Annotated in this window: 41 protein-coding genes and 2 tRNA genes; 15 read left to right on the top strand and 28 right to left on the bottom strand. The window is 61.8% G+C overall.

Annotation, left to right across the window (positions count from 1 at the left end; all coding sequences use genetic code 11):
• Positions 1-101: 101 nt before the first annotated feature.
• Positions 102-440 carry a P-II family nitrogen regulator gene (locus AAC126_RS07890; RefSeq protein ID WP_028466168.1) on the bottom strand — a complete coding sequence of 113 codons (339 nt, stop codon included), beginning with the start codon at positions 438-440 and terminating at the stop codon, positions 102-104.
• Between the two features lie 354 nt (positions 441-794).
• On the opposite strand from AAC126_RS07890, the gene AAC126_RS07885 reads away from it, so the two are divergent.
• Positions 795-2021 (top strand): UbiH/UbiF/VisC/COQ6 family ubiquinone biosynthesis hydroxylase, encoded by a 1227-nt coding sequence (locus AAC126_RS07885; RefSeq protein ID WP_339851873.1) that lies wholly within the window; start codon positions 795-797, stop codon positions 2019-2021.
• 38 nt (positions 2022-2059) lie between these two features.
• Here AAC126_RS07885 and AAC126_RS07880 read toward each other — a convergent pair whose 3' ends face one another.
• The 6 genes from AAC126_RS07880 to AAC126_RS07855 all read right to left on the bottom strand — a co-directional run bounded on the left by AAC126_RS07880 (position 2060) and on the right by AAC126_RS07855 (position 5773).
• The gene (locus AAC126_RS07880; RefSeq protein ID WP_339851870.1) at positions 2060-2815 is read right to left on the bottom strand and encodes an endonuclease/exonuclease/phosphatase family protein; all 756 of its coding nucleotides are present in this window, start codon (positions 2813-2815) and stop codon (positions 2060-2062) included.
• 95 nt (positions 2816-2910) lie between these two features.
• On the bottom strand, positions 2911-3285 hold the full coding sequence (locus AAC126_RS07875; protein WP_339851867.1) for a DUF971 domain-containing protein: 375 nt from the start codon (positions 3283-3285) through the stop codon (positions 2911-2913).
• Entirely contained in the window at positions 3282-3554 is a 273-nt protein-coding gene (locus AAC126_RS07870; RefSeq protein ID WP_339851866.1) for a Trm112 family protein, read from the bottom strand. The genes AAC126_RS07875 and AAC126_RS07870 overlap by 4 nt, the downstream gene beginning before the upstream one ends.
• Entirely contained in the window at positions 3541-4191 is a 651-nt protein-coding gene (locus AAC126_RS07865) for an LON peptidase substrate-binding domain-containing protein (protein ID WP_339851863.1), read from the bottom strand. The genes AAC126_RS07870 and AAC126_RS07865 overlap by 14 nt, the downstream gene beginning before the upstream one ends.
• A 38-nt stretch (positions 4192-4229) precedes the next feature.
• A complete protein-coding gene (gene trxA, locus AAC126_RS07860) occupies positions 4230-5135 on the bottom strand; it encodes a thioredoxin (RefSeq protein ID WP_339851861.1) in 906 nt (301 codons plus the stop codon).
• A 92-nt stretch (positions 5136-5227) separates the two neighbouring features.
• Positions 5228-5773: a prolyl-tRNA synthetase associated domain-containing protein gene (locus AAC126_RS07855; RefSeq protein ID WP_339851859.1), complete on the bottom strand. Its 546-nt coding sequence runs from the start codon at positions 5771-5773 to the stop codon at positions 5228-5230.
• A gap of 211 nt (positions 5774-5984) precedes the next feature.
• Here AAC126_RS07855 and AAC126_RS07850 point away from each other — a divergent pair.
• Positions 5985-6059, top strand: a tRNA-Gly gene (locus AAC126_RS07850).
• Between the two features lie 43 nt (positions 6060-6102).
• On the opposite strand, the gene AAC126_RS07845 is transcribed toward AAC126_RS07850, so the two are convergent.
• Positions 6103-7014: a DMT family transporter gene (locus tag AAC126_RS07845; RefSeq protein WP_339851857.1), complete on the bottom strand. Its 912-nt coding sequence runs from the start codon at positions 7012-7014 to the stop codon at positions 6103-6105.
• A gap of 184 nt (positions 7015-7198) precedes the next feature.
• Between AAC126_RS07845 and AAC126_RS07840 the strand changes: the two genes are divergently transcribed.
• Positions 7199-7435, top strand: a complete 237-nt coding sequence (locus AAC126_RS07840; protein ID WP_339851855.1) for a DUF465 domain-containing protein — start codon at positions 7199-7201, stop codon at positions 7433-7435.
• Between the two features lie 5 nt (positions 7436-7440).
• Here the strand turns inward: AAC126_RS07840 and AAC126_RS07835 are convergent, their stop codons facing one another.
• The gene (locus tag AAC126_RS07835; protein ID WP_339851852.1) at positions 7441-10773 is read right to left on the bottom strand and encodes a response regulator; all 3333 of its coding nucleotides are present in this window, start codon (positions 10771-10773) and stop codon (positions 7441-7443) included.
• 308 nt (positions 10774-11081) lie between these two features.
• On the opposite strand from AAC126_RS07835, the gene AAC126_RS07830 reads away from it, so the two are divergent.
• The gene (locus AAC126_RS07830; RefSeq protein WP_339851849.1) at positions 11082-15941 is read left to right on the top strand and encodes an NAD-glutamate dehydrogenase; all 4860 of its coding nucleotides are present in this window, start codon (positions 11082-11084) and stop codon (positions 15939-15941) included.
• A 19-nt stretch (positions 15942-15960) separates the two neighbouring features.
• Positions 15961-17262, top strand: a complete 1302-nt coding sequence (locus tag AAC126_RS07825; protein ID WP_339851847.1) for an MFS transporter — start codon at positions 15961-15963, stop codon at positions 17260-17262.
• Here AAC126_RS07825 and AAC126_RS07820 read toward each other — a convergent pair.
• On the bottom strand, positions 17228-18316 hold the full coding sequence (locus AAC126_RS07820; RefSeq protein WP_339851845.1) for a site-specific DNA-methyltransferase: 1089 nt from the start codon (positions 18314-18316) through the stop codon (positions 17228-17230). The genes AAC126_RS07825 and AAC126_RS07820 overlap by 35 nt on opposite strands.
• A 145-nt stretch (positions 18317-18461) precedes the next feature.
• On the bottom strand, positions 18462-19085 hold the full coding sequence (locus tag AAC126_RS07815; RefSeq protein ID WP_339851882.1) for a ribonuclease HII: 624 nt from the start codon (positions 19083-19085) through the stop codon (positions 18462-18464).
• 304 nt (positions 19086-19389) lie between these two features.
• On the opposite strand from AAC126_RS07815, the gene AAC126_RS07810 reads away from it, so the two are divergent.
• Complete coding sequence (locus AAC126_RS07810; RefSeq protein WP_339851843.1) at positions 19390-19989, top strand: LysE family translocator; 600 nt, start codon at positions 19390-19392, stop codon at positions 19987-19989.
• Positions 19990-19992: 3 nt separating this feature from the next.
• Here the strand turns inward: AAC126_RS07810 and AAC126_RS07805 are convergent, their stop codons facing one another.
• Genes AAC126_RS07805 through AAC126_RS07795 form a run of 3 tightly spaced genes read right to left on the bottom strand, consistent with a single transcriptional unit; the run spans position 19993 to position 22480 of the window.
• Positions 19993-21138, bottom strand: a complete 1146-nt coding sequence (locus AAC126_RS07805; RefSeq protein WP_339851840.1) for a PA0069 family radical SAM protein — start codon at positions 21136-21138, stop codon at positions 19993-19995.
• Between the two features lie 47 nt (positions 21139-21185).
• Complete coding sequence (locus AAC126_RS07800) at positions 21186-21389, bottom strand: DUF4169 family protein (RefSeq protein WP_339851838.1); 204 nt, start codon at positions 21387-21389, stop codon at positions 21186-21188.
• A 29-nt stretch (positions 21390-21418) separates the two neighbouring features.
• Positions 21419-22480, bottom strand: a complete 1062-nt coding sequence (locus AAC126_RS07795; protein WP_339851836.1) for a phosphotransferase — start codon at positions 22478-22480, stop codon at positions 21419-21421.
• Between the two features lie 110 nt (positions 22481-22590).
• Here AAC126_RS07795 and AAC126_RS07790 point away from each other — a divergent pair, with 110 nt between their 5' ends.
• Positions 22591-23385: a TIGR04283 family arsenosugar biosynthesis glycosyltransferase gene (locus AAC126_RS07790; protein WP_339851834.1), complete on the top strand. Its 795-nt coding sequence runs from the start codon at positions 22591-22593 to the stop codon at positions 23383-23385.
• A 2-nt stretch (positions 23386-23387) separates the two neighbouring features.
• Positions 23388-24017 (top strand): TIGR04282 family arsenosugar biosynthesis glycosyltransferase, encoded by a 630-nt coding sequence (locus AAC126_RS07785; protein WP_339851831.1) that lies wholly within the window; start codon positions 23388-23390, stop codon positions 24015-24017.
• Here the strand turns inward: AAC126_RS07785 and moaB are convergent.
• The 3 genes from moaB to AAC126_RS07770 form a co-directional block, all read right to left on the bottom strand.
• Positions 23971-24522: a molybdenum cofactor biosynthesis protein B gene (gene moaB, locus AAC126_RS07780; protein ID WP_339851829.1), complete on the bottom strand. Its 552-nt coding sequence runs from the start codon at positions 24520-24522 to the stop codon at positions 23971-23973. The two genes, AAC126_RS07785 and moaB, sit on opposite strands and share 47 nt — an antisense overlap.
• Positions 24509-26383: a lytic transglycosylase domain-containing protein gene (locus AAC126_RS07775; RefSeq protein WP_339851827.1), complete on the bottom strand. Its 1875-nt coding sequence runs from the start codon at positions 26381-26383 to the stop codon at positions 24509-24511. Before AAC126_RS07775 ends, moaB begins: the two co-directional genes overlap by 14 nt.
• Positions 26384-26611: 228 nt before the next feature.
• A complete protein-coding gene (locus AAC126_RS07770; protein WP_339851825.1) occupies positions 26612-27472 on the bottom strand; it encodes a uracil-DNA glycosylase in 861 nt (286 codons plus the stop codon).
• Between the two features lie 110 nt (positions 27473-27582).
• Between AAC126_RS07770 and AAC126_RS07765 the strand changes: the two genes are divergently transcribed.
• From AAC126_RS07765 to AAC126_RS07755, 3 genes are read left to right on the top strand one after another with little or no spacing between them, the layout of a single operon-like run.
• The gene (locus AAC126_RS07765; RefSeq protein WP_339851822.1) at positions 27583-29217 is read left to right on the top strand and encodes an electron transfer flavoprotein-ubiquinone oxidoreductase; all 1635 of its coding nucleotides are present in this window, start codon (positions 27583-27585) and stop codon (positions 29215-29217) included.
• Positions 29218-29272: 55 nt separating this feature from the next.
• Positions 29273-31009, top strand: a complete 1737-nt coding sequence (locus tag AAC126_RS07760; protein WP_339851819.1) for a tetratricopeptide repeat protein — start codon at positions 29273-29275, stop codon at positions 31007-31009.
• The gene (locus AAC126_RS07755; protein WP_339851817.1) at positions 31002-31904 is read left to right on the top strand and encodes a 4-(cytidine 5'-diphospho)-2-C-methyl-D-erythritol kinase; all 903 of its coding nucleotides are present in this window, start codon (positions 31002-31004) and stop codon (positions 31902-31904) included. Before AAC126_RS07760 ends, AAC126_RS07755 begins: the two co-directional genes overlap by 8 nt.
• Here AAC126_RS07755 and AAC126_RS07750 read toward each other — a convergent pair.
• From AAC126_RS07750 to AAC126_RS07740, 3 genes are all read right to left on the bottom strand, one after another.
• Entirely contained in the window at positions 31901-34243 is a 2343-nt protein-coding gene (locus tag AAC126_RS07750; protein ID WP_339851815.1) for a peptidoglycan-binding protein, read from the bottom strand. The genes AAC126_RS07755 and AAC126_RS07750 overlap by 4 nt on opposite strands.
• 131 nt (positions 34244-34374) lie before the next feature.
• Entirely contained in the window at positions 34375-35265 is an 891-nt protein-coding gene (locus AAC126_RS07745) for a hypothetical protein (protein WP_339851813.1), read from the bottom strand.
• A gap of 164 nt (positions 35266-35429) precedes the next feature.
• Positions 35430-35834 (bottom strand): hypothetical protein, encoded by a 405-nt coding sequence (locus AAC126_RS07740; protein WP_339851810.1) that lies wholly within the window; start codon positions 35832-35834, stop codon positions 35430-35432.
• Positions 35835-35958: 124 nt separating this feature from the next.
• On the opposite strand from AAC126_RS07740, the gene AAC126_RS07735 reads away from it, so the two are divergent.
• Positions 35959-36033: transfer RNA gene (locus AAC126_RS07735), tRNA-Gln, on the top strand.
• Between the two features lie 29 nt (positions 36034-36062).
• Here AAC126_RS07735 and AAC126_RS07730 read toward each other — a convergent pair.
• The 5 genes from AAC126_RS07730 to AAC126_RS07710 all read right to left on the bottom strand — a co-directional run bounded on the left by AAC126_RS07730 (position 36063) and on the right by AAC126_RS07710 (position 39822).
• Positions 36063-36842 carry a class I SAM-dependent methyltransferase gene (locus AAC126_RS07730; protein ID WP_339851808.1) on the bottom strand — a complete coding sequence of 260 codons (780 nt, stop codon included), beginning with the start codon at positions 36840-36842 and terminating at the stop codon, positions 36063-36065.
• A gap of 85 nt (positions 36843-36927) precedes the next feature.
• Entirely contained in the window at positions 36928-37761 is an 834-nt protein-coding gene (locus AAC126_RS07725; protein WP_339851806.1) for an MBL fold metallo-hydrolase, read from the bottom strand.
• A 114-nt stretch (positions 37762-37875) separates the two neighbouring features.
• Positions 37876-38565 (bottom strand): response regulator transcription factor, encoded by a 690-nt coding sequence (locus tag AAC126_RS07720; protein ID WP_339851879.1) that lies wholly within the window; start codon positions 38563-38565, stop codon positions 37876-37878.
• 68 nt (positions 38566-38633) lie between these two features.
• Positions 38634-38939, bottom strand: coding sequence for a DUF427 domain-containing protein (locus tag AAC126_RS07715; protein ID WP_339851805.1), 306 nt, complete (start codon positions 38937-38939; stop codon positions 38634-38636).
• 13 nt (positions 38940-38952) lie between these two features.
• A complete protein-coding gene (locus tag AAC126_RS07710; RefSeq protein WP_339851803.1) occupies positions 38953-39822 on the bottom strand; it encodes an alpha/beta hydrolase in 870 nt (289 codons plus the stop codon).
• Positions 39823-39921: 99 nt separating this feature from the next.
• Between AAC126_RS07710 and ribA the strand changes: the two genes are divergently transcribed.
• From ribA to AAC126_RS07695, 3 genes are all read left to right on the top strand, one after another.
• Positions 39922-41079 (top strand): GTP cyclohydrolase II, encoded by a 1158-nt coding sequence (ribA, locus tag AAC126_RS07705; protein ID WP_339851801.1) that lies wholly within the window; start codon positions 39922-39924, stop codon positions 41077-41079.
• 75 nt (positions 41080-41154) lie between these two features.
• Positions 41155-42084: a hypothetical protein gene (locus tag AAC126_RS07700; RefSeq protein ID WP_339851798.1), complete on the top strand. Its 930-nt coding sequence runs from the start codon at positions 41155-41157 to the stop codon at positions 42082-42084.
• 46 nt (positions 42085-42130) lie between these two features.
• Positions 42131-42670 carry a L,D-transpeptidase family protein gene (locus AAC126_RS07695; protein ID WP_339851796.1) on the top strand — a complete coding sequence of 180 codons (540 nt, stop codon included), beginning with the start codon at positions 42131-42133 and terminating at the stop codon, positions 42668-42670.
• On the opposite strand, the gene AAC126_RS07690 is transcribed toward AAC126_RS07695, so the two are convergent.
• The 3 genes from AAC126_RS07690 to AAC126_RS07680 all read right to left on the bottom strand — a co-directional run.
• Positions 42667-43362, bottom strand: a complete 696-nt coding sequence (locus AAC126_RS07690; RefSeq protein ID WP_339851794.1) for a YggS family pyridoxal phosphate-dependent enzyme — start codon at positions 43360-43362, stop codon at positions 42667-42669. The genes AAC126_RS07695 and AAC126_RS07690 overlap by 4 nt on opposite strands.
• Positions 43355-45286, bottom strand: coding sequence for a sulfotransferase (locus AAC126_RS07685; RefSeq protein ID WP_339851792.1), 1932 nt, complete (start codon positions 45284-45286; stop codon positions 43355-43357). The genes AAC126_RS07690 and AAC126_RS07685 overlap by 8 nt, the downstream gene beginning before the upstream one ends.
• Positions 45287-45306: 20 nt before the next feature.
• A partial coding sequence (locus tag AAC126_RS07680) for a sulfotransferase domain-containing protein (RefSeq protein WP_339851789.1) occupies positions 45307-45733 on the bottom strand: 427 nt, incomplete at its 5' end.

Below are 45733 nucleotides of genomic sequence, written 5' to 3'. Positions count from 1 at the left end.
TCGACGGCCGCTGAAGCGGTCTTCGTCAGCGCGATCGTTACCGACGCGGTGACGGCCGTCAGAACGGAAAAGCCGAAAAATTTTCTCATCTGATGAGCTCCTTAAAGCGCGTCGTTGCCGGTCTCGCCGGTGCGGATCCGGACGGCTTGGGAGACATCCAGCACAAATACCTTACCGTCACCGATGCGACCGGTATTCGCTGCTTTCTGGATGGCTTCCACCACCTGTTCCGCCAAGTCGTCCGGCACCGCCACTTCGACTTTGACCTTTGGAAGGAAATTTACGGCGTACTCCGCGCCGCGATAGATTTCGGTTTGTCCCTTCTGCCGTCCGAAGCCTTTGACCTCGCTAACCGTCAGTCCCTGGATCCCCAGAGCGGTCAGTGATTCGCGGACTTCGTCAAGCTTGAAGGGCTTTACGATTGCCATGATCAGTTTCATGCCGCCCAACCTTTTCCTGTTGTGCTTTTCCGGCGCCCTGAAATCAGGACACACCGGATGTCTGCTCAACGCAGATTGGCAAATTCATTACAAAATATGGGCCAAGACTGAAGCATTCAGAATTTATGCGCTAAATCATAGTGTTACACTTTGATTTCAAAAATCATTGCGTCGAACGAGCTTAAAGTCTGTGCTTATTTTTTGAGCACTAACGAAACCGTGATGTTATTTTGAGCACCTGAAAATGGGCATTTTCACCCGTTGCGCGAACCCTTGTTCCCTGCGCGTGGCACTGTATCTTGGCTATGAGAAACGCGCGCCGAGACCGGGCGCCGAGGCAAGGGACCAAAGAGCGTGAACGACATTTTCTGCGATGCGCTGATTATCGGTGGCGGCCTGTCCGGCATCTCCACAGCCTTGGCGCTGGATGCCGCCGGGCTGTCGGTCAGCGTGATCGACAGGGCGCCGGTGGAAATGCATGTTGCTACCGGTCATGACGGCCGGACCACCGCGATTTCCCAGAGCAGCAAACGGATGCTGGTCCGGCTCGGGGTCTGGGACGCCCTGCCGGAAGCACCCTGCGCAATCGAGGATATCCGCGTCCGGGAAGGCGGCTCGCCGCTCTTCCTGCAATTCGATCACGCGGATGCCGGCCCGGACCCGATGGGCTTCATCCTCGATAACAGCGTCCTGAAGGCCGGCCTCTACCGCACTGCCGCCACCCGCCCCGGCATCACAATCGTCTCGCCAGCATCCGTTGAACGGCTGGAGCGCAATGGTGAAGCCGCGACAGCCGTTCTTGCGGACGGGCGCCGCATTACCGCGAAACTCGCCGTCGCGGCCGACGGGCGCGCATCGCCGACCCGGCGCGCGGCCGGACTGCGCACGACAGAGCTTTCCTACGGCCAGACGGCAATTACCTGCACCGTGGCGCACGAGCTGCCACACGACCATATGGCGTTCGAACATTTCCGCCCCGCCGGTCCTTTCGCGATGCTGCCGCTCAACGATGCGGCGGACGGCACGCACCAGTCCTGTCTGGTCTGGAGCGAGCGCACCGATGCGGCGAACGCCCTCATGCAGCTCCCTGATGGTGCCTTCGATCTGGAGATGCAGACGGCTTTCGGCGACACCCTCGGACGGCTTCACGTCACGGGCAAGCGCTGGGCCTATCCGCTCGGCCTGATTCATGCCGAGCGCTATATTGACCAACGTCTGGTACTGGTTGGCGATGCCGCGCACGGCATTCATCCGATCTCGGGCCAGGGCTTCAATCTCGGGCTGCGCGATATCGCGGCGCTCGCCGACACGATCGAGGATGCGCGCCGGATCGGACTGGATTTCGGCTCCGCACCGGTGCTGCAAAAATATCAGCGCTGGCGGCGCTTCGATGTGATGACGATGATTGCGGCGACAGACGGATTGAACCGTCTGTTCTCGAATGATTCAGCCGCCATCCGGCTCGTGCGCGATGCAGGTCTCGGCCTGGTGCAGCGCATGGGGCCGCTGAAGCGTGTCTTTATGCGCAGTGCCATGGGAACGATCGGCACCCTGCCGAGGCTGATGCAGGACCCAAACTAGGCTCACAAACTGCGGGCATCGTGCGCCGACTGCATCTCTCAGCCTGTCTCAAGCAGCAAAGGACAGTGGTCGGACACTTCAGGATCCTCGACGACCGTGAAAGACGACACGGCCACCTGAGCATTCGTCAGCATATAGTCAGCGAATCGGCCCGGCTTCTTGTAAAATGAATTCCGTGTGCTCTTGAAACCGCGCCCCGTCACCAGGTCCCGCAATCCGATCTCGCCCAGAACCGCGAAGGTTTCGCTTTCCGGCTCGACATTGAAATCGCCGCAAACCACCAGCTGATCACCCTTTTCTGCGACCGCCTCGACAAGCATTCTCAGTTTGCGGGCCTGTGCCAGCCGGGCAGGATTATCCTGTTTGCCATCAAGGTCCCGCAAGCCATGCATATGAGCGACCGTAACCGGAGCAAGAGATGACGGATCGAATAACCGGACAGCAATCCCGGTGCGGGAACGGGGGTGATCGCCGAAGCCATCCGGCGAAAACACACCATGCACGAAACTCTGGGCCTGGCCGATCACCGGGATCGTCTGCCTGACAAATGTCGCGAGCCCCCATTGCGATGGAAATGCCTGATCGCCGTCCCAAAGGGACCCTAGGGCTGCCGGCGCGAAAAAGGCGGAATGCTGCGGCAGGGCGTCGCGAATATCGGAATAGAAGTTCGCCCGCTGCGGAAGCTCTGCCCCGTCATCCCGATAGAGCAGCCACGGTTTCTCCGCCGACGGGGTATGCACGACCTCTTGCAGGCAGAGAACGTCCGGGTCCACCTCACGAATATAAGGGACCAAACGGTCATGAAGCCGACCGCCCCACCCATTCAGACAAAGAATCCGCATCTTCCAGCCGCCCCGTTTTCCCGTCCCTGCCCGGAACACCTGCCGGATCAAGGCTCCCGGCTGAGACCCGCGGCTTCAAGTTCGGCGAGGTAGCGTTCCCAGATCTGCTCCTTCTCGGAGCCGAGCTTATGCAGATAACGCCATGTGAAAATGCCGGTGTCGTGCAGATCGTCGAACTTGATCTTCACCGCGTAATTGCCGATCGCTTCCATGCCCATGATGTTCACATGGGCGCGCCCGGCCACCAGCTTCTTCTGGGACGGCACATGGCCCTGCACTTCCGCCGACGGGCTCTCGACCCTCAGAAGTTCGGCCGGAATGGAAAAGCTTTCCCCGGTGTCGAAATCGATCTCCAGGGTCTTCTCCGCCGACTGGACACGGATTTCCGTCGGCCAGATCTCGGTCGCAAAGGACTCGCTCATGGTGCGTCGGCCCTGTTGACCGTCAGCGCGGCCCTGCCCTCGGCCACGGGGTCGGCATCATCATCCAGCTGACGGGCTTCATCGGGCAACATGATCGGCACGCCGTCACGGATCGGGAAAGCCAGCCTGGCCTGCTCGCTCACCAGCTCGGAACGCGCCCGGTCATAGGTCAGCGGCGCCTTTGTCAACGGGCACACCAGGATTTCCAGCAGCTTCGGATCGACTTCCCGCTCCACGCTGCCGGCGGCAGGTTTTTCAGTGCCGTGCATAGTGATCATCCTTGAGATCATGAAGCGACATCTCTAGCAGGGTGAGCATCGTCTCGCCACGCTCCTGAAGCGTCGGCGCCTCAAGCAGGGCCTGCTTCTCCAGAGAGCCAAACGGACACACCATCGCCAGCGTCGTCAGGAGCTGCCGGTCTTCCGCCTTTTCAATGGAGTCCCAATCGGCGCGGATACCCTGTAGCGCGAAATAGTCCTTCAGGCCCCGCATCAGACGATCCCGATCCAGGGACAGATCGTCCCGGGAATTAAAATCATCCGCGAAACTGCACCAGTCCGCCACCACCCGGCGATAGCCGGAGCGGCATTCCAGCTCCTGCTCCACATGGAACCGGGCCACGCCCGTCAGGGTGATCGTGAAGCGGCCATCCTCGGTTTCCGAGAAGGACGTGATGCGGCCCACGCACCCGGTGCGGTGGAGGCTGGAATCACCCTCCTCCTGCGGCTGGATCATGCCGATCAGCCGGTCGGTACAGAGCGCATCCTGCGTCATTGCCAGATAACGCGGCTCAAAAATATTGAGGGGCAGCTTTCCGCCGGGCAACAACAGGACCCCGGGCAGCGGGAAAACCGGAATACAGGCAGGCATGTCCTCAAGCCCGGGAGCAAAGGGATTGCGCGTCATGGATTCCGATAGCTCCTTTCCGACAGATCTTTGTGAATTCAGGAAAACAGAACCGCTGACAGGCGCCGGCGACCCTTGATGGTGGCCGGGTCCGTATGACCGAAGGCCTCGAAGAACTTCACCAGCTGCATGCGGGCCTTCTGCTCTTCCCAGTCGCGATCCCGGCGAATGCTTTCGATCAAGGCCTCGACCGCGCCTTCCCGGTTGTTCGCCGCAAAGCGCGCCATGGCCAGATCGTAACGGGCCTGATGATTGTCCGGGTCGGCTTCGATGGCGGCAACCAGCGCCGCTTCCTCGCCGGCATCCTGGCTCTCGGTCGCCAGTTCAAGCGATGCGATCGCGGCATGCACTTCCGGCGCCTTTTTGATCTCGTCCGGCAAGTCCGTGATCATCTGCTGCGCCTGCTCCACCTGACCGACAGCGACCAGAGCGCGGATCAGACCCGCAATGCCGCGCACATTTTCCGGATCGTGCTCAACCACCTGGCTGTAAATCCCGCCGGCACCCTGCGCATCGCCCGCCTCCAGCATCTGGTCCGCGGCATCCAGCGCTTCATTCAGCGGAGAGTCACCCGCGGCGCCGCCCGTCAGCCGCTTGACGAATTCGCGGATCTGGCTTTCCGGCAAGGCACCCTGAAATCCGTCTACCGGCTGGCCCTTGTAGAAGGCGAACACAGCCGGAATCGACTGCACCCGCATCTGCTGCGCAATGGCCTGGTTCTCGTCGATATTGACCTTGACCATGCGCACGGCGCCGGCGGCGTCACGCACCACCTTTTCCAGCATCGGGCCAAGCTGCTTGCAGGGGCCGCACCACGGCGCCCAGAAGTCGACGATGACCGGAACGTCCTTGGACGCTTCGACAACATCGGCCATGAAGGATTGCGTATCGGAGTCCTTGATCAGGTCGGCGGGATCCGGGGCGGCGTTGATGAGGGTTTCCATGCCAGTCGTCCGTTCTTTCTTATCCGGTAAAGATTGGCCGCTGCCGTCGCTTGGCAAGTCCCCCGACCACGTTCTCAGGCCAGGGGAGCCGGTCAGGCCACGGTTGCGAAGTCGAGAATGTCCGGCTCGTAGCCGAGATTCCTGAGGAATGCCAAGAGTGAATCAGGCGAGACCGCGATTGTCATGTCGTTAGAGAGAGGGTGGTAATTAAGCGGGTCGAATGTAAGCATTTCCTTGTCGAGCACCACCGTAAGCTCTCGATCCACGTCATTGAATAGCGCATAGGGTGAAACGGCTCCCGGGATGACACCGAGATATTTCATCAACCGGTCAGGGCTGCCGAAAGACAAACGGGCGCCGCCAAGAGCAGCCCCGAGCTGCTTCAGGTCGATCTGCCGGTCCTCCAGCGCCACGACAAGCCACATCCTGCCTTTCCGGTCACGCAGGAACAGGTTCTTGCAATGACCACCGGAAAGCTCGCCCCGGAGCGCCTTGCTGTCTTCCACGGTGAAAAGAGGCGGGTGGCGATGCAAGGCGTAGCCGAGCCCCAGCCCATCGAGATGAGCGAGGAGTTCATCCGGCGTCCTTGGCCCTGTGCCGGACGGCCCCGCGCCGGTGACTGATTCACTCTCGGACATAACGTTTTGCACCCTTATTGCTCGATCCGCACCGCGTCGCGCGCAAAATTCAGGTTCTGGGATAGCCGGAAAACACGGTTTTTCCAAGGCTTTCCTAGCATTTTCGGCGCCTGGACGGGCGCCCTGAAAAAAAATCATTTCGAGGCTTGCAAAGCGAAGAACAGTTTGTATTATCGCGGCCTCTCGACGGCATCACTGAATGCCGGTGGACGCGGGCGTAGCTCAGGGGTAGAGCATAACCTTGCCAAGGTTAGGGTCGTGAGTTCGAATCTCATCGCCCGCTCCAATTTCTCCCAATCAGCGGAGAATCGAGAAGCAAACGGCGGCGCTTAGCCGCCGTTTTTGCGTTCACGGGCAGAGCGTCTGGCCAGCACCGCTTCGCGATGGCTGATATAGGCCGTCGAACAGAAGATCACCGCACCGCCAAGCCAGATCCACACCGTCGGCTCTTCACCGAACAGCAGAAATCCCATCACCCCGATCAGCGGCAGCTTGATGAATTCGAGCGGCTGCAGTTGCGTGATTTCGGCCAGGCCGCAGGCCCGGGTCCAGCAGACATGGCCGGCTGTCCCTGCACCCGCCAGACAGAACAGCCAGAGCCAGGTCATAGGATCGGGCCAGGTCCAAACAAACAGGGCCGGGATCAACGAGAAGGGGCTCTGCAGCAACACCATCCAGAGCACGATCGCTTCCGGCCGTTCCGTCGCCGTCAGCTTTTTCACGACCAGCGCCGTGATGGAAATCCCCAATGCATTTCCGAGAGCGAGCAAGGCGCCAAGCGATAACGACTCCAGACCGGGCCGCAACACCAGCAACATGCCAAGAAATCCGGCGGCAAGCGCGGCCACGCGGCGGACCCGGATCACTTCACCCAGCACCAGAACAGCACCGATGGTCGCAAATAATGGCGCGGTGAAGCCAAGTGCCGTCGCCTCGGCCAGCGGGATCATGGTGATCGCGGCAAAACCCGCCGCCATTGCGGTCAGATTGATCGCCGCGCGTAACCCATAGAGGCCGTATTTATCGGTCTTCAAGGCGGAAACGCCGTGCCCCATGATCCAGGGGACCATCAGCAAAACGGCAAGAAAGTTACGAAAAAACACGACCTCGAGGACATGCAGATTCTGCGACGAAAGCCGGATGAAAACGCCCATCGAGGTAAAGAAAACCATCGCCGCACTCATCAGCAGCGTTGCCTGGACCGGGACCGGCAATCTTGTGAAAGCGGCGAGAATGAACATATCAAAGGGGCCTGAGGGCAAATGCGAGGCCCAGACTATCCCCCTGATCCTCCTCACCGGCAAGCAGGGTTTCACCGACCGGAGACCGGCTTCGTGATCTGGATCAAAGATCAGGAGAAACGTCTCGTGTTTCCATGAATTCAGGCGATTTGCAGCCATCAAGCAACATGCCGGGAGGCAAAGGATGTCCCACGTTCCCCACGAACTCGCAGAGGAATTTCCGGATGCGGCGGAGAAAATTCACGAACTGAAACTCAGCGATGCCCGCTTTGCCAGGCTCGCGGATGCGTATCATGAAGTGAACCGCGAAATTCACCGGATCGAAGCAGAGATCGAAACCACATCCGATGCCTATACCGAGGAACAGAAAAAGAAGCGGCTGGCCCTCAAGGACGAGCTTGCCGCTTTCCTGACCCCCTGAACCTGCTAGCCTTCGGCGAGATCCGCCTCAAGCAGACCCGCCACACGCAGATGGTTCCGGACATCGCCAAGGGTGACCCTGATTTCCTGCTCGTATTTCTGTTGGGCATTGGCAATTGAGGGCCCGGAATCATCCGCGTCGCGCAGGCATTGTTCCAGATCGTCTGACGCCGCACTGAGAGCCATAAGGCCAAGGTTTCCGGCAACTCCCTTGACCTGATGCGCTTGGCGTGCGGCCGCAACGGTGTCTCCGGCCTCAAGATAAGCCCGCAATTCGCTGACCGCCCCGGCATTCTGCCTGCAGAATTCGTTGAACAGCTTTGCCGCGACATCGGGCGCACCGAGTAATTGCACCATCTTGTCAAAGGGTTCATATCCACCCGCGTTCTCCCCGGTCTTTTCCCAAGTATCCTCCGCCTGGACATCGTCACCTGCAGCGGCCTCCACCCGGACGGGCGCCAATAGAGTGGTGCCAACCCGCGCAAGCCTGGCGGCAGACAACGCCTCGTAAAGTTTCTCTTCCGAGATCGGCTTCGCGACATGGCCGTTCATGCCCGCGGCCAGACACCGTTCGACCTCGGATGTCATGGCATGTGCCGTCGCGGCGATGATCGGAAGGTCGGCGAACCTGTCATCGCTCCGTATCCGCTTGGTCGCCCCAATGCCATCCAGCACGGGCATCTGGATGTCCATGAGCACGACATCGAACCGGCCGGGGTCCGACCCGGTAACGGCCTCCACTGCCGCTTCTCCATTCCCGACAAGCTCCACCTCGGCGCCCACATTGCGCAACACGGCTTCGATCACCTGCTGATTGATCTGGTTATCCTCGGCGACAAGGATGCGCATTCCCCGAAGCTGCATCGCTGCCACATCGGCAAGATCATGCTCCTCGTCCGAAAGCTCCTGATTTTGCCAGAATGCATTCAGAAGCCGCAACACGCGCTGCTGTGAAAGAGGCTTCGTCAGAACCGCGCTGGCTCCGGCCTGCCGCGCGCCATCACCGAGAACCTCTGTGTTCGCTCCGGTGACCAGCACAATTTTCGGCGGGGTCCCATCATCATCGATAGATGCCAGGATGTCCCTGGTGGCCTGGACACCGTCGCCATCCGGCATGATCCAGTCCATGAAGATGACATCGAACGGCGTGCCGGCACGGCGCGCCCCGGTGACGGCAGAGATCGCCTCGGCAGCCGACCCCACTTCCACAACCTCCAGCGCCAAGGAACGCAGCATGCCCGACATGACCAGCCGGGCAGTCGGATTGTCATCGACGACAAGAACACGCCATGACTCGAAACGCTCCGCGCCCACCCGCTGCGAAAGCGCCGGCACCGCGAACGGCAAGACAACATTAAACGTGCTGCCCTTGCCCGGTATACTCTCAACCCAGATCCGGCCGCCCATCCGGGTGGCCAGATCCAGACAGATCGAAAGCCCGAGCCCCGTTCCGCCAAATTGACGGGTGGTCGATATATCGGCCTGGGCGAACGGCTTGAAGATCTTGTCCTGCTGCTCAGCCGTCATGCCGATGCCGGAATCCTCGACCTTGAAATGCAGCTCGGCGCGGTCCTCGCTTACCTCGTGCGGATGAACGGAGAGCTTGACCAGTCCCGCCTTCGTGAATTTGACCGCGTTGCTGCACAGATTTGTCAGAATTTGGCCGATCCGCAACGGATCACCGAACAGATCAATGGGCATGTCCGGATCAATCTCGATCTCGAAGGAAAGGCCCTTCTCGTCCGCCCTGTCTTGCGCGAGCCCGCCTACCTGCTCGATGATTTCTCTCAGGTCGAAATCGGTTGCCTCGATCTCAAGCTGGCCGGCCTCGATCTTCGAGAAATCGAGCACGTCATTGATAATCCCCATCAGGATCTGTGACGAGGAAACGATCTTTTTGACGAAATCGGTCTGGTTTTCATCAAGCGGGGTTCGTTGCAGCAACCGGCCCAAACCGACGATCCCATTGAGCGGCGTGCGGATTTCATGGCTCATATTGGCCAGAAACCCGGATTTAGCCTGATTTGCCGCTTCGGCCTCTTCCTGGCGCTGTTTCAGTTCGGTGATATCGACCCGGAAGGACAGAAACCCGCCATCCGGCGTCCGCGCATCCTGAATCCGGACCCATCGCCCATCCGGCAAGGCCTGCTCGACGGCCGGGCCAGGCTCGCTGAATTGCCGCATTCGCATGGCAATCCATTCTTCCTCGCGGCCTAACGCCTCGGGCACGTCACCGGAATATGCACCTGCACGGATGATGTCCTCATACCGGTTTCCGGGAATCATCATTCCCCCGGCATTCGGATAAAAATCGGTGAAGCGTTCGTTACAAATCACCATCCGCATATCGCGGTCATAAAGTACGAAAGCGCCATTCATGGCGTTGAGCGCGATACGCAGCTGCCCTTCCGCGTCGGTTGCCTTTTCCTTGGCCTCGATCAGGCCCTTTTCCTGCGCCGCAAGAATTTCTAGGTCCCGGCGCCGCCGGTCCTGAAAAAGTCCGACCCCGCAAAGCAGTATCGCAATCGCCATGCCGATGAGACCGACCGGAATCCAGACATTCCAGTAGACCGATTCCGGAACGGTCCAGCCGCCCTTGGGACGCCCCGCCAGATACCAGCTGCCAACCGGCAAATTCACGCGCTGCAGGACGGGCATGTCTTCAAAGACCCCCGCATCTCCGAAAAACACATCGCCGCTCAAGCCCGTTCCATCGCGACCACGAATTGCGAAATCGAAGTCGACCAGGGCCGGATCAACCCCCGCAGCGGCATAAAGTTCTTCAGCATCGATAACAGCCGAGACCAGTCCCCAGAAAAACTCGTCACCATTCTGGTCCCGGGCAAAGACTGGGTATCGGCCGATAATGCCGATGCCGCCCTGAAGGAGTGTCAGAGGCCCGGCGAGCACCAGATCCCCCTTATCGCGAGCCGTGAAGGCTGCTGCGCGCTGCTGCGCGTTCTTCCGATAATCGAGCCCGATCGCCGCTTCATTGCCTTCAAATGGATAGATGTATCGCAGCACAAGATCCGGCGCGGCGCCTATATTCCGCAGCTGCAGACGGTTAGTGAACAGGCGCTCCGCGATGCTGTTGAACCGTTCCTGGCTGATATCGGGGTCGGTGGAAATGACGGCTGCGAGACCGCCGACAAGTCTGACATTCGCGGCAATCTCACCTTCAAGACGAGTCCGGAGCAGATTAAGTTCGTCGGAAACATGGCGCTGGGTTTCAGCGAGGTATTTGTTCCGGTCTTCCTCCACGAGGAGAATGCCGATCCCGATCGCCACAGCAATCGCCATGGCCGCCGGAACCATTGATATAATACGACCAGTTCTCATACGCTTTTCCTGCCCCGGCGCCCGCAAACAACCCCCTCTGCCCGGCACCACCTTCCATTCAATCATGGACAAAGGCCGTTACAATTCCCTTAAGATACTAAGGTTGAGCCACAATCAATTTACAACCTGACCGGGCGGCACTCTATCTGCAACAGCCAAGAGCTATTCCTCCCCTGGCCATGATGCGCCTTACCTGCCCGGTTCCGTTATTTCCCGAAATTTCAATAATTTGACGCTTCAGCGCCTCATTCAATTGGGTTAGCCTGTTGCTGGGCTAGCTCAAGCGTACGGTGGCGGGAGGAAATCGCATGCGCGATAAATTGCACACCTTGAAGCAAGAACTTGTCGACGGCGTTATCGCTCTCGCGAAAGAGCGGATCGCCAAGGACAAGCGGGAAGAAGCCGAAAACTTCATCAGACAGTTCTACGCGAACATCGCGCCCCAGGACATCTTGTCCGAGGAGGCGGAAGATCTGTTCGGCGGAGCCTTGTCTATCTGGTCATTCGGGAAATCCCGCGACCCCGGCACCACCAAGATCCGCGCCTACAATCCACGCTTCGAGACCACTGGCTGGCAGTCTCCGCACACGGTGATCGAGATCGTCAATGACGACATGCCGTTCCTGGTGGATTCCGTCACCACGGCACTGACGGCGCTGGATATCACGGTCCATCTCGTCATCCACCCGATCCTGAAGGTCGAACGATCCTCTGCCGGCAAGGTCCGGGCTCTTCTGGAGCCAGACAATGACGGCGCCGACACGATCCGTGAATCCTTCATGCAATTGCGCATCTCCGAGCAGAGCTCTACCGAGGTTCTTTCCAATATCGAGGCCGAGCTGCATTCGGTGCTCGACGATGTGAGAACTTCCGTCGAGGACTGGCGGACGATGCGGGAGAAGGTGCTCGACGTCGTGACCGAGATCGGCGCACGCGACACCCCGCATAACCGGGAGGAAGTCAGCGAAGTCATCGATTTCCTGCGCTGGATCGAAGACAATCACTTCACCTTCCTCGGCTATCGCGAGCTGGACTATGTCGGCAGCGGCAAGAACGCGCATATGGAAGTTGTCGACGGCTCGGGCCTCGGTATCCTGCGCAGCCCGGACACCAGCGTCTTCGAAGGTTTGCGCAACCTCGGGCAATTGCCGGAGGAGGTCAGGAGCTTCCTGACCAGCCCCGACCTGCTGCTGATCATGAAGGCCAACCGCAAGGCCCGGGTCCACCGCCCGGTTCATATGGATACGATCATCGTCAAGAAGATCGACAAGACCGGCACGGTGACGGGCGAGCACCGCTTCATCGGCCTGTTCACCTCTGTCGCCTACAATCAGAGTCCCGGCGAGATCCCCATGCTGCGGCAAAAGGTTCAGCGGATCGTTTCCCTGGGCGGATTCGCGCCGGAAAGCCACGACGGCAAGGCATTGCTCAACATCCTTGAGACCTATCCGCGCGACGAGCTTTTCCAGGCCAGCGAGGATGATCTTCTGGCCACGTCGATCGGCATTCTGCATCTCCAGGAACGCCAGAAAATCGCTCTCTTCATGCGGCCCGATCCGTTTGAGCGATTCGTCTCCGTGATGCTGTTCGTTCCCCGCGATCACTACACCACCCAGATTCGCGAAAAGCTCGCGGACATTCTCGCCCGCGCCTTCAAGGGACACATCGCGGCCTTCTATACGCAGATGTCGGAATCCGTGCTCGCCCGGCTGCATTTCATCATCGCAACGGAACGGGGAGCGGTACCCGACGTCGATATCGAGGAGCTGGAACGGCGCTTGACCGAGGCCGCCCGATCCTGGTCCGACAAGCTGCACCAGGCTCTGGTGGAATCGAAGGGCGAGGAGCGCGGCAATGCCCTGCACCGGCAATACAGGGACGCCTTTCCCTCTTCATACAGAGAGGCCTATTCCGCCCACGGAGCGATCTTTGACATAGAGCGCATCGAGGAAACGCTGGCGGACGGCACTCTTCCGATGAACCTTTTCCGCCCGATAGGCTCGGAAGAAACCCAACTTTATCTCAAGTTCTTCCACACCGGCACACCGGTGCCGCTCTCCGACATCATGCCGATGATCGAGAATATGGGCGTGCGGGTCCTGAGCGAGCAGCCGTACGAGGTCGCCTCGAAGGACCTCGCCAATACCGTCTGGATCCATGATTTCAAGATGCAGCTCCGCAGCGGGCAAAGCATCGATATCGAGACCATGCGCCAGCCGTTCCACGACGCCTTCGAGGCCGTCTGGACCGGCAAGATGGAAAATGACGGCTTCAACATTCTGGTCCTGCAGGCCGGTCTGACCTGGCGCGAAGTCGCCATGTTGCGGGCTTACGCGAAATATCTGCGCCAGGCTGCCTTCACCTTCTCCCAGGACTATATGGAAGAGACCCTGGCGGAGAACGCATCCATTGCGAAGCTGCTGGCCCGTCTGTTCGATGTGCGGTTCAACCCGAGGCTGGGCGAGACCAAACGCAGCACGGCGGCGGCAGAGATCACAGCCGAGATCGAAGCGGCGCTCGACAATGTCGCCAATCTCGATCAGGACCGGATCATCCGGCGCTATCTCAACCTGATCCAGTCGACCATGCGGACCAACTATTACCAGCCCGATGCGGACGGTAACCCGAAGTCCTACATTTCGTTCAAGCTGGACAGCCAGGCCATCGAAGACCTGCCGCTGCCGCGTCCCCTGGTCGAGATCTGGGTCTTCTCGCCCCGCACGGAGGCCGTCCATCTGCGCGGCGGCCGGGTCGCTCGCGGTGGTATCCGCTGGTCGGACCGGCGGGAGGATTTCCGGACCGAGATCCTCGGCCTGATGAAGGCACAGCAGGTGAAGAATGCCGTCATCGTCCCGGTCGGCTCAAAGGGCGGCTTTGTCATAAAGCGCCCCCCGGCCGACGGCACCCGCGAGGCCATGCAGGCCGAAGCGATCGAGTGCTACAAGACGATGATGCGCGGCATGCTGGATATCACCGACAATATCTCCGGCACCGATATCATTCCGCCGGAGCATGTCGTCCGGCATGACGATAACGACCCCTATCTCGTGGTCGCCGCCGACAAGGGCACGGCCACCTTCTCCGACATCGCCAATGGTGTCTCGCAGGAATACGGCTTCTGGCTCGACGATGCCTTCGCGTCGGGCGGTTCCGCCGGATATGACCACAAGAAAATGGCCATCACGGCGCGCGGCGCCTGGGAATCCGTGAAGCGCCATTTCCGCGAGATCGGCACCGATATCCAGACCACGGATTTCAGTGTGATCGGCGTCGGCGACATGAGCGGCGATGTGTTCGGCAACGGCATGCTGCTGTCGAAGCACATCAAGCTGATCGGCGCCTTCAATCACATGCACATCTTTTTCGATCCGGACCCGGACCCGGCAAAAAGCTGGACCGAACGCCAGCGACTGTTCGACATCCCCCGCAGCAGCTGGACGGATTATGATTCCAAGCTGATTTCCAAGGGCGGCGGGATCTATCCGCGATCGCTGAAATCAATCGAGACCACGCCGGAAATGAAGTCCGTGCTTGGCATCAAGGCCGACAAGGTGACACCGGGCGATCTGATCCGGGCGATGCTGATGGCCAGGGTCGACCTGCTCTGGTTCGGCGGCATCGGCACCTATATCAAGGAAAGCGGTGAGACCAGCGCCGACGCGGGCGACCGGGCGAATGACGCACTACGCATCGACGCCCGTGAAATCGGCGCGAAGGTCATCGGCGAAGGTGCCAATCTCGGCGTTACCCAGCGCGCCCGCATCGAATATGCGCTCGCCGGCGGGCGGATCAACACCGACGCCATCGACAATTCGGCCGGCGTCGATTGCTCGGACCATGAAGTTAATATCAAGGTGCTGCTCGGCGGGGTCGTCACGGAGGGCGACATGACCCGCAAACAGCGGGACAAGCTGCTTGAGGAAATGACCGACGAGGTCGCGACTCTGGTCCTGAAAGACAATTACGACCAGAGCCAGGCCCTGACCATGGCGCTCACCGAGGGCACCGCCCTGCTCGACGCCGAAGCCCGGCTGATGCGGGAGCTGGAACGCAGCCATCTGAAGCTGAACCGGGCGGTCGAATTCCTGCCGGACGACGAGACGCTTGCCGAGCGCATGGCCGACGGACTTGGTCTGACCCGCCCCGAGCTGGCGGTGCTGCTCGCCTATGCGAAGATGGAACTGTATGACGAAATCCTGCCGTCGGACCTGCCCGATGATCCCATGCTGGGGGAAGACCTGATCCGGTACTTCCCGGCCCGCCTGCACGGCAAGATGAATGACGCCATCCGCAGCCACAGGCTGAAACGCGAGATCATCGCGACCTATATCGCCAACAGCATGATCAACCGGGTGGGCGCCACTTTCGTCAACGCGGTGCGCGAGCAGACCGGTGATACCTCGCCGGATATTGCCCGCGCCTATATCGTCGCCCGCGATGTCTTCGGCATCCGTAACCTCTGGTCAGCGGTCGAGGATCTGGACAACAAGGTTCCCGCCGCGGTGCAGACGGAAATGCTGCAGGACATCAAGCATCTGGTGGAACGGGCCACGGTCTGGTTCCTGCGCAATGAGCGCAGGCCGCTCGACCTGCAGGCCCTGACCGGCACCTATCTCGACGGCGTGACCGAGTTGACCTCCGCGCTCGACAAGGTGCTGACCGACTCCCACCGCAAGGCCGTGCAGAAGAAAGCGGCGACGCACGAGGCCGCAGGCGTGCCGAAGGAATTGGCGCGCGGCGTCGCCAGTGCCGACATCCTGATTTCGGGTTGCGATATCGTCCGGCTGTCAGGCCAGACAGGGGAAAGCGTTCTTCGGGTGGCGGAAGTCTATTTCGCGGTCGGGCATGAATTCTCGCTCGACTGGCTGCGGGAGCGGGCGGATCATGTTGTCGCTGAGTCCCACTGGCAGAAGATGGCCGTCGCCGCCATCGTCGACGATTTCTACAGCCACCAGTTCCAGCTCTCCCAGAACGTGCTGGCCGAACGCAGCAATGGAAAGAGCAAGAAAGCCGCCGCCGGAGCCCTGATCGAGAAATGGGAACGCACGCGCAGCGACGCATCATCCCGGATGGACCGGCTGTTGTCGGACCTGCGGGCCGCAGACGGTATCGATCTTTCCATGCTGGCCGTGGCGAACGGCCAGTTCCGCTCGTTGCTCGCACACTAGAAAAGGCGGGTCAATTTTCGTGAAACCCAGTCAATCCGCCGCCCCTGCATCTTATCCGGGGCGGCGCGCCGCGATTTCCTGGTGCCTGTTCGATTGGGCGAATTCCCCGCTGCCGACGGTCATCATCACCTTCGTCTTTTCCGCCTATTTTGCGCGCGGCGTGGTCGGGAATGAGATCGAGGGCACCGTGCTCTGGAGTCATGCCCTCACCATCGCGGGCCTCACCGTCGCCGTGCTGGCGCCGATACTGGGCGCCATCGCGGACCAGACCGGACCCAAGAAACCCTGGCTGGCCGGATTTTCCGCAATCGGCATCCTGGCCGCCGGGGCGCTCTGGTTTGTGCATCCCGATCCATCGGACACACTCCTCGCCCTGATCGCGGTCGGGCTGGTGCTGATCGGCACCGAGTTCGCCAATATTTTCTACAATGCCATGCTGGCCCGCGTCGCAGTACCGGAGCGGCTTGGCCGGGTCGGCGGCTGGGGCTGGGCGCTCGGTTATCTCGGTGCCATCGTCTGTCTGCTGATCTCTCTTCTGGTGTTCGTGCAGGCCGAGACACCGCCCTTCGGGCTGGACAAGGCAGAGGCGGAGCATGTCCGGGCAACCGCCCTGCTGGCGGCCGCCTGGTTCGTGATCTTCTCCATCCCGCTGCTGAAATACGTGCCGGACGATGCGCGGCAGGCCGTCTCCGTTCCCGTCGCGGCCCGTGCCGGGCTGAAAAGTCTCTGGCAGACCTTGCGGTCGCTGCGGGACTATCGCGATATCTGGGTCTTCCTGATCGCCCGCATGCTTTATGCGGACGGACTCGCCACCCTGTTCCAGTTCGGCGGTCTTTATGCCGCCGGTACGTTTGGGATGAGCTTCGCCGAGATTATCCAGTTCGGCATCGCCCTCAACGTGACGGCCGGGATTGGCGCCTTCGGCTTTGCCTGGCTGGACGACCGGATCGGCGCCAAGCCGACCATCGCGATCTCGCTGGTCGGCCTGATCTGTTTCGGGTTTGCCGTACTGCTGGTCGAGGATGTCTTCTGGTTCTGGGTTTTCGCCATGGCGCTCGGCATTTTCATCGGCCCGTCCCAGTCGGCGAGCCGGACCCTGCTCACACGCATGGCGCCGGCGGAGAAGCGCACGCAACTGTTCGGTCTCTATGCCCTGTCGGGCAAGGCCACGAGTTTCCTCGGACCGGCCCTGCTCGGCTGGGCCACGCTCACTTTTGACAGTCAGCGCGCGGGCATGGCGACGATCCTCGGTTTCTGGATCGTCGGCCTTGCCCTGCTCGCGTTTGTCAGGCCCGCATCTCCGCGCGCACCTGCTGCCTGAAGACATCGATCGACACGGGATTGCCGCCACGCTCGACATGCCAGAACGTCCAGCCGTTGCAGGCTGGTGCGCCCTGCACCGCCGCGCCGACGGAATGGATCGAGCCCTTGGCACTGTCGGAAACCAGCGAGCCGTCCGGACGCACCTTGGCGAACCAGCGGCGGCGCTGATCGAACAGCACCTCGCCCGGATTGAGCATGCCGCGCTCGACGATGTTGCCGAACGGCACGCGCGGTTCCGTGCGCTTGGTCTCTACCGCCAGAAGACTGTCATCCTCGATCCGCTTGACCGCGGCAATACGGTCCATGGCGATCTCGGCATATGTCTGCTCGCGCTCGAGCCCGATGAAATGGCGCCCGAGCTTTTTTGCAACGGCACCGGTGGTGCCTGAGCCAAAGAACGGATCGAGCACCACGTCGCCCGGCTTGGAAGTCGACAGCAGCACGCGCGACAGCAGGCTTTCCGGCTTCTGTGTCGGGTGCGCCTTGCGGCCATCCACCTTGATGCGCTCGGACCCGGTGCAGAGCGGCAAGTGCCAGTCACTGCGCATCTGCTGGTCTTCGTTGAACGCCTTCATGGCATCGTAGTTGAACGTGTAGCGCTTGCTGTCCTCGCTCTTCGAACACCAGAGCAGGGTCTCGTGCGCGTTGGTGAAGCGGCGCCCGCGGAAATTCGGCATCGGGTTCGTCTTGCGCCAGATCACGTCGTTCAGGATCCAGAAGCCGAGATCCTGCAGAACCGAGCCGACCCGGTAGATATTGTGGTAGCTGCCGATGACCCAGAGCCCGCCATCGTCCTTCAGGACGCGCCGCACCGCCGAAAGCCAGTCCCGGGAGAACTGGTCATAGGTCTGGAAAGTGTCGAACTTGTCCCAGTCATTGTCGACCGCGTCGACAATCGAGTTGTTGGGTCTGAGAAGCTCGCCCTGAAGCTGGAGATTGTAGGGCGGATCGGCAAACACCAGATCCACCGATTTCTCCGGCAGTTTATTGATCAATTCAATGCAGTCGCCGACCAGAATCTGGTCGAGCGGCAACGTGTCTTGCGCCGTCATATCGTCCGTCCGTGCCAGGAAAGATGGCTGGAGTCTCCGGTATCCGGCGAATCGCGTCAAGTCGTCGATTTCTTTTTACTAAATAGAGTCAAATACTTACAAGACGAACACAAGATCTTGTGTGAAGTAGAGCGCGCACCTCAGGTCACGGTGTGCCGGCACCGGCGAAAAGTGCTTCGCGGACCGGCCTGAAGGACCGCCGGTGATGATCCGTGACACCAAACGCGGCGATGCCCGCCAGATGCTCGGCCGTCCCGTATCCGGCATTCCGCTCCCAGCCATATCCCGGATGGGCTTCCGCCAGAACACGCATGGCAGTGTCCCGGTGCACCTTGGCGATGATCGAGGCGGCGGCGATGCTGAGCGATTTCAGATCCCCCTTCACCACCGCACGGGCCGGAACGGGAAGCGGTGGCAGGCGATTGCCGTCGATCAGATACAGGTCGGGCGCGCTATCGAGGCGGCTGGACAGGGCCGCCGCCGCGCGCGCCATCGCGAGGTAGGTTGCCTGCAGGATATTGACCCGGTCGATCTCCTCCACCTCCGCCACCCCGATACCATGGGGAACAAGGCCGACAAGCGCCCCGGCAATAAGCTCCCGCTTGGCGGCGCTCAGCTTCTTTGAGTCGGTAACGTCCCTCAGAAGCGGATCGGTATGCAGGGCAAGCGGAATATGTACCGCCGCCGCCATCACCGGCCCCGCAAGCGGCCCGCGCCCAACCTCATCAATGCCGACAATCACGGCACCCTGTGCGGCACCGGCATCCATTTCCAAGCTGAAATCAGACAAATAACTCATTCCTGAGGTGCAAAATCACGGTCCAACCCTACCCGAAATATCTTTTAATACCAATCCACTACGCGGTCATTCCGGAAAAGTAAGCACCGGAATGACCGCATTTTTGCACCTGGCCCTACGAAATAGTCCTCCCCGGCGCTACACCTAGCTACCAGCACAGGAAGAGCCACGAAATATTGTATCCATGACATGGTTCTGCTTGCGGCGGCATGGCCAGATAACGACCTAATCCAGCCGAAAGCCCGAAGCTGGGCACTGCTGCAAGGTTGCTACAATGTTTGAAGACTGGATCGCCGGGTTTGTCATTTTCGCCCTGACCCTCAGCCTGACACCGGGGCCGAACAACACGCTGTTCACGACATCCGGGGTCAATTTCGGGATCGCGCGGACCGTCCCGCACATCCTCGGCGTCGCCGTTGGCTTTCCCGCCATGCTGGCCGCCGTGGCGCTCGGCCTCTGGTCGCTGCTAAGCGCCGTTCCGGGATTGCTGGAAGTCTTGCACTACGTCTCCATCGCCATCCTCATCTATCTCGCCTGGAAGATCGCCGGCGGCTCCGCCGGAAAAGTTGGCCGGCCGGAACGGCCGATGCGGTTCCATGAAGCCGCCGCCTTCCAGTGGGTGAACCCCAAGGCCTGGCTGATCTCGGCCAGCGCCATGACCACCTTCAGCGGCGTTGCGGCCGATGGCTCCCCGGACATCACCTCCCGGCTGCCGGTCATGTGTGCGCTGTTCTTCGCCGTCGTCATCCTTTCCGGCTTTACCTGGGCCGGGATCGGGGCCGGTCTTTCCCGCTGGCTGCAGGATGGCATCCGTCTCAGGGTCGCGAACATCGTGCTCGCCCTGTTGCTGCTCTCCTCCCTGTTTCTGGCCTGATCCCTACAGGAGGCTGAGCTGGTCTCCGGCACGCGGCGGTACGGCGAAGCGGTCCATGCGCAGCCGCGGGAACGATCCGGACAGGCCCACCCGCTTTTTCGCGATCTCGAAGCGGCGGTGGATCAGGGCCGCATAAGGGCCGCTGCCCCGCATGCGCTCGCCCCACTCCGCCCGATAGAGCTCGCCATCACGGGTCTGCCTGATCAGGGAATAGACCCGGTCCGCCCGGTCCGGAAAATGCTGCTCCAGCCATTCCCGGAACAGATCCTTGATCTCGTGCGGCAGCCTCAGAAGGATATGGCCGACACCACGTGCCCCTGCTTCCGCCGATGCCTCCACCAGCGCCTCAATCTCTCCGTCATTGATCGCCGGAATGATCGGCGCCGCCAGGACGTGGACGGGAATACCCGCCGATTTGAGCGCATGCACCGCATCCAGACGGCGCCCCGGCGTTGCCGCCCGCGGCTCCATGATGCGGGCAAGATGCCGGTCCAGCGTGGTGATGCTGATCGCCACCGAGACCAGTCCGCGCGCCGCCATCGGCGCCAGAATGTCGATATCGCGGGTGACCAGTACCGATTTGGTGACAATCGAGAGCGGGTGGCCGAAATCGGACAGGACCTGAAGCACCTGACGGGTGATCCCGTACTCTTTCTCGATCGGCTGATAAGGGTCTGTATTGGTCCCGAGCGCCATCACGTCCGGCTTGTAGCCCGGCTTTCTCAGTGCAGCGTCAAGCAATACCGCCGCATCCGGTTTCGCCAGCAGTTTGGTTTCGAAATCGAGCCCCGGCGAATAACCGAGATAGGCGTGGCTCGGCCGGGCAAAGCAATAGATGCAGCCATGCTCGCAGCCGCGATAGGGGTTGATCGAACGGTCGAACGGGATGTCGGGAGACTTGTTCCGGGCGATGATCGTGCGGGATGCATCGATCCCGACCTCGGTTCTGGGCTTGCCGTCCAGATCCGGGAAATCAGCGGACACACCCTGGAACGGATTATCGCCAGGCCAGTCCCCGATGACCCGCTGGCGCTGTTCCTGCTCGAACCGGCCACTGACATTGCTGACCGCGCCGCGTCCCTTGTGCGGGGAGCGGTGAATGATGTCCGGGTCCAAACCATCCGGCGTATGAAAATCGGGATCGGCCATGGCTGGATCGTAAACCCAGCAATGGAACAAAACAAGAACAATCAGATTTAGGACGGCGGATCATCAGGCTCCATGCGATGCCGCTCAAGCTGCTCCACCGCCTTGTCCCGGCGCGCGGAAGCCGCTGCATCCTCGGCTTGCTGTTCTTTTGTACGGCCGAACTTCACCCTGTTGTCAGCCGCCTTCTCTTCAGCAGCCGCGCGGGTCTTACGTTTGCGGGCCTGCCGCAGATTGACGATCTTGCCACTCATTGACCCTCCTCCCCGCGCTGCGCGGCAGCCTAGTCGAGCACCAGCTTGTCCGGGCCGTGCCATTCCCGGCGCACCCGCTCCATGATCTCCGGCCGCACCATCCGGCGCAAGCGGTCGAGAACACCGGACAGCATCCGGTCCCGCTGGCTCTGATCGCCGCCGCGCGACACCTGGCCTTCATTTTCGGCATACCAGCGGCAGCCCCAGCTTGTGGTGCGCAACCAGGTCAGGCGGCGGAACGGCAGGAACCAGGGCTCCAGCACGCGGGCCAGCGACGGCGGCACCGCCGTCCGGTAGGTATCGTAGAAATTCGCGACATCCTCATTGCTGAGCTCGCCGCTCACTTCCGGATCCCAGGTCACGGAGGTGTGGAGGCTGGCATGGGCGAGATCGATGGCGGGCGACCCGTACTGGGTCTTCTCCATATCGACGAAGATCGCGCGGCCATCCTTCCGGATGACATAGTTCCCGGGATGCGTATCGGTCAGCACAAGCGCCGGCGGCAAGGGCGCCCGGCCATGCTCGGCGGCAAAGGCGCGCGCCCATTGACGCTCTTCATCGAGAATGGCGCGTGCCTGCCGGTCCTGTACCAAAGCCGGGATGAATTCCGCCTGATCCTCGATCAGACTGACAAGCGCTTCCACCGGACGCGGGGTCCAGGCAAGCGGCGCCGGATCGTCGGGGGTCGGCAGCCGGTGCACACTGGCCAGAGTTTCGGCGAGCTGCAGCAGGTCTTTTGAAAGATCCACCGCCCGGCCCTCGACCGCATCGACGATCAGCGCGCCGTTCGGCAGCCGCGGGCTCGGGTCGAGATGGCCATGCAGAACAGGCGTATGGCGGCTCGGGCCGGCACGCCGGAAACATTCCGCCTGCAGGGACAGCGCATCTTCCGGAGTAACATCACGCCGGACCAGGCGCGGAATACGGGCCAGTAAACGCTTTCCCTGCCACGGCCTGTCGCCCAGCAGGACGTGATCATGGGTCAGGCCGCGCGACGGCAGCCTGATCAGATCTTCGAGAGCAAGCATGGGGAAGATCTTGAGCTTCATCAGCTCGGCGTGGAGATTGCGCAGGTCGAGGTCGGTCGTCATGGCCGCGAATGCTCTGAAATGCTCTAATTGGTGTGTCCTGCCACGCTGGCGGGACCATATGCCCTTCTGTTAGCACACGAAGCAGTATTGCGGAAAAATAAGGACCGGCCTTGGGATCATCGGACACATCGAAGAATGAAGATCTGTGGCGGGTGCCGCTGCCCGGCGCCCTCGGGCCGCTGGACGCACACGGCCGCCGCATCGGCGCACCGGCGCCGGACCTGTCGATCAGTGTCATCATCCCCTGCCTTAATGCGGAGAACGGCCTGAAGCGGACCCTCGACTCCCTCGCAAGCGCCGAGCGCTCGGGTTTCGCGCCGGAAATCATCATTGCCGATGGCGGCTCCACCGACGCGACACGGGATATCGCCGAGGCGGCCGGAGCCAGGGTGATCGAGAGTGCCCCCGGCCGCGGCATTCAGCTCGCGGCAGGCGCCAGGGCGGCGAAGGGAGACTGGCTCCTCTTCCTGCATGGCGACACCGCCCTGGAACGCGGCTGGGCGGCGAGCGTGATGGTCTTCGCCAGCAATGACCGGAACCGGGAGCGTGGCGCGGTCTTCACTTTCGCGCTGGACGATGACAGTCCGGCCGCCCGGCGGCTCGAGGGCATGGTGCGCTGGCGCAATCGCTGGCTCGGCCTGCCCTATGGGGATCAGGGTCTGCTGATCCACCGGCGCTTCTATCGCCGGCTCGGCGGCTACAAGGAGATTCCGTTGATGGAGGATGTGGATTTCGTCCGCCGCGTCGGCATGAGCCGCCTCGCCCTGTTCGATATCAAGGCCATCACCTCGGCGGAGCGTTATGTACGCGCCGGATATCTCCGCCGTGCCCTGCGCAACCTGTTCTGCCTGACGCTTTTCTTCCTCCGGGTTCCGCCCCGGCTGATCGCCCGGATCTACAGCTAGAGATGGCCCGCAATACCCTTATCGTCTTCGCGAAAACGCCCCGCCGGGGGCTGGTGAAAAGCCGTCTCGCCCGGGATATCGGCGCCGGGGCCGCAACCCGCTGGTACCGGCGGAACCTTGCCGCGACCCTGCGGCGGCTTGGCCTCGCGAAACGCTGGAACTGCCGCATCATCGCGGCACCGCGCCACGCCGCCGCCTGGCCCTGGCCGAAACCCTGGCGGTTCAGCCATCAGGCGCGCGGCGATCTCGGCCAACGGATGCACAAAGCCCTGCACGGCACCGGCAAAGGCCATGCCGTGCTGATCGGTAGCGATATTCCGGGGATCGAACCACGGCACATCGCGGCGGCTTTCAGGGCGCTTGGGAAGAATGACGTGGTGTTCGGGCCTTCCGCCGATGGCGGATACTGGCTGGTCGGCTTCTCTCCGCGTTACAGGGGCAACCCGTTCACGAATGTCCGCTGGTCCACCGAGTGGGCGCTTGAAGACACAGTGGCCGGCCTTCGGTCAGGCACGAGGGCCGGTTTTGTCGCGGAAATGCAGGATGTGGACGAAGGCCCGGATCTGGCCGCAGCAAAAAGCCGCGTCAGCCGGAGCGCCCGAACAGCTCATGCTCGCGCAGGCGCGGCATGATCTCGACGAAATTGCAGGGTCGGAACCGGATATCGAGCTGATTTGCCAGAATATCATCCCAGGCATCCTTGCAGGCACCTGTGGAACCCGGCAGGGCGAAAAGATAAGTCCCGCGCGTAACCCCCGCGATGGCCCGCGACTGGATGGTCGAGGTGCCGATTTTCTGGAAGCTGAGCCAGCGGAACAGCTCGCCAAAGCCCTCGATTTCCTTCTCGAAGACGGAGCGGAAGGCCTCCGGCGTCACGTCCCGGCCGGTCAATCCGGTGCCGCCGGTCGAGATCACCGCGTCGATGCCGTCATCATCGATCCAGGATGTGAGCTGCCCGGCAATCGCCGGAATGTCATCCGTCACGATCTTCCGGTCCGCCAGGACATGACCGGCACCGGTCAGCCGCTGGACCAGCGTGTCGCCGGAACGGTCATCATCAAGAGTGCGGGTGTCCGAGACCGTCAGGATCGCGATGTTAACGGGAACGAAGGGACGGGACTCATCAATTCCGGGCATGTTTCGGGCCGCCAGGCTGCTGCGAAATGTCTATCGACTCATAACGCGGCCACGATCCGGCGGCAATGTGATCCAGCGACGGCGCCGGCTGGCCGAGACGCAGCCTGTACATCCACAGATTGGTCAGAACCCGTTCGATGAATTCGCGCGTCTCGTGACGCGGGATGGATTCGATGAACAGCAGCGGGTCTTCCTTGAAATCGAGCTTCCGCGTCCATTTCCGCAACGTGCCCGGGCCCGCATTGTAAGCCGCCAGAAGCTGGAACAGGCCTTCATTGACACTGTCCTGCTTCAGCAGATGGCCGACATATTCCTGCCCGAGCTTCAGATTGAGGGAGGGATCCATCAATGCCTTGCGGCCGTCCCGGCTGCGGAAACTGCGGTCATTGGCAACGAAGGCCGCCGTGCGCGGCATGATCTGCATCACGCCGATCGCCCCGCGCCCGCTGCGGGCCGTCGCATTGAACTTGGATTCCTGCCGGGCAATGGCATAGATCAGCGCCTTGTCGATCCCGGCGATGGAATCGAGCTGCCAATCAGGCAGGGGATAAAAGGCCGCATAATAGGGGCGATCCCCCCGCGCCTTAAGGATTCCCGCGATTCGCATGGCAAGACCCGGCATACCGTTGCCGACGGCGATCGTCATGATCGCACCATGCATGAAGTCGGGCAGCACCGGGTAAAGCCGGCGTAATTCCTTTTCCGCCAGATCGGTCCGGCCGATCTGCAGCAGGGCAAAGGTCCGGCGCCCGCCATTGGAATTGATCAGTGCGTCCCTTGTGTCCGCGTCCAGCTCCGGCAATGTCCAGTCGAGCGGCATGTCGATGCCAAGCGCGCGGCGCGCCAGAAGACCGTAGAACGTCGCCGAGTGAGTCGCCGCCTGGGCCAGCCAGAGCGTCGCCTGCCGTGGCCGCCGTTCAGCAAGATGGGCGCGCGATGCCCAATAGGCACCGGCCGCCTTCACCCAGCGGGAAACATCGGGGGCCCGGGCCAGGGATTCGAAATGGCCGGATGCCTCGTCATGCCGGCCCTCACGCCACAGGGCAAGACCCGCCGTCCAGTGCGCCGTCGGGATCAGGCCTTTCGAAAGCTTGATACTTTCGAGAGCGTAACGAATGGCTTTATCGTCAACATTGAAGACGAAATAGCCATGCGCGATCTCTGCCAGCGCATGGGCGCGATCCGTGCCGCCAAGGGAGCGCCCGGCCTTGGAATTGAGATATTTAACCCCACCCGTTGGGTATCCGTTACGAACGAAACGGCGGATTTCCCGGATCACCCGGCGCCCCTGGCGGGACACTTTGGGGCCATTGCGGAACAGGTGCTGCTGCGGCTCGACCGCGCCATTCACCTGGGATGCGCCGCTGCCGGTCAGATATCCCTTCTGGGGACGTGCAGGCGCCTTCCAGTTCTTCGGCTTCCGGCTCAAGGCCAGCCTGTAGATCTTCCGGGCACCCGGATGGTCCGCATAATGCGCCATCCAGTTTTTCAGCTCCTTATAGGAAGACCTGTAAGCCGTCGGGTGCATGTAACGCTGATACAGCACATGGCCCATCAGAACCCGGTCTTCCAGCGCCGCGATCAACTTGTTCGCGGCCTTCCAGTTTCCGGCTTCCTGCAGAGTGAAAATGGCCTGATACCGCTCCGCATCCAGAGCGCTGACAATGTCATAGCGAATACGCGGCACCACCGGATCGGAATCCACGACACCAAGAGCCGAGGCGCGCGACAGCATCTCATCGCCGCGAGCGGCGGCGGCCACAGGCCCCGTATATGTCGATATCGCCGCGGCAATGCCAAGAATCGCACCCGCGATCACCGGCATGGAGAACCACTTGAACCGGCGAGGATTCGGTTTCACAGCTTCGGTCATGACCACGCTAAGTAGGGCATGCGAAGACCAATCTCAAGCAGCGATTTCGCTTAACGCATGCGTGTCAATTACCACAACTACTTAAGTATGGGCTTTGATGTAATGAGTGAATACACGGTAATACTTTTATTAATATCAACTACTTATATAGTAAATATATAATGAATGAAACGAATGCTGTTTTCCTATAAAATTAATTGAATGAACCACGCTAATTTATTGAATAATTTGCTTTATTGTCAATAAATCACGCCATGCCAGCGCCTTCTGGCCGGCGGACCGCAGCAGGAAAGCCGGATGAAACAACGGCACCGCCGGTAAGGGCTGTTCAAGGTCCGGGTCGGAGAATTCGAAGCGCCGTCCACGCAGGCGCATGATGCCCTGGCGCTGATCCAGCAGGGTTTTTGCCGCCGTCCCTCCCACGGGGACCACAATGCGCGGACGCACCAGCGCGATATGACGCCGTATAAAGGGCAGACAGATTGCGATTTCGGCGGCGGTCGGCTCCCGGTTCCCGGGCGGCCGCCAGGGCAGAATATTCGTGATGTAGGCGTTTTCAGCCCGGTCCAGGCCGATCGACCGCATCATCCGGTCGAGCAACCGGCCGCTGGCCCCGACAAAGGGACGCCCCTGCCGGTCCTCGTCGGCGCCCGGCGCCTCTCCGATAAACATGACATCCGGCGTCTCGACACCCTCGCCGAAGACAAGGTTCGTCGCCGTCACCTTGAGCGGAAACCCTTCCAGGCCTTCCAGTGCCGCCCGCAATTCCCCAAGAGACTGGGCGGCGGCGGCAAGCGCACCGGCCGCGATGTCCGTTGCCGGTTCAGCACCCGACCGGGGCCGGGCCTGCCCCGTGGCACCAGAAGCAGGGGCGCCAGAAGGCGCCGCCGGTGCCTGCCGGGCGGCCGGGGCGGGAGCGCCGGTATTCACCGCCGGCGCCACCGGGACAGCGGCTGCCGGGGACACGGCAAACCAGTTCGTTTCCACATCCCCGATCGCCTCGTCGGCGCCGAGCTCGACATACCATTCGAGCAGCACCTCGGGCGGCATTGCATTCTGTTCCGGCGTTAAGTCCACTGATTTCGTTCCCTCAATCTTGCCGCACGGCATCTCGCGTCGCTTGTCGCGACAAAAGAGCTGTGCCAAGTAAGACAGTAACCTGTGTAAGAAACGATTTGGAGAGGTTCATGGAACGCGAGTCGATGGAATACGACGTCGTGATCGTCGGAGCCGGCCCCTCCGGCCTGTCGGCCGCCATCCGGTTGCGTCAACTGAGCGCGGAACACGGCCAGGACCTGAGTGTCTGTGTGCTGGAAAAAGGCTCGGAAGTCGGTGCTCATATTTTATCCGGCGCCGTGATGGAGCCGCGGGCGATGGCAGAGCTGTTTCCCGACTGGCAGGAGCGCGGCGCGCCCCTGAACACGCCGGTGACCCAGGACCGGTTCATGTTCCTCACCCGCAAGTCCGGCATCCAGATGCCCTGCCCGCCGCAGATGAACAATCACGGCAATTACATTGTCAGCCTCGGCAATGTCTGCCGCTGGCTGGCCGAGCAGGCCGAGGCGCTGGGCGTCGAGATCTATCCGGGCTTCGCCGCCGCCGAAGTGCTCTATGATGAAAATGGCGCGGTGCGCGGTGTCGCCACCGGCGACATGGGCATCGGCAAGGACGGCGAGCAGACCGCGAACTACACCCAGGGCATCGAGCTGCATGCCAAGCAGACGCTGTTTGCCGAGGGTGTGCGCGGATCGCTGACCAAGACCCTGTTCGAGCGCTTCGACCTGCGCGAGGGCGTCGATCCGCAGACCTACGGCATCGGCATCAAGGAACTCTGGGAGGTCGATCCGGCCGTGCATCAGCAGGGCCTGGTCGTGCATACCGTCGGCTGGCCGATGGACGGCAAGACCTATGGCGGATCCTTCCTCTACCATCTGGAAGACAATCAGGTCGCGGTCGGCTATGTGCTCGGTCTCGACTACGAGAACCCGCATCTGAGTCCGTTCGAGGAATTCCAGCGCTACAAGACGCACCCGAAGATCCGCCCCTTCTTCGAAGGTGGACGGCGGATTTCCTACGGCGCACGCGCGATCAACGAAGGCGGCTTCCAGTCCATCCCGAAAATCACTTTCCCGGGCGGTGCCATTCTCGGCTGCTCGGCCGGCTTCCTGAACGTGCCGAAGATCAAGGGCTCCCACACCGCGATGAAGTCCGGGATGACGGCCGCCGAAGCCCTGTTCGACACCATGAAGGACGGTGCCGGCGCCGGTATGGAAATCTCCGATTACCGTGTCCGGATGGAGAAGAGCTGGGTCTGGGACGAGCTGAAAGCGGTCCGCAACATCCGCCCCGGCTTCAAGGCCGGCTTCCTGATGGGCATGGCGAATGCCGGGGTCGAAACCCTGCTCAAGGGCAAGAGCCCCTGGACCCTGCACCATCATCACGATCACGAAAGTTTGCGCCCGGCGGCACAGTGCGAAAAGATCGCCTATCCGAAGCCCGACGGAAAAGTGAGTTTCGACCGGCTGTCATCCGTGTTTCTCTCAAACACGAACCATGAGGAAAACCAGCCGGCACACCTCACCCTGAAAGACCCGAGCATTCCGGTTGATTACAACCTGCCGCTCTATGACGCTCCGGAGCAGCGCTATTGCCCGGCAGGTGTCTATGAAATAATGCGGGACGATGACGGGTCTAACCCAAGGCTGCAGATCAACGCGCAGAACTGCGTGCACTGCAAGACCTGCGATATCAAGGACCCGACCCAGAACATCAACTGGGTGGTGCCGGAAGGCGGCGGCGGTCCGAACTATCCGAATATGTGATCGGCTGGATACTCGAACGCGGAACGGCGACGAGCCGGAGACGGAGGCAAACCCAATGACTGCATCAGGATCGCGAAAAGGAGCCGCCATATGTGCGGTTCTGGCGGCTCTGTCTCTTTCCGCCTGTGCCGGAATGGGATCGGGTGGGCCGGGCGCGCTGCCTGACGTGCCCATCCGCGACACTGTCTCCGGCGACTATCTGAACGCCCTGCATGCCTACCGGACCAGCGACCTCAGCGCCGCCGCCCAGAATTTCGCGGCTGTGCTTGAGGCCGACCCGGGCAATCCCGGGCTGATGCAACGGGCCTTCCTGGCGCAAGTCGTGGATGGCAAGACGGCCGAGGCCCTGGATCTGGCCGAAAAACTGGTCAAACTGCAGGACAGCAATGCTTTCGGGCGGCTCGCGCTTGCGCTCACGGCCCTGAAGCAGAACGATTACGACGCTGCCCGCGCGCATCTCGATGCGCTCGCGGAATCCCGGCTGACCCAGATACTGCGCCCGCTGTTGCTGGCCTGGGTCGAAGCCGGCACCGGCAATTGGGCGGCATCCGAAGCGCATCTCGACGGAATACGCAAACAGGGTGGCTTCGGCCTCCTTGCCGAGCTGCATGCGGGATATATCGCCGCGCTGAAAGGTGATTTCACAGCCCTCGACACAGCCTTCAAGGCGGCGTTGAAAGGTATGGACCGTCCCCCCGCACGTCTGCGCATCGGTGCGGCGCTGCATTACGCGAAACTCGGGCATGGTGACAGGGCCCGGGAAATCCTGGCCGATGGCGATCTCTCGGATCAAAACACGGAGGCTCTGACGGCAGCACTCGCCGCCGCGGAAGCAGGACAGCAAGCCAAGGGTCTGGTCTCAAGTGCCAGCGACGGCGTCGCGGAGGCACTCTTCGATATCGCCAGCGCGCTGCAACGGGACCGGGGCAGCGAGATTGCACTGATTTACGCCCGCTTCGCGCTCTATATGCGGCCGGACTTCCCGCTTGCCCGGCTGCTTGTGGGCGAAATTCTCGACGATCGCGGCCGGCACGGCGATGCCCTGAAGATCTATGCCGGTATCGGCCAGGACTCCATCTATCACATGATGGCCCGCCTCCGGACCGCCTCCGCATATGATGCCGAAGGCGACCGGGACAGCGCCCTTGCCGTGCTGCAGGATCTGGCCAAGACCTATCCGGACAACGGAACCGTGCTGGTCCGGCTGGCGGATACATTGCGGGCAAGTGAAGACTGGGACGCGGCGATTACGGTCTATGACAAGGCCTTCGACAAGCTCGGAGATGCCGCGGCACAGGATTGGACGCTCTATTACACACGAGGCATCGCGCTGGAGCGGGCGAAAAAATGGGAGCGGGCGGAAGCCGATTTTCTGACCGCCCTGAAGCTCGCGCCGGAACAGCCCTATGTCATGAACTATCTCGGCTATTCCTGGGTCGAACAAGGACGCAACCTGAAGGAAGCGCAGGACCTGATCGAGCGCGCCGTCCAGCAGCGCCCCGACGATGGCTATATCGTGGACAGCCTCGGCTGGGTTCTCTACCGCACCGGCCAGCACAAGGAAGCGGTTCCGCACCTTGAACGTGCCGTGCAACTCCGGCCGGGCGATGCGGTCATAAACGATCATCTCGGCGACGCCTATTGGCGGGTCGGGCGTCACCGTGAAGCGGCCTATCAATGGCGCCGCTCGCTGGAAATGGACCCGGATCCCGAACTGGCGACACAGCTCGACCGGAAACTCCGGGAAGGCATGATCCCGGGCAAAGACGAGCATTTGTCAGGCAATGGCTGAAGCAGGCTATTCCGCCACCCTGATCGCTCCCGCCAAGCTCAATCTCAGCCTCACCATTCTGGGCAAACGTCCGGACGGTTATCATGATCTGGTCAGCCTGGTCGCCTTCGCGGACCTGCATGACAGGCTGGTTGTGACACCGTCGGAAACCGGGACCGACCGCCTGTCGGCAGTCGGCCCGTTCGCCCGGAGCCTTGACCGGGACAATCTCGTTCTGCGGGCGATCTCCGCTTTTCGCAACGCGGTCGGGCCGGTGCCGCCGCTCTCAATCACATTGCACAAGGCCATACCCGTTGCCGCCGGGCTTGGCGGCGGGTCGGCCGATGCGGCGGCGATCCTGCGCCTGCTGGCCGGTGAACACGGACTTGCGGCCATGGCGCCACCCGTCCAGGCGATTGCCGCCGCACTCGGCGCCGATATTCCGGTGTGTCTGGACTCCCGCTGCCGGTATATGCGCGGCACGGGAGTTACGCTGGACCCTGAAGAGCCTGCATTTCCCCGATATCCGGCTCTGCTGGTCAATCCGGGGGTCGCGGTGCCCACCGGGGCCGTCTTCGGGGCGTTGGCCCCGGGACAGAAAGCCGTGCGGGATGCATCGGCCCCGCCCGGCCTTTCAGAAGAAATCCTTGCTGGCCGCAACGATCTTGAAGCGCCGGCCGTCTCCGTCGCTCCGGAGATCGGCCCGGTATTGACTGCATTGTCCGACCTGCCGGGTGCCATTGGCGCGCGGCTTTCCGGCAGTGGTGCCACCTGCTTCGTGCTGTTTGAAAGCGATGCAGAGCGGGACAAGGCCGCAGAACACTTCCGGCATGCCCATCCGGCGTGCTGGAGCCATGCCGGAGAACTCAAAAACTGGGATGATTCTTCTCTGCGCGGCTTTTCGCTTCAGGCTTAGGGCTTGGCCGCTTTCAGCTTCTCCAGCAAAGCCTCCGTCGCCTCGCCGTTTTCAGGGTCTCCGGCAACTTTCTCAAAATGCCGGATAGCGGCCCGGGTCTTCGGCCCCATCAACCCGTCCACCCGTCCTGAATAGAAGCCGAGGCGGGTAAGTTCCCCCTGCACCGCCGCGACCATGGCGGCCGGTGCATCAGCCGTGGCCTGCACGCCTTCCGTACCGCTGAGTTCCGGGGCAGTCTCCGCACCGGTCCCGCCACGGCCCGAGAGCATTTCAATGGCCCGCTGGTCGCCTGCATCCGCGGCCTCGGCAAACAGTTCCAGCGCCTTCTTCTTGTCCTGCGGCACACCGAGACCCTCGTCGGTCATCACGGCGAGGTTATACAGCGCCCGCGCCATGCCCTGCTTGGCCGCAGCCTGGAACCAGCGCGCCGCTTCCCCGAAATTCAGCGGAATGCCCCGGCCCTCGGCATACATCACCCCGAGATTGTACTGGGCATTCGGATGCCCCTGCTCGGCGGCAGAGTGATACCAGAGCAGGGCCCGGACATCGTCCTGCCGGACCCCTTGCCCGGTTTCATAAAGCACAGCCAGATTGTATTGCGCGCCGGGCAGGCCCTGGATCGCGGCTTCGCGCAACAGCTCCCCGGCCCGCTCGGGGTTTTGCGTGCCCGCCGAACCCGTCAGATAGGCCAGAGCAAGATCGTGCTGGGCCTTGGCATCCCCGGCATCGGCACGCTGTTCAAGAGATTGCTGCTCCGCTTTTTCCAGTCCGCTTTCAGCCGGCAAGGATGCAACCGTATCGGCCGGATCTTTCTCGCGCCGGGGCGACAATGCGGGGGCGGGCGGCGGCGCTTCCGACACTCTCGGGGCGGGTGCCGCATCCGGTACCGGCACCGGCGGCTCACTTGGCGCAGGCTCCGGAGCAACCTCGCCCGCCGCCGCTTCCCGGTTTGTCTCTGACCGGCCTTCATCGGGCGTTGACGATGTGACAGCCTCGGGCGCCGGGGGCTGAGGCTCCATTGCCGGCTGTGCTGCCTCCTGTTCGCCAGACTGTGGTGCGCCGGCCGGGGCTGAAGCCCTGTCCTGCTCCACGTTATCGGGCGCGGGCATCTCTTCATTGGCAGAGTGAGCGGGTTCAACCGGCTCCGCAGGCGGAGACGCCTCATTCCCACCAGACGGGGCGGTTTCCGGCTCCTCCGGATGATCGGAGCCAAACAGCACTGTCCGGGCCTGGTCGATCATCGGGACGGCACGGGCTGCCGCCTCGTCCCAGATATGGGCCGCCCCCTTCACAACATTATGCGCGGCAGGCTTCAGGCGGCTGTCCAGCTCATGCCGCAGCGGTCCAAGCCCGACCTGGCCCGCAAAAACATAGAGCCCGGCCGCCAGAGCAATCGCGAGCCCCGTACTTCCGAGAAGAAATCTCCGCACCCGGCGGCGGCGACGGGTGCGCATGCCCCGGGCATCTTCACCGGCCACCGCTTCCGGATCAGAGTCAAAAGCGGCCTTCTGAACCCCCCGGAATGCCATCGGAAGCTCAAGATCCGGTGCCCGCTCAGTAACCGGCGGCGGCACATCCATGACAATTTCTGCCGGCCCCAGATCTCCCGTGGGCGGCGGCGGATCAGTGTCCACCGCATCGACGGCATCAACCTCACCGGCAAGCGCCCGCAGGCGCCGGTCTATTTCCCGGGCCCGGTCCGTTTCCTCGACAGGAAGCATCGGCACGTCGAGAGTGTCGAAATCAGGAACCAGATCGTGGGACGGCGGAGGCGGTGCTTGTTCCGGCTCTGGCGGCACATTGTGGTCCGCTGAGTCGTATCGTTCCGGCTCTTCCGGCAGCTCCTCCTCCGCGTGCGGAGGCAATTCCGGCCCGAAATCGTCGTCAGCCGCATCATCCGACCCAAGCGCACCGGCATTTTCGAGCCTGCGGCCCTCCCCTAAGCGGGCCTGCCCGAAATGGTCCTGCTCGACGGAAACCATCCGTTCGGCCAGATCGAGCAGCGCAAGCCCCATCGGACGCAGAGCCCGGTCGAGCCGATTGGTCGATGCGTCCAGCTCCCGGTCGATGATGTCGAGCACGGTCTGGTCCGTAAGTCCCGGAGCCGGAGCAGATGCCGGCGTGCTGGCCGCCTGAGTTGCCGGACCTCTCGGCGCGGTTTCCGGAGCCGCCTTTTCATCGCTCCCGGCTTCACGCGGCCGCTGGCCGCCATGCACACGGATCGCATAATCGATCCATGACCCAATGGTCTGCTCATCCCGTTCAGCCGCAGCACGGGCGATATCACGGGTATCTTCCTCGATACCCTTGATGCTCCATGTCGTTGGCTTACGAACCACCGGCACTCCTCACGTTGCGCGCCTCACGTTACGGGATGCGCGGGATTACGGGAAACAGTCCAAGTAGTGGTCCTTCCCGACCCGGCTAACCTATGGCTTTCATTCAATTTATACAGTTCCGGAAGGTAGCGCTACCCACGACGGAAAAGGCGGGAAAAGAAACCACGGCCACGCCTGGAGCCCGGCAGGACGGTCTGTTCCACCCGGCCCAGCCGCTCGGACAGACGCATCACCGCGCGTTCTATCGGCGCCGTCGAGAAAGACGCATCGCCGCCTTGCGAAATCACCGCCGGTTTGGCGTCTATCCGGTCGAGTTCGGCGGTGAGGGCTTCTATCTTCTCAAGAACAGGCTCGAACCGGGCAAGCGTCTTGTCTTCGACGCTATTGATCCGCTGCTGCAAATCCCGGAGCCGGCCCTCGAGGCTCTCAACACGTTTTTCCATCGCCTCCGCCTCTTCGCGGGACAGACCGGTCTGCTGGGGAGCGGAGACAGGCACAGGCATGTGTTGAGCCTGCGGCATCGGCGCCGGATAACCAGCGTTAGCGGGTGCGTGCGGCGCGGGTATATGCGAGGCGGCAATTGCCGGGGGCGGATGCTGGGCATTGCGGAACTGCCATGGATAGCCCGCGGATGCATTGGCCACCATGCCCTTGTCGACGACCTCTTCCGCAACGCTCCATTGCCCGCGCCCGAATGCAAAGCGCGGATCGACCGATCCACTGCTGCGCCGGCGGTCTTGCGGGGAATAACGATCCTGAGGTGGACGTTCCCCGGCATGATGCTCTTGTGGGGAATATGCGGGTTGCTCTGGCGCGCGTGCCTGCTGCCGATTTTCATCCACAGGCATCCTGGCCTGTTCCGCGGCCGGCTGGTCAGGCGGCGGTGTCTCTTCGGAGGCCTGCCGGATTTGCTCGCTCAGCCAGACACCGATCGGCACGCCCGCTTTCCGGGCCGCGACCTTCGCGACCTCGCGGTCTTCCGCCGAGATACCTTTTACACTCCAAGGAGATTTACCTGACACCCGACACCCTGCCTTTATCTTGTTTCGGAGACCGGGCCACCGAACGGTACGAAAATTACCAAAGGTTACCCGGTAAGGCAAGGGTTTCCGTGTACTACTGGTAACGCGGAGGCCTTAATATGACCGACACTCCCTACCGGCCATACATCCAGCAAAAGTGCGAGCTACCAGCCATCAAGACGGCGCGGATCGGCCTGCTCGACCTGCGGCGCCGGACTGTCCTCTATTTTCTCCTCGATACGCGTCAGGCGCCGGGAGAGCCGTTCGATAATATCCTGCAACGGGCCGACCATGTGCGCGACCCGCTCTTCCGAGTCATAGATCCGAGCCCGCACGGCATCACGCACGACGTCGCCATCCATTTCCGCGGAAGCTGACAGGGAGGTCTCGCCAGATGCCGGGGCCTCATCCGGCAGAGTGCCGGCTTGCTGATCCGGGCCAACGTCCCGGATGGCGCGGCTGACCCATTCTCCGATGGTGATGCCTTGCTGGGCCGCCGCCTTTTTCGCGATTTCGCGCGCTTCGGGCGACACACCCTTCAGGCTCCACGGCAGAACTGGTTTGGACATGACGATCCTCATCCCCAAAAAGCAAAAGGATCATAGGAGTCTAGCGCCTTCGGGCCGGGATGTTAAGTAACCTGGGCCGAAGCTGTTGCATGGATTCTGATTTCTGACTATCTTCCCGCCCGATTGGGGCGTAGCCAAGCGGTAAGGCAGCGGTTTTTGGTATCGCCATGCGCAGGTTCGAATCCTGCCGCCCCAGCCATCCCAAAAAACATCCAAAACTGAACACAGCTATAGCTTCTCAAGCCAGAGGCTGGTCTCCAGCGCGCCCTGTTGCAGCGGCAGCCAGTCAAGCGCCGGCACCCCATCCCGGCCGAGCATGCGTGTGCGGGCATAGTGGCTCGAGAAAACCGGCCGGAACCCGCCTCCGCTCAGCAGAGCCGCCACCAGCAATTGCTCGTTATAGGTTCGCCACGCCCAGGCTTCCGGATAGGGGTCGGGCAGCACAATGTCATGGATGTGAACCAGCACACCCGCCGGCAAGGTCGGCAGCAGATGGTTCAGCACCAGATCGACATCGGAGCCCGGCAAGGCCAGATGGCTTGAATCCAGAAACAGCACATCGCCCGCGCCAAGCTCCGGCAGGCTGTCGCGGGGCACATCCTGGATCGTGTGCTCAAGGAAACGCACGCCGGTACCGGCAAGAGAAGCGCGCGGTACCGGATCGACACAGGTGATCCCGGTTTCAAGGCCGCCATCGCGAACGGCACGGGCCAGGAAACGGGTGCTGTGGCCCGAGCCGATCTCCAGAATGCGCGCCGGACGGCGTTCCCGCACAAGCGTGTAAGCGGCAGCCCCGTCGAGGCCCGGAAACCAGTCCTGTCGCCAGCGCGGCTCCGGCGGCTGCTGGTTGCCTATCGCCTGTAGCGCATCCCGGTAGCGGTCAATATCGGAAAGCATTCCGGAGAACGCCGGTAGCGCATCGCCACCGAAGCGCTCCTCGATCCAATCGTACCGACTACCGTGTGTGGGGACATCTGCGGCATACCGGTAGGGCAAAAAGTAACCCATTGGTTTTATGCCAAGAATCGTGCTCAGGCCGAGACGAAGCCGGCGCCATGCGTGACTTCTGTTGGTCGGGTTTTGTCTGGTCATATCAGGGGGTAATCGTCAGGCCTTCAGAGGCCGCTACGGTGCCGGGGCGGCGCTCATCGGCCTGGCGAAGGATCTCGTCCATTTTATCGTCCGTGTGGCTCGGGTCATGATGGAAAAGAACCAGCTTCCTGACCCCGGCCGCATCGGCAAGGCGGATCCCCTCCTGCCAGGTCGAGTGTCCCCAGCCGACGAATTTGGGAAATTCCTCATCCGTGTAGCAGGCATCGTAAATCATCACATCCGCATCCTGCACCAGCGCGAGGATATTCTGGTCCGGCTCGCCGGGACGATGCTCCGTGTCGGTGATATAGCAGATCGACTTGCCGCCATAATCGAAGCGATACCCGACAGCGCCCTGCGGGTGATTGAGCGGCGCTGTCCGCACGGAAATGTCCGGCGCTAAACTCAGCGTGTCACCAGCTGTAAAATCCTTGAATTCCAGCTCCGACTGAAAGATCTCCAGCGGCACCGGAAAGAGCGGAGAGGACATCAGCCGCGCAATCACCTCGCGCATGCTCGCCCGGCCTCCCAGATGCCCGGACCAGATGCGAAAGACATTGCCCTTCTTGAAGGCCGACGTGAAGAAAGGCAGGCCGCCTATATGATCGAGATGGGAGTGGGTAAACAGGATGTCCGCATCCACCGGGCCGGACTTGTCCAGCATCATGCCGAGATTCCGCAGGCCCGTTCCCGCATCGAGGATGAAAACCCGGCCACCGCAGCGGATTTCAAGACAGGCGGTGTTCCCGCCATAGCGCACGAATTCAGGCCCCGGACAGGCAATGCTTCCGCGGGCGCCCCAGATCCGGACAAAAAACTCTTCTCCCGGCGACACGGCAATCCCCAACCCATAATCCACAGCCGGATATTAAGAGCGCCAAGTCTGCATGAGCGGGGGCAGCGTGAAAAGGTTAAATCAGTACAAGCCTCTATTTGGCTCCGACCAGGATCAGGGGACCAGTCTGTACCCGCCGGGATCGGTCACAAGAATCTGTGCGTTGGACGGATCGATCTCCACCTTTTGCCGAAGCCGGTAGACATGCGTTTCAAGCGTATGCGTGGTCACGCCCGCATTATATCCCCAGACCTCGTTCAGGAGGGTCTCGCGCTTCACCATGCGCCCGCCGGTCCTGTAGAGATATTTCAGGATCGCGGTTTCCTTCTCCGTCAGCCGGACCTTCTTGTTCCGCGCCTCGTCGATCAGCAGCTTGGCACTGGGCCGAAAACTGTACGGGCCGATCGTGAAAAGCGCGTCGTCGCTCTGCTCATGCTGCCGGAGATGCGCCCGCATCCGGGCTAGCAGGACGGCGATCTTGAAGGGTTTGGTGACATAATCGTTAGCCCCGGCATCAAGACCGAGAATGGTGTCCGCATCGCCATCCTGGGCCGTCAGCATGACAACAGGCGATTTCACGCCGTTGCGCCGGATCAGCCGGCAGACATCGCGTCCATCCATGTCCGGAAGACCAACATCAAGCAGTATCAGGTCGAAATGTGCGGACTTCACCGTTTCCAGTGCAGCAGCCCCGTTTTCAACCGCGCTGACCACGAATTCCTCGTGCAGCTCAAGCTGTTCGCTGAGCGTCACCCGAAGCGCTTCGTCATCCTCGACCAACAGGACTTTCTTACCGTTCACCATCATCGACCACGACCCGTTGCTATGTACCGGTCCACACTTAAGGAGAAAGAGGGCCGAATACCAGAGGCTTAAACCGGCCCGGTTTCGACCTCTTTCCAGAAACTGATGAACCCGGCGATGCGCTTTGCCTTCCGGCCCGGCTGCGGATACGACCAGGCCGCGTCCGGGGAAACCCGGGTTTCATCGACCACATCATAGTAGACCGCTTCGCCGCGCCATGGGCAGCGCGTCCGGGTGGCGGTCTTCCGCAACAGCTCGAAACGTACGGAATCCGGGGGGAAATACACACTTCCCTCAACCGTCACGGTGTCCCGTTCGGCCGCCCGGGCAATCTCCGTCTCGCCAAATCGCGCCACCAGAACCTGATCGAACATCACTCGCGCTCCTTCAGAAAGATGGCGCCAGAATAAGCCGGAGCATCGCCAGACACAGCGGATGATGCGGATCGCCGAAGGCTTCAAGTGCGGTAAAATGATCGCGATCAGGCAAATCGATGCACTCAACCGGCTGCCGTTTCTCTCTCAAGGCCCCCGCGAGCTCGTCCCGCTGGCGCAGATATTCCGGGCCCTCGAGGCTGCCGACCGTGAGCAGATGCGGCGGCAGGCGCATTCCGGCATCCGTCGCCTCGCGCACAAGCCGGATCGGCGAGAGGGCGGCGGCATCCTTTTCCGACAGAGAGAGTACATCGTTCAAATAGCAGAGCCGGATTGGCTCCAGGTCATGCAGACCACTCACAGAACAAATACCCTTGAGGGTTCCCGCCGGAACTCCAGCCGGCCCGCCCATCAGCGCGCTGAGGTGGCCGCCAGCCGAATGGCCCGCCAGATACAGACGCCCCGGATTGCCGCCGAAGCGGCTGATATTGTCCTTTACCCAGGCAATGGCCGCACGAATATCATCGGCGATATCCGCCACCGTAACCTCCGGGCACAGACGGTAGCCGACAGAGACGAAATTGATATCCGCCGCAATGAAAGTCGGCGCCAGAAAATGCGCGATCGACTTGTCCCGCATGTGCCAATAGCCGCCGTGGATGAAAATCAGCACCGGCCCGTCCCGTTTTCCGGCGGGGAAAACATCGACGCACTGGCGCGGATGATCGCCGTAAGGCTGGTCGAGATCGGCGGAAAACTGTTTGCGCACATCGGCGCTCGCCGCCTCCCAGCGCGCTGAAACCTCAGCGCTATTGGCGACTTTCGCCCGATTGTCGTATTCACGATCAAGCCCGGCGCGGTCATAGGAATTGAAAAGAGTCATGTCCCGGTCCATTTGTGCACATCCAGCCTCACAGTGCGGGAGGCACAAAGCCGGTTCAAGGTGCTTGACCTCCAGCGCGGTCGGAAGATGATGCGGTCCATGACAGACACACTCCCCATTCAGGGTACGGGCGTGCCCACAGGCTCACCGACCCAGACCCATGTTGACCGCGCTATCTCCGAGCTGCGCCGTGGTGGGCTGATCCTGCTGCACGGCTCCGCCGAGGAAAGCGTGCTGCTGGTGCTCGCCGCCGAAATGGCAAATGAAAGCGGCCTCGGCACCATGGTCCGTCTCGCGGGCAGCCTGCCCTCGGTGATCGTCCCCAAGAACCGGGCGCGCGATATCACCGGAAACCGGGAATTGCCGCCCTATTCCAGCATGGCTCTGCCCAGAGGCGCTGACGCCGCCCTGATCCGGCAGATCGCGGACCCTCTGTTCGAGCCGGAAAAATTCGCTGCGCCCGGCCGTGGTCTGACCGTGGTCCCCGTGCGCGCGGGCCGGCTTGGACCGGCGGCGGTTCAACTCTCCAAATGGGCGCGCCTGTTGCCGTCTGTCGTCGTGGCCCGACTGACTGACGTGAAAGTCGCCGACGCCGAATCCTGGGCACATGGACAGGGCCTTCTCTCAGTCAGCGTTTCGGACACCGAAGATTACGTCGAGGAAAGCGCGCGGCGCCTCACCCGGGTCGCCGCCGCGCGCGTGCCCCTGGCGGATGCCGAAGACTCCCGCATTGTCGCCTTCCGTCCGGCGGATGGCGGGGAGGAGCACCTGGCCATCGTCGTTGGCGAGCCGGATGTCAGCCAGCCTGTTCTGGTACGCCTGCATTCCGAATGCCTGACCGGCGACCTGCTCGGCAGCCTGCGGTGCGACTGTGGCGACCAGCTGCGCGGCGCCCTCCGGGAGATTGGCAAGCAGGGGTCCGGAATTCTGCTCTATCTGGCGCAGGAAGGCCGGGATATAGGGCTGATCAACAAGCTCCGCGCCTACCAGCTGCAGGATCTCGGCAGCGATACGGTCGACGCAAATGAGCAGCTTGGTTTCGAAGCGGACGAACGGGTCTATCTGACCGCCGCCGAAATGCTGCATCAGCTCGGCGTCGAAGCTGTCAGGCTGATGACGAACAATCCGGAAAAGATTGCCCAGCTCCGGAGCTCAGGGGTCAATGTGGTCGAACGGGTGGCTCATATTTTCCCGTCCAACAGTCATAACGAAGGCTATCTCCGGACCAAAGCGACCCGTACAGGCCATCTTTTCTAGGAAAACCGGGTTTTTACAGCGCTGCCAGTCAGTGGTACGCGGCTTGCATCAAAGCGGGGCAAAGGAGCCTTCGCGATGGATGTCAGTCAAACGTCAGCGGCACAACCGGCCTGGTGGTCGCAGTCCTCCCCAAGTGGGGAACGGGACCTTAAAGAGGATATGTACGAGCCGGCGCAGGCTGCTTCCGCAGCCGATGATGGCGGCTGGGGTGCTGACGGTTTCGGTTTCGACGATTTCGTCGACATCATAAATCCGCTGCAGCACCTGCCATTTGTTTCCACCCTCTATCGGGAATTCACCGGCGACACGATTGCACCCGCGGCTCGTACCGCGGGAGGCGCGCTCTATGGCGGCCCCGCAGGTCTGGTGGCTGGCGTTGCGAACGTTATGTTCGAAGCCGAAAACGGCTCCGATATCGGCGCGACGATGGTCGCTGAACTTAAGGGAAGTGGAACCGCACCAGCAAATTCCAATACTCTCCCGGCAGAAGAGGTCTTGCTGGCTGAAGCACCACAAACTTCAGCGCCAATCCCGACTCCCGCTCCGAACAATGGCGCGATTACACCAGCTGCCCATCAACGTAGTTTCGCTGTTCCAGGCGTACAGGCCGCCAACGCGGATGCCGCCATGACACCTGAAGCCATGGTAGCCTATGCCCGGGCAAGCGCGCTTACAGCCCCGACGCCAGGCAGCGGCTCCGTTGACTGGACCAGCGGTGTGATCACGCAACCCGCTGCGGAGTCCGTCACCGGCATGCAAGCGGTTTCCGGAGGAGGCCTCGATGCCCTGATCCGCAGCAGCCAGGAGAAAACAGCGACACGGCGGCGTGGTCCGGCCTTGCCGTCCCTGGTGCAGCCGGGCTTGAAAACCCGTGGCGCTCAAGCACCGGCAAGCGAGCAGGCTCTGCCTGTCGATCCGTCTCAGCGCGCTGGATTGGCGGATTGGATGATGAAGGCGCTCGATAAATATGGAACCATGAAAGTCAGCGGTAGCGGCGTCGGGTAAACTTATTCAGACGCCACTTTCCAGCGTCTGATCAGGAGTGCCCTCTTTGGATCTCATTCTCCGCCGTGAGCAAAACGGCTCCCATAGCATCGTGCTGTATGACCGGGCTCTGACCTGCGCTATCGGCAAAGGCGGCATCCATGAAGACAAGCGCGAGGGAGATGGCGCGACACCAGTCGGGCGCTTCCCCTTCCGCCGAATCTTCTACCGGGCAGATCGTCTAGAACCTATTCCGGGATGCCCCGACGCGATCCCGATTGAAGCGGATCATGGCTGGAGCGACGATCCGGCCGATCCGGAGCATTACAACCAGCTGGTCAAACTTCCCTACCCGCACTCTCATGAGCGCCTGATGCGTCAGGACACGGTCTACGATGTGGTTGTGGAACTCGGCTACAACGACGCACCGCCGGTTCCGGGCCGGGGCAGCGCGATATTCATGCATGTGGCGCGCCCGGGTTATACCGGAACCGAAGGCTGCATCGCATTGGCCCTTCCGGACCTGCTGAAGATCCTGGAACAGACCGGCGGCAGCGGCACCGTTGTTGTACCGGCGGAACTTGCGAACAAAACCGGGCCGTCTTAACCGGCGGGTTTCAGCCTGTCGCCAAAGATGGCCGTGCCGACACGCACATGGGTCGCCCCGAATTCGATCGCGATCTCATAGTCCCCGCTCATGCCCATGCTCAGCTTTTCAAGGCCGTGCCGCCGGGCAATTTCCCGCAGCAGGGCGAAATGCAGCGCCGGCTCGTCATCCGCCGGAGGAATGCACATCAGGCCAACAACATTCAGGCCATGCTCGTTCCGGCACACCTCGATGAACGCATCCGCATCACCCGGCAGGACGCCTGCTTTCTGGTCCTCCTCGCCTGTATTGACCTGAACGAAACACTCCAGCATCCGGCCCTGCTTTTTCATCTCCGCAGCCAGAACCCGGGCCAGCTTGGGCCGGTCAACCGTCTCGATCACATCGAAGAGCGCGATGGCATCCGCTGCCTTGTTGGTCTGCAGCGGGCCGATCAGATGCAACGTCACATCGGGATAGCGGGCCTTCAGCTCCAGCCACTTTCCCTGCGCCTCCTGCACCCGGTTCTCGCCGAAAATGCGCTGCCCTTCGGCGAGGGCCGCCTCGACCTTCTGCACCGGTTGCACCTTGCCGACCGCGACCAGCGTGACCTCTCCCGGCGCCCGGCCGGCCACCTTCTCCGCGGCCTCGATCTGTGCCTTCACAGCCCGGAGGTTGGCCCCGACATCAACCGTCGCGCCCGCCTCAGCCATTTGCCGTTCCATTGCTCTCGTCCTCATATCCAAAGGCTTTTATTTCCGGCCCTAGTTCCTTTGCCGCCACAGCCATTACCTCACCGTACCGCTTCCACCGCGCCACGGCATGACCGTAGAGCGGCTGGGTCACCTGGGCATAGCTCGGTGTCGCTATATAGCCGCGCTGGCGCGCATGCTCATGGAAGTCCATCACGCGCTCATCCCAATCAAGGCCGAGAAAATCGAGAACCGGCTCCGCCGCCCCGCGCAGATCGCGGGTCATGTCCTCGTACTTCACCGTAACGAAGGCGGGCTTCAAGTGCGTCACATATCGCTGCCAGAGCGCGAACACCTCGCGATAAAAGCGGATCGTATCGGACAACGAGCAGAAGACCGCCATTGAATGGTTAAGACTGAAATTCTGCATCAGGCAACTGAGGCAGACATCGCAGGGGTGTCGCAGCGCCAAGATGAATCGCGCCCGGGGGAAGATTTTCATAATCAGGCCAGCATGCACAATGTTGAGCGGCATCTTGTCGACATAGATCGCCCCGTCGGACGGCACAAGAAACCGGTTCCGCTCCGCGAAGTAGGCAGCCCGCATTTCTGCTCGCACCGTCTCCGGCAGAGCTTCCAGCGCCCCGGGATAACCCGCCAATTCTCCAAGTCGTGCCGCCAGGCCAGTGATCAGCGGACGCTCTTCCAGCACCTCAACAGCGGGATGAGCATCAAGAACCTGATCGAGCAATGTCGTGCCGGAGCGGGGGAACCCTATCAGGAACACAGGATCTGCTTCACCAGCCTCTGGCTGCGGCGCCCGGGCAGCCCATGCCGGAGCGTGCTCGAAAGCCGCGCTGAGAGCGGCGACTTCAGCGAATGCCCGCTTCGGGTCGGCGAGCCCGCCGCGAAACTGTTGGAGTTGGGTCCGGTTCGCGGTCTCAAACCAGGAAAAGGCACCGGCGTGATCGCCGAGGGAGTCGAGAGCCTGCGCCAACTCGAACCCAAGCCGGTGCGTGTCGGGACCGGCCATGGCCCCTTCCAGAGCTTTACGCAGCCCGGCTGCGGCTTCGTCAAACCGTTTCAGACGCCGCAGGGCCCTGCCCTGCAATGCTGCCAGATAATGATCGGACGGGAACAGGTAGAGGCCCAGGCGCGCGAGCAAAAGTGCCTTCTCCAGATCCGATATCCGGTCATGCAGTTCAGCCAGCATCGTATAGGACGCGCCCTGTGCCGGATCGAGCAAAAGGGCGCGGGTTGCCAGACGCACCGCCTGCTCCGCATTTCCGGTATCGCGGGCAAAAATCGCCTGAGCACGCAAGGCCCGCGGATCGGTACTGCCCTGCTTGGCGATCCCGTCGAACAAAGACTTGGCGTCATCAAACCGGCCGGTCGCAAGATAGAGGCTGGCGAGGTTGCTCCGGATCTCTATTCCGCCATCCTGCTTAGCCGCGCGCTCCAGCATGGCGACAGCGCGCCGAAGGTCACCCATGCCCCGGTAGATCAAGGCAAGGTTATTCAGCACCGTTGGGTCCTCTCCCTGACGCAACGCCACTTCTAATGCAGTCACAGCCTCTTCGTCGCGGCCCGCTTCCAGCAATGCTGTGCCGTAGAGTTTCTGCACTGCCGGGCTTGTGCCAAAACGACTGGTAAGCGGATCGAGAAGACTGAGGGCATCGCGAGGTTTCCCGCGATGCAAATGAACCTGAGCCAGATTTACAGCCACATGTAGCTCGCCAGGTGCCAGGGCGCGGGCTTTCTCCAACGCTTTCACTGCCCGATCGAAATCACCGCCCGAGGCTTCAAGCATGCCGGCCATATAAAAAGGCCGCCAGTCCTTGCCTGCTTTCCGGAGGATGCGGGCATAACGCTCCCGCGCCTCGCGCCAGCGCCCGGTGGCCGCGAGCTTCTGAACCTGCTCGAAATCAGGTGGTGGAGCGGACATGGGCTTCAGGACCGCTGGGTTCAGACACGGGGAACTCCGGACTTTGTAACGTAGCCAAGTTCCAGGAGCAGATCATAGTGACGATCGGTCAGGCGCTTGACGTGATCCTCGTTCAATATCTTGCGATACCCGCCAACGCCGCCGGATCGAAAGAATTTTTGCGACTGGTGCACCCGCTCGCGAAAGCCTTTTTGGTTTTCCTGGCTGGAAACCACGGAAAAGCTGCTGTTCTTGATCGCCCGCTTCAGCCGCTGGGGGTTTTTCGGCACCCCAAGATAACGCATGAATGAGCCAAAAGCCTTCATTGGGCTTTTCACCATGTCCTCGTATTTCAGTGTCAGCGGATTGAAATTCTCCACCGCGTGCCAGCTGCGGTAATGGTCTGTCCAGGTGCCCAGGACCTGAAAGACCGCCGCCGGACTGGTCCGCGTGGTCTGCAGTCCCGAG

Origin of the sequence: uncultured Nisaea sp., from assembly GCF_963974195.1 — a bacterium.
Lineage (GTDB): Bacteria > Pseudomonadota > Alphaproteobacteria > Thalassobaculales > Thalassobaculaceae > Nisaea.
Note: the sequence above shows the minus strand (reverse complement) of the source record. Positions and strands in the feature narration are given on the sequence as shown.

Bases quoted from the DNA above. Each gene is read 5' to 3' on its own strand.
- AAC126_RS07795 (WP_339851836.1), bottom strand. From the start codon at position 22,480: ATGACGACCGACCTCGACCTGCGCAATCTCCACGCCGAGCTGATGAAG.
- AAC126_RS07805 (WP_339851840.1), bottom strand. From the start codon at position 21,138: ATGGCCGATCCCGATTTTCATACGCCGGATGGTTTGGACCCGGACATC.
- ribA (WP_339851801.1), top strand. From the start codon at position 39,922: ATGACAGACACACTCCCCATTCAGGGTACGGGCGTGCCCACAGGCTCA.
- AAC126_RS07700 (WP_339851798.1), top strand. From the start codon at position 41,155: ATGGATGTCAGTCAAACGTCAGCGGCACAACCGGCCTGGTGGTCGCAG.
- AAC126_RS07830 (WP_339851849.1), top strand. From the start codon at position 11,082: ATGCGCGATAAATTGCACACCTTGAAGCAAGAACTTGTCGACGGCGTT.
- AAC126_RS07815 (WP_339851882.1), bottom strand. From the start codon at position 19,085: ATGGATGCCGGTGCCGCACAGGGTGCCGTGATTGTCGGCATTGATGAG.
- AAC126_RS07765 (WP_339851822.1), top strand. From the start codon at position 27,583: ATGGAACGCGAGTCGATGGAATACGACGTCGTGATCGTCGGAGCCGGC.
- AAC126_RS07810 (WP_339851843.1), top strand. From the start codon at position 19,390: ATGTTTGAAGACTGGATCGCCGGGTTTGTCATTTTCGCCCTGACCCTC.
- AAC126_RS07755 (WP_339851817.1), top strand. From the start codon at position 31,002: ATGGCTGAAGCAGGCTATTCCGCCACCCTGATCGCTCCCGCCAAGCTC.
- AAC126_RS07840 (WP_339851855.1), top strand. From the start codon at position 7,199: ATGTCCCACGTTCCCCACGAACTCGCAGAGGAATTTCCGGATGCGGCG.
- AAC126_RS07845 (WP_339851857.1), bottom strand. From the start codon at position 7,014: ATGTTCATTCTCGCCGCTTTCACAAGATTGCCGGTCCCGGTCCAGGCA.
- AAC126_RS07785 (WP_339851831.1), top strand. From the start codon at position 23,388: ATGGCCCGCAATACCCTTATCGTCTTCGCGAAAACGCCCCGCCGGGGG.
- AAC126_RS07690 (WP_339851794.1), bottom strand. From the start codon at position 43,362: ATGGCTGAGGCGGGCGCGACGGTTGATGTCGGGGCCAACCTCCGGGCT.
- AAC126_RS07870 (WP_339851866.1), bottom strand. From the start codon at position 3,554: ATGCACGGCACTGAAAAACCTGCCGCCGGCAGCGTGGAGCGGGAAGTC.
- AAC126_RS07800 (WP_339851838.1), bottom strand. From the start codon at position 21,389: ATGAGTGGCAAGATCGTCAATCTGCGGCAGGCCCGCAAACGTAAGACC.
- AAC126_RS07740 (WP_339851810.1), bottom strand. From the start codon at position 35,834: ATGTCCAAACCAGTTCTGCCGTGGAGCCTGAAGGGTGTGTCGCCCGAA.
- AAC126_RS07855 (WP_339851859.1), bottom strand. From the start codon at position 5,773: ATGTCCGAGAGTGAATCAGTCACCGGCGCGGGGCCGTCCGGCACAGGG.
- AAC126_RS07820 (WP_339851845.1), bottom strand. From the start codon at position 18,316: ATGACGGCGCAAGACACGTTGCCGCTCGACCAGATTCTGGTCGGCGAC.
- AAC126_RS07760 (WP_339851819.1), top strand. From the start codon at position 29,273: ATGACTGCATCAGGATCGCGAAAAGGAGCCGCCATATGTGCGGTTCTG.
- AAC126_RS07890 (WP_028466168.1), bottom strand. From the start codon at position 440: ATGAAACTGATCATGGCAATCGTAAAGCCCTTCAAGCTTGACGAAGTC.
- AAC126_RS07685 (WP_339851792.1), bottom strand. From the start codon at position 45,286: ATGTCCGCTCCACCACCTGATTTCGAGCAGGTTCAGAAGCTCGCGGCC.
- moaB (WP_339851829.1), bottom strand. From the start codon at position 24,522: ATGCCCGGAATTGATGAGTCCCGTCCCTTCGTTCCCGTTAACATCGCG.
- AAC126_RS07875 (WP_339851867.1), bottom strand. From the start codon at position 3,285: ATGAGCGAGTCCTTTGCGACCGAGATCTGGCCGACGGAAATCCGTGTC.
- trxA (WP_339851861.1), bottom strand. From the start codon at position 5,135: ATGGAAACCCTCATCAACGCCGCCCCGGATCCCGCCGACCTGATCAAG.
- AAC126_RS07730 (WP_339851808.1), bottom strand. From the start codon at position 36,842: ATGGGTTACTTTTTGCCCTACCGGTATGCCGCAGATGTCCCCACACAC.
- AAC126_RS07715 (WP_339851805.1), bottom strand. From the start codon at position 38,939: ATGTTCGATCAGGTTCTGGTGGCGCGATTTGGCGAGACGGAGATTGCC.
- AAC126_RS07865 (WP_339851863.1), bottom strand. From the start codon at position 4,191: ATGACGCGCAATCCCTTTGCTCCCGGGCTTGAGGACATGCCTGCCTGT.
- AAC126_RS07835 (WP_339851852.1), bottom strand. From the start codon at position 10,773: ATGAGAACTGGTCGTATTATATCAATGGTTCCGGCGGCCATGGCGATT.
- AAC126_RS07720 (WP_339851879.1), bottom strand. From the start codon at position 38,565: ATGGTGAACGGTAAGAAAGTCCTGTTGGTCGAGGATGACGAAGCGCTT.
- AAC126_RS07710 (WP_339851803.1), bottom strand. From the start codon at position 39,822: ATGACTCTTTTCAATTCCTATGACCGCGCCGGGCTTGATCGTGAATAC.